Annotated in this window: 54 protein-coding genes (2 of these 54 only partly in view); 37 read left to right on the forward strand and 17 right to left on the reverse strand. The window is 73.3% G+C overall.

Annotated elements, in window-relative coordinates; all coding sequences use genetic code 11:
• Positions 1–449, forward strand: partial view of an aspartate carbamoyltransferase catalytic subunit gene (locus tag SHK17_RS09650; RefSeq protein WP_322424153.1) — the 3' end only. The gene continues 499 nt to the left of window position 1, outside the view; only the last 449 of its 948 coding nucleotides appear in the window; its start codon lies beyond the left edge, outside the window; its stop codon occupies positions 447–449.
• On the forward strand, positions 449–1,738 hold the full coding sequence (locus tag SHK17_RS09655; protein WP_322921891.1) for a dihydroorotase: 1,290 nt from the start codon (positions 449–451) through the stop codon (positions 1,736–1,738). Before SHK17_RS09650 ends, SHK17_RS09655 begins: the two co-directional genes overlap by 1 nt.
• An 8-nt stretch (positions 1,739–1,746) precedes the next feature.
• Here the strand turns inward: SHK17_RS09655 and SHK17_RS09660 are convergent, their stop codons facing one another.
• Positions 1,747–2,463 (reverse strand): VOC family protein, encoded by a 717-nt coding sequence (locus tag SHK17_RS09660; protein ID WP_322921892.1) that lies wholly within the window; start codon positions 2,461–2,463, stop codon positions 1,747–1,749.
• Between the two features lie 54 nt (positions 2,464–2,517).
• On the opposite strand from SHK17_RS09660, the gene SHK17_RS09665 reads away from it, so the two are divergent.
• Both SHK17_RS09665 and SHK17_RS09670 read left to right on the forward strand, forming a co-directional pair.
• On the forward strand, positions 2,518–3,165 hold the full coding sequence (locus SHK17_RS09665; protein ID WP_322921893.1) for an MSMEG_1061 family FMN-dependent PPOX-type flavoprotein: 648 nt from the start codon (positions 2,518–2,520) through the stop codon (positions 3,163–3,165).
• The gene (locus SHK17_RS09670) at positions 3,165–3,581 is read left to right on the forward strand and encodes a VOC family protein (RefSeq protein ID WP_322921894.1); all 417 of its coding nucleotides are present in this window, start codon (positions 3,165–3,167) and stop codon (positions 3,579–3,581) included. The genes SHK17_RS09665 and SHK17_RS09670 overlap by 1 nt, the downstream gene beginning before the upstream one ends.
• A 13-nt stretch (positions 3,582–3,594) precedes the next feature.
• On the opposite strand, the gene SHK17_RS09675 is transcribed toward SHK17_RS09670, so the two are convergent.
• On the reverse strand, positions 3,595–4,254 hold the full coding sequence (locus tag SHK17_RS09675) for a DUF3060 domain-containing protein (protein WP_172272551.1): 660 nt from the start codon (positions 4,252–4,254) through the stop codon (positions 3,595–3,597).
• 188 nt (positions 4,255–4,442) lie between these two features.
• Between SHK17_RS09675 and SHK17_RS09680 the strand changes: the two genes are divergently transcribed.
• The 18 genes from SHK17_RS09680 to SHK17_RS09765 all read left to right on the forward strand — a co-directional run bounded on the left by SHK17_RS09680 (position 4,443) and on the right by SHK17_RS09765 (position 24,180).
• Positions 4,443–6,110, forward strand: coding sequence for an ATP-binding cassette domain-containing protein (locus SHK17_RS09680; protein ID WP_322921895.1), 1,668 nt, complete (start codon positions 4,443–4,445; stop codon positions 6,108–6,110).
• 140 nt (positions 6,111–6,250) lie between these two features.
• The gene (carA, locus tag SHK17_RS09685) at positions 6,251–7,489 is read left to right on the forward strand and encodes a glutamine-hydrolyzing carbamoyl-phosphate synthase small subunit (RefSeq protein WP_322921896.1); all 1,239 of its coding nucleotides are present in this window, start codon (positions 6,251–6,253) and stop codon (positions 7,487–7,489) included.
• A complete protein-coding gene (gene carB / locus SHK17_RS09690; RefSeq protein ID WP_322921897.1) occupies positions 7,489–10,836 on the forward strand; it encodes a carbamoyl-phosphate synthase large subunit in 3,348 nt (1,115 codons plus the stop codon). The genes carA and carB overlap by 1 nt, the downstream gene beginning before the upstream one ends.
• A 3-nt stretch (positions 10,837–10,839) precedes the next feature.
• Positions 10,840–11,928 (forward strand): quinone-dependent dihydroorotate dehydrogenase, encoded by a 1,089-nt coding sequence (locus SHK17_RS09695; protein WP_322921898.1) that lies wholly within the window; start codon positions 10,840–10,842, stop codon positions 11,926–11,928.
• A gap of 29 nt (positions 11,929–11,957) precedes the next feature.
• Positions 11,958–12,779 (forward strand): iron-sulfur cluster-binding protein, encoded by an 822-nt coding sequence (locus SHK17_RS09700; RefSeq protein ID WP_322921899.1) that lies wholly within the window; start codon positions 11,958–11,960, stop codon positions 12,777–12,779.
• Positions 12,776–13,612: a nitronate monooxygenase gene (locus tag SHK17_RS09705; RefSeq protein WP_172272533.1), complete on the forward strand. Its 837-nt coding sequence runs from the start codon at positions 12,776–12,778 to the stop codon at positions 13,610–13,612. The genes SHK17_RS09700 and SHK17_RS09705 overlap by 4 nt, the downstream gene beginning before the upstream one ends.
• Positions 13,609–14,433, forward strand: a complete 825-nt coding sequence (pyrF, locus tag SHK17_RS09710; protein ID WP_172272530.1) for an orotidine-5'-phosphate decarboxylase — start codon at positions 13,609–13,611, stop codon at positions 14,431–14,433. The genes SHK17_RS09705 and pyrF overlap by 4 nt, the downstream gene beginning before the upstream one ends.
• Positions 14,430–14,729 (forward strand): hypothetical protein, encoded by a 300-nt coding sequence (locus SHK17_RS09715; RefSeq protein ID WP_322921900.1) that lies wholly within the window; start codon positions 14,430–14,432, stop codon positions 14,727–14,729. Before pyrF ends, SHK17_RS09715 begins: the two co-directional genes overlap by 4 nt.
• A gap of 128 nt (positions 14,730–14,857) precedes the next feature.
• On the forward strand, positions 14,858–15,181 hold the full coding sequence (gene mihF, locus SHK17_RS09720) for an integration host factor, actinobacterial type (RefSeq protein ID WP_172272524.1): 324 nt from the start codon (positions 14,858–14,860) through the stop codon (positions 15,179–15,181).
• Positions 15,178–15,792, forward strand: coding sequence for a guanylate kinase (gmk, locus tag SHK17_RS09725; protein WP_172272521.1), 615 nt, complete (start codon positions 15,178–15,180; stop codon positions 15,790–15,792). The genes mihF and gmk overlap by 4 nt, the downstream gene beginning before the upstream one ends.
• Positions 15,793–15,807: 15 nt before the next feature.
• Positions 15,808–16,119, forward strand: coding sequence for a DNA-directed RNA polymerase subunit omega (gene rpoZ / locus SHK17_RS09730; RefSeq protein WP_172272518.1), 312 nt, complete (start codon positions 15,808–15,810; stop codon positions 16,117–16,119).
• A 13-nt stretch (positions 16,120–16,132) separates the two neighbouring features.
• Positions 16,133–17,347, forward strand: coding sequence for a bifunctional phosphopantothenoylcysteine decarboxylase/phosphopantothenate--cysteine ligase CoaBC (coaBC, locus tag SHK17_RS09735; protein ID WP_322424164.1), 1,215 nt, complete (start codon positions 16,133–16,135; stop codon positions 17,345–17,347).
• A 71-nt stretch (positions 17,348–17,418) separates the two neighbouring features.
• Positions 17,419–18,621, forward strand: coding sequence for a methionine adenosyltransferase (gene metK, locus SHK17_RS09740; protein ID WP_172272515.1), 1,203 nt, complete (start codon positions 17,419–17,421; stop codon positions 18,619–18,621).
• Positions 18,622–18,778: 157 nt separating this feature from the next.
• Complete coding sequence (locus SHK17_RS09745; RefSeq protein ID WP_322921901.1) at positions 18,779–20,788, forward strand: primosomal protein N'; 2,010 nt, start codon at positions 18,779–18,781, stop codon at positions 20,786–20,788.
• Positions 20,789–20,911: 123 nt separating this feature from the next.
• A complete protein-coding gene (def, locus tag SHK17_RS09750; RefSeq protein ID WP_172272509.1) occupies positions 20,912–21,457 on the forward strand; it encodes a peptide deformylase in 546 nt (181 codons plus the stop codon).
• A gap of 10 nt (positions 21,458–21,467) precedes the next feature.
• Positions 21,468–22,394 carry a methionyl-tRNA formyltransferase gene (gene fmt, locus SHK17_RS09755; RefSeq protein WP_322921902.1) on the forward strand — a complete coding sequence of 309 codons (927 nt, stop codon included), beginning with the start codon at positions 21,468–21,470 and terminating at the stop codon, positions 22,392–22,394.
• 24 nt (positions 22,395–22,418) lie between these two features.
• Positions 22,419–22,844: an MmcQ/YjbR family DNA-binding protein gene (locus SHK17_RS09760; protein WP_322921903.1), complete on the forward strand. Its 426-nt coding sequence runs from the start codon at positions 22,419–22,421 to the stop codon at positions 22,842–22,844.
• Complete coding sequence (locus tag SHK17_RS09765) at positions 22,837–24,180, forward strand: RsmB/NOP family class I SAM-dependent RNA methyltransferase (RefSeq protein WP_322921905.1); 1,344 nt, start codon at positions 22,837–22,839, stop codon at positions 24,178–24,180. Before SHK17_RS09760 ends, SHK17_RS09765 begins: the two co-directional genes overlap by 8 nt.
• Before the next feature lie 19 nt (positions 24,181–24,199).
• Here SHK17_RS09765 and SHK17_RS09770 read toward each other — a convergent pair whose 3' ends face one another.
• Positions 24,200–24,946, reverse strand: a complete 747-nt coding sequence (locus SHK17_RS09770; RefSeq protein WP_322921907.1) for an AAA family ATPase — start codon at positions 24,944–24,946, stop codon at positions 24,200–24,202.
• Between the two features lie 216 nt (positions 24,947–25,162).
• Between SHK17_RS09770 and SHK17_RS09775 the strand changes: the two genes are divergently transcribed.
• The 6 genes from SHK17_RS09775 (at position 25,163) to SHK17_RS09800 (ending at position 29,809) form a co-directional block, all read left to right on the forward strand.
• A complete protein-coding gene (locus SHK17_RS09775) occupies positions 25,163–26,170 on the forward strand; it encodes a hypothetical protein (protein ID WP_322921908.1) in 1,008 nt (335 codons plus the stop codon).
• A gap of 37 nt (positions 26,171–26,207) precedes the next feature.
• Complete coding sequence (gene ligD, locus SHK17_RS09780) at positions 26,208–27,194, forward strand: non-homologous end-joining DNA ligase (protein ID WP_322921910.1); 987 nt, start codon at positions 26,208–26,210, stop codon at positions 27,192–27,194.
• Between the two features lie 94 nt (positions 27,195–27,288).
• On the forward strand, positions 27,289–28,239 hold the full coding sequence (locus SHK17_RS09785) for a lipid kinase (protein ID WP_322921911.1): 951 nt from the start codon (positions 27,289–27,291) through the stop codon (positions 28,237–28,239).
• Between the two features lie 9 nt (positions 28,240–28,248).
• Positions 28,249–28,911 (forward strand): ribulose-phosphate 3-epimerase, encoded by a 663-nt coding sequence (rpe, locus tag SHK17_RS09790; RefSeq protein ID WP_322921913.1) that lies wholly within the window; start codon positions 28,249–28,251, stop codon positions 28,909–28,911.
• Complete coding sequence (locus tag SHK17_RS09795) at positions 28,908–29,321, forward strand: MmcQ/YjbR family DNA-binding protein (RefSeq protein ID WP_322921914.1); 414 nt, start codon at positions 28,908–28,910, stop codon at positions 29,319–29,321. The genes rpe and SHK17_RS09795 overlap by 4 nt, the downstream gene beginning before the upstream one ends.
• Before the next feature lie 23 nt (positions 29,322–29,344).
• Positions 29,345–29,809 carry a DUF427 domain-containing protein gene (locus SHK17_RS09800; RefSeq protein WP_172272484.1) on the forward strand — a complete coding sequence of 155 codons (465 nt, stop codon included), beginning with the start codon at positions 29,345–29,347 and terminating at the stop codon, positions 29,807–29,809.
• Positions 29,810–29,966: 157 nt separating this feature from the next.
• Here SHK17_RS09800 and SHK17_RS09805 read toward each other — a convergent pair whose 3' ends face one another.
• On the reverse strand, positions 29,967–30,194 hold the full coding sequence (locus SHK17_RS09805; RefSeq protein WP_172272482.1) for a DUF5703 family protein: 228 nt from the start codon (positions 30,192–30,194) through the stop codon (positions 29,967–29,969).
• 29 nt (positions 30,195–30,223) lie between these two features.
• Positions 30,224–31,171 (reverse strand): aldo/keto reductase, encoded by a 948-nt coding sequence (locus tag SHK17_RS09810; RefSeq protein WP_172272480.1) that lies wholly within the window; start codon positions 31,169–31,171, stop codon positions 30,224–30,226.
• A gap of 67 nt (positions 31,172–31,238) precedes the next feature.
• On the opposite strand from SHK17_RS09810, the gene SHK17_RS09815 reads away from it, so the two are divergent.
• Positions 31,239–32,060: an undecaprenyl-diphosphate phosphatase gene (locus SHK17_RS09815; RefSeq protein ID WP_322921916.1), complete on the forward strand. Its 822-nt coding sequence runs from the start codon at positions 31,239–31,241 to the stop codon at positions 32,058–32,060.
• On the opposite strand, the gene SHK17_RS09820 is transcribed toward SHK17_RS09815, so the two are convergent.
• Positions 32,035–33,282, reverse strand: coding sequence for an MFS transporter (locus tag SHK17_RS09820; protein WP_322921918.1), 1,248 nt, complete (start codon positions 33,280–33,282; stop codon positions 32,035–32,037). The genes SHK17_RS09815 and SHK17_RS09820 overlap by 26 nt on opposite strands.
• A complete protein-coding gene (gene corA, locus SHK17_RS09825; protein ID WP_322921920.1) occupies positions 33,273–34,253 on the reverse strand; it encodes a magnesium/cobalt transporter CorA in 981 nt (326 codons plus the stop codon). Before corA ends, SHK17_RS09820 begins: the two co-directional genes overlap by 10 nt.
• Before the next feature lie 31 nt (positions 34,254–34,284).
• Between corA and SHK17_RS09830 the strand changes: the two genes are divergently transcribed.
• From SHK17_RS09830 to mshC, 4 genes are all read left to right on the forward strand, one after another.
• Complete coding sequence (locus SHK17_RS09830; protein WP_322921921.1) at positions 34,285–35,028, forward strand: histidine phosphatase family protein; 744 nt, start codon at positions 34,285–34,287, stop codon at positions 35,026–35,028.
• 10 nt (positions 35,029–35,038) lie between these two features.
• Positions 35,039–35,623, forward strand: a complete 585-nt coding sequence (locus tag SHK17_RS09835) for a DUF3090 domain-containing protein (protein ID WP_172272469.1) — start codon at positions 35,039–35,041, stop codon at positions 35,621–35,623.
• Positions 35,613–36,407, forward strand: a complete 795-nt coding sequence (locus tag SHK17_RS09840) for an SCO1664 family protein (RefSeq protein WP_322921923.1) — start codon at positions 35,613–35,615, stop codon at positions 36,405–36,407. Before SHK17_RS09835 ends, SHK17_RS09840 begins: the two co-directional genes overlap by 11 nt.
• Before the next feature lie 154 nt (positions 36,408–36,561).
• A complete protein-coding gene (mshC, locus tag SHK17_RS09845; RefSeq protein WP_322921925.1) occupies positions 36,562–37,800 on the forward strand; it encodes a cysteine--1-D-myo-inosityl 2-amino-2-deoxy-alpha-D-glucopyranoside ligase in 1,239 nt (412 codons plus the stop codon).
• 454 nt (positions 37,801–38,254) lie between these two features.
• Here the strand turns inward: mshC and SHK17_RS09850 are convergent, their stop codons facing one another.
• The gene (locus SHK17_RS09850) at positions 38,255–39,100 is read right to left on the reverse strand and encodes a PAC2 family protein (RefSeq protein WP_172272460.1); all 846 of its coding nucleotides are present in this window, start codon (positions 39,098–39,100) and stop codon (positions 38,255–38,257) included.
• 184 nt (positions 39,101–39,284) lie between these two features.
• Here SHK17_RS09850 and metH point away from each other — a divergent pair, with 184 nt between their 5' ends.
• Positions 39,285–43,058: a methionine synthase gene (gene metH / locus SHK17_RS09855; RefSeq protein WP_322921927.1), complete on the forward strand. Its 3,774-nt coding sequence runs from the start codon at positions 39,285–39,287 to the stop codon at positions 43,056–43,058.
• Positions 43,059–43,093: 35 nt separating this feature from the next.
• On the opposite strand, the gene SHK17_RS09860 is transcribed toward metH, so the two are convergent.
• From SHK17_RS09860 to SHK17_RS09875, 4 genes are all read right to left on the reverse strand, one after another.
• Positions 43,094–44,515 (reverse strand): GntP family permease, encoded by a 1,422-nt coding sequence (locus SHK17_RS09860; protein WP_322921928.1) that lies wholly within the window; start codon positions 44,513–44,515, stop codon positions 43,094–43,096.
• A gap of 147 nt (positions 44,516–44,662) precedes the next feature.
• Entirely contained in the window at positions 44,663–45,055 is a 393-nt protein-coding gene (locus tag SHK17_RS09865) for a phage holin family protein (protein ID WP_172272453.1), read from the reverse strand.
• 120 nt (positions 45,056–45,175) lie between these two features.
• Positions 45,176–46,882, reverse strand: coding sequence for an alpha/beta-hydrolase family protein (locus SHK17_RS09870; protein ID WP_322921929.1), 1,707 nt, complete (start codon positions 46,880–46,882; stop codon positions 45,176–45,178).
• Positions 46,883–47,722: an META domain-containing protein gene (locus tag SHK17_RS09875; RefSeq protein ID WP_322921930.1), complete on the reverse strand. Its 840-nt coding sequence runs from the start codon at positions 47,720–47,722 to the stop codon at positions 46,883–46,885. It lies immediately after the preceding gene.
• A gap of 267 nt (positions 47,723–47,989) precedes the next feature.
• Here SHK17_RS09875 and SHK17_RS09880 point away from each other — a divergent pair, with 267 nt between their 5' ends.
• The gene (locus tag SHK17_RS09880) at positions 47,990–48,493 is read left to right on the forward strand and encodes a hypothetical protein (RefSeq protein WP_322921932.1); all 504 of its coding nucleotides are present in this window, start codon (positions 47,990–47,992) and stop codon (positions 48,491–48,493) included.
• Between the two features lie 212 nt (positions 48,494–48,705).
• Positions 48,706–49,209, forward strand: coding sequence for a hypothetical protein (locus SHK17_RS09885; protein WP_322921934.1), 504 nt, complete (start codon positions 48,706–48,708; stop codon positions 49,207–49,209).
• A 15-nt stretch (positions 49,210–49,224) separates the two neighbouring features.
• Here SHK17_RS09885 and SHK17_RS09890 read toward each other — a convergent pair whose 3' ends face one another.
• From SHK17_RS09890 to SHK17_RS09910, 5 genes are read right to left on the reverse strand one after another with little or no spacing between them, the layout of a single operon-like run.
• Entirely contained in the window at positions 49,225–51,024 is a 1,800-nt protein-coding gene (locus tag SHK17_RS09890) for an SLC13 family permease (protein WP_322921935.1), read from the reverse strand.
• Between the two features lie 9 nt (positions 51,025–51,033).
• A complete protein-coding gene (locus SHK17_RS09895; protein WP_322424191.1) occupies positions 51,034–52,692 on the reverse strand; it encodes an AbgT family transporter in 1,659 nt (552 codons plus the stop codon).
• Entirely contained in the window at positions 52,689–55,280 is a 2,592-nt protein-coding gene (gene glsA, locus SHK17_RS09900; protein ID WP_322921937.1) for a glutaminase A, read from the reverse strand. The genes SHK17_RS09895 and glsA overlap by 4 nt, the downstream gene beginning before the upstream one ends.
• On the reverse strand, positions 55,277–56,383 hold the full coding sequence (locus SHK17_RS09905) for a lysylphosphatidylglycerol synthase domain-containing protein (protein WP_322424193.1): 1,107 nt from the start codon (positions 56,381–56,383) through the stop codon (positions 55,277–55,279). The genes glsA and SHK17_RS09905 overlap by 4 nt, the downstream gene beginning before the upstream one ends.
• Before the next feature lie 11 nt (positions 56,384–56,394).
• Positions 56,395–57,051 (reverse strand): DUF4203 domain-containing protein, encoded by a 657-nt coding sequence (locus tag SHK17_RS09910; protein ID WP_172272429.1) that lies wholly within the window; start codon positions 57,049–57,051, stop codon positions 56,395–56,397.
• 220 nt (positions 57,052–57,271) lie between these two features.
• On the opposite strand from SHK17_RS09910, the gene SHK17_RS09915 reads away from it, so the two are divergent.
• Positions 57,272–57,309, forward strand: the start of a protein-coding gene (locus tag SHK17_RS09915) for a DUF1269 domain-containing protein (RefSeq protein WP_172272426.1). The gene runs 448 nt beyond the window's last position; the window shows 38 of its 486 coding nt (coding positions 1–38); it begins with the start codon at positions 57,272–57,274; its stop codon lies beyond the right edge, outside the window.

Raw genomic sequence — 57,309 nt, forward strand, 5'->3', positions numbered from 1 at the left:
TCCGCTCCAACATCCAGTGCCTGACCAGGCTCGGTGCCCGCGTCACCGTGGTGGCGCCGCCCACGCTGATGCCCAGCGGCGTCGGCGCGTGGTCGGCCGCGGCCGGGTTCGATACGTCGTACGACCTCGACGACGTGCTGCGGCGCGACGGCGGTCCGGACGCGGTGATGATGCTGCGGGTGCAGCGCGAGCGGATGACCGGTGCCTACTTCCCGAGCCCGCGGGAGTACACGGTCGGCTACGGCCTGACGCGCGACCGGCTCGCCGTGCTCGGCCCGGACGTGCCGATCTGCCACCCCGGGCCGATGAACCGGGGCCTCGAGATCGCCGCGGACGCCGCGGACGCCGCCCAGTCGGTCGTGCTGGAGCAGGTGTCCAGCGGCCTGGCGGTCCGGATGGCCGTGCTCTACCACCTGCTCGCCGGAGAGTCCGAAGGAGGGATGGCCTGATGTCGCTGGTGATCGAGGGAGCCTCGCTGCTGGGCGAGGGGACCACCGACCTCTACGTCGACGACCACGGGATGCTCGTGGACTCGGCGCCCGCGGGGGCGGAGCGGATCGACGCCGCCGGCCTCGTCGCGCTGCCCGGCCTCGTCGACCTGCACACGCACCTGCGCGAGCCGGGCCGCGAGGACGCGGAGACGATCCTGACCGGGTCGCGCGCGGCGGCGCTGGGCGGCTACACCGCTGTTCTGGCGATGGCCAACACGACGCCGGTCACCGACACCGCCGAGGCGGCGACGCGTGTGTGGGAGCTCGGTCGCGAGGCCGGCCTCGTCCACGTCCAGCCCGTCGGCGCGGTCACCCGGGGACTCGGCGGCGAGGAGCTCGCCGAGCTCGGGCTCATGCACCGCTCCCGCGCGGGCGTCACCGTCTTCTCCGACGACGGCAGGTGCGTCCACGACGCCCGCGTGATGCGCCGGGCGCTGGAGTACGTCAAGGCGTTCGGCGGCGTGGTGTCGCAGCACTCCCAGGACCCGTCGCTCGCCGGTCCGGCCGCGTGCTGCCACGAGGGCGAGCTGTCGGGCCGGCTCGGCCTGCCCGGCTGGCCCGGCATCGCCGAGGAGGTCATCGTGGCCCGCGACGTGATGCTCGCGCGGCACACCGGCTCGCGGGTGCACGTCGCCCACGTCTCCACCGCCGGATCCGTCGACGTGCTGCGGTGGGCGAAGGCGCGGGCGGAGCGTGACGGGACGTGGTCGGTGACCGCCGAGGTGACCCCGCACCACCTCCTCCTGACCACCGACCTGCTCGCCGGCTACGACCCGACCTACAAGGTCAACCCGCCGCTGCGCCCGCAGGAGGACGTGGACGCGCTGCGCGAGGCCCTCGCCGACGGCACGATCGACGCGGTCGCCACCGACCACGCGCCGCACGCCCGCCACGACAAGGAGCACGCGTTCGTCGACGCCGCGTTCGGCATGGTCGGCCTCGAGACCGCGCTGGCCGTCGTACGCACGGCGCTGCCGCAGCTGTCGTGGCCCGACGTCGCGCGGGTCATGTCGGCGACGCCCGCCCGCATCGCCGGCCTCGCCGACCAGGGCCGGCCGCTGACGCCGGGCTCACCGGCGCACGTCGTGCTGGTGGAGCCCGACGCGGCGCTCACGGTCGACCGCGACGCCTCGGCGTCGCTCTCGCGCAACAACCCCTGGCACGGGCGCAGCCTCACCTCGCGGGTGGTGCACACGGTGTACGCCGGCCGCGTCACCGTGCGCGACGGCGCGCTGGTCGACGCCTGACCTCGCGCTCAGCCGACCACGCCGGTCGCCGGGTCGCGGTCGGTGAGGCAGTAGACCTGTCCGCCCGGGGCGGTCAGCACCGTCCAGAAGTCGTTCACGCGAACGAGCCGGGCACCGAGCGCCACGTGGCGCTCGGTGTCGCCGGCGCGGTCGGCTGAGGCGAGGTCGGGGTGGGCCCGCACGGGTCCGTCGGGCTCGCCGAGGTGCTGCAGCAGGATCCGCGGCTGGTCCGGTGCCACCAGCCGCGTGAACCCGGGTCCGGTCGCCTGCTGCAGCTCGCGTCCGGTGAGGTCGCGCCAGAAGGCGACCTCCGACTCCCAGTGGGCGTCCGGGACGTCGAGGCAGACCTGGTCGAGGATCGTCGAGCCGTCCCGCACCAGCGCCGGCTCGCCCTCGACGAGCGTGTGGCAGAACGTGAAGCCGCCGGGGGAGCGCATCACCTCCACGCCCTCGTAGGTCCACGCCGGCGTCGCCCCGAGCGCCCGCGCCCGGGCGACGGCCGCCGGGCGGTCGCGCGAGTCGAGGTCGAGGTGGATGCCGGCCGGTGCGGCCACGGCCTGCACCTTGACGTACGCCGACCCTGCCGCCGGCACGAGCGTGAGGAACCGGCCGTCCTCGCCGCGACGCTCGGACGGCTGCGAGCCGGTGACCGCCGACCAGAAGGCGACCGCGCGCTCGACCTCGTCTGCCGGCGTGTCGAGGAAGATCTGGAGCCAGGCCGTCATGCGGCCATCCTGTCACCGACCGGACCGCCGCTGCCGGGCGTAGCGTGGTGGTCCATGAGCAGCGAGGCATCCGCGCCGGCACCGTCCGTGATCACGACTCCCGAGCAGCTCGAGGCGCTCCTCGGCACGCCGGCGGAGCGGGCCCGCACCAAGGAGCGCTCGCGCCTCACCGACATCGACCGCGCGTGGCTGGCCGCCTCGCCGTTCTGCGTCCTGTCGACCGCGGACGCGTCCGGTCGCTGCGACGCGAGCCCGAAGGGCGACCCGGCGGGCTCGCTGGTCCACGTCGTCGACGACACCACGATCGCGATCGCGGAGCGCCCGGGCAACCGCCGCGTCGACGGCTACCTGAACCTCCTCGAGAACCCCCACGTCGGCCTGCTCTTCGTGGTGCCGGGTCGCGGCGACACCCTGCGGGTGAACGGCCGCGGTCGCCTGGTGACCGACGCCCCGTTCTTCGACGACCTGGCCGTGCGCGGCCGGCGACCGGTCCTGGCGCTCGTCGTGGACGTCGAGACCCTCTTCTTCCACTGCGCCAAGGCCTTCCGCCGCTCCCGGCTGTGGGAGCCCGCGTCGTGGACGCCCGACGCGGTGCCCGCCCGCGCGGTGATCGCCCACGAGCTGGAGCCGGTCGCCGGCCAGGGGCTGGCCGAGCTGGAGGACTACTACCGCCCGGAGAACTACGACCGGGGCCTCTACTGATGGCCGCGCACCCCCGGCTGCTGCACACCGTCCTCGACGCCGTGGACGTACGCCGGGAGGCGGAGTTCTGGCGTGAGCTGCTCGGGCTGGTCTACCGAGCGGGCGACGAGGTCCCTCCCGAGGGCCCCGCGGCGGACGACGCCGACTGGCTCGTCCTCACCCACCCCGACGGCCGGCGCTGCCTCGCCGTCCAGCAGGTCGCCGAGCAGCCCCGCAGCACCTGGCCCAGCCAGGACGTGCCGCAGCAGCTGCACCTCGACCTCACCGTCACCGACCTCGCCGAGCTGGCCGCCCAGCACGACCGGGCGGTCGCGCTCGGTGCCACCGTCCTGCTCGACCGCACCGACGACCCGGACGAGCCGCTCTGGGTCCTCGCCGACCCCGAGGGTCACCCGTTCTGCATCTTCGTGGGCTGAGCGCCGGCGGCCCTCAGGCCTCCCGGTTGACCCGGATGCGGTTGTTGGCGCCCCGGACGGACACCTTCGTCCGGCCCTCGCTCACCACCACCAGGTTGTTGGGACCGACCACCCTGAGCGAGGGCAGCCGGGTCAGCCGCACCTTGTTGTTGGCGCCGCGGACGACCACGGCGTTCGCGCGTCCGGCACGCAGGCTCGCGTTCGACGTCCTGACCAGGACGTCACCGGTGCGGTCCGCACGGAGGCTGACGTTGCCCTCCCGCAGCTCCACGCGCCCGACCGTGCCGGTGAAGGCGGCGGAGTCGTTGCCCCTCGCCAGCGTCACGTCGCCCGCGCTCGGGCCCCGGACGCTGCTGTTGCCGCCGGCGACGGACACGGTCCCGAGGTGGCCGCTGGCCACGACGTCGGTGTTGGCGCCGGTGACCGTGAGGCTCGCGGCCGCCGGCATCGTCACCGAGGTGTTGCTGCCCGACACGACCACGTCGACGCAGACGCCGGTGATCGTCACCGTCTCGGTGCTCTCGGCCACCGTCACCGAGCCGCCCATGCAGTCGAGGACCACGTCGGCGTGCGACGGTGCCGCGCCCACGAGCAGGGCGCAGGTGAGGGAGGCGGAGAGGAGAGCAGCGCCGGAGGTGGCGCGGCGGGACCGGAGGGGCGTCGTGTGCGTCATGACGCGATGCTGCCCCGTCGCAGCGCCGGGAAACCGGGCGCGACGAAATCGGTTGGCGGCCGGCCCGGAGGGCGCCTAGGCTCGTGGGCACCATGTGGATCCAGGACTGACCCGACTCGCGACCGCGGCGGCGCCCCTCCGGCGCCCGGTGCCCGGCGAGTCCTCCCCTGACCCTCGAGGACGTCCGCATGCCTGCCACCCATCCCACCCCCTCCACCACCTCGGCCACCTCGGCCCCGCCCTCCTCCGGCACCCTCGCGCCGCTCGTCGTCGGCGGGCTGTCGGTCGCCTATCCCGACCGCGCGGTGCTCAGCGACGTCGACCTGCTGGCCCAGCCCGGTCGGCGCATCGGGCTCGTCGGCGAGAACGGCGTCGGCAAGTCGACCCTGCTGCGGGCCGTCGCCGGCAGGCTCCCGGCCCGGGCCCGGGTCACCGGCACGGTCACGGCGCCGGACGACCTCGTGCTGCTCGGCCAGGAGCCGCCGTTCCGTGACACGGCCACGGTCGCGGAGGTGCTGGCGATGACGCTCGAGCCGCTGCGGACGGCCGTCGTCGAGGTCGAGCGGTCCGCCGGCCGCGTCGGCACGGCCGAGGGCGACGCGGCGTACGAGCGGGCGCTGGAGCACGCCGTGGCGCACGACGCCTGGGACGCCGACCGGCGCGCGGCGCTCGCCGCGGCCCGCCTCGGGCTCGACGGCCTCGACCCGGACCGCGTCGTCGCCACCCTGTCGGGCGGCCAGCGCACCCGGCTGGCGCTGGCGACGATCATGACGACGCGGCCGGCGTGCCTGCTGCTGGACGAGCCGACCAACCACCTCGACGACGACGCGGTCGAGGTGCTGACCGCGTTCCTGCGCGACCTGCCCGGGGTCGTCCTCCTGGCTAGCCACGACCGCGTGCTGCTGGACGACGTGTGCACCGACCTCGTCGACCTCGACGCCGGCGCCCTCGGCACCGACGGCAGGGGCGGGCGTCGGTTCGGCGGCGGCTGGTCGGCGTACGAAGCCGCGCGGGCCGACGCCCGGCGGCGGTGGGAGGAGACGTGGGCCGCGCAGCAGGAGGAGATCGCCCGGCTGCGCGAGGGGACGCGGATCGGCACCGGCGCCATCGCCCACGACCGCGGCCCTCGTGACGGCGACAAGTTCATCTACTCCTTCAAGGGCGGGCGGGTCGAGCAGGCGCTGGCCCGGCGCAAGAAGGACGCGCAGCGCCGGCTCGAGGTCGCCGAGCGCGAGCAGGTGCGCAAGCCGCCCGTGCCGCTGTCCTTCCGCGGCGACCTCACCGCGGCGGCGACCGGACGCCTCGTCCAGGTCCGCGACGCCGAGGTGCGCGGTCGGTTGCGCCTGGCCCGTCTCGACCTGGCGGCGGGGGAGCACCTGCTGGTGACCGGCCCCAACGGCTCGGGCAAGTCGACGCTCCTCGGGGTGCTGTCCGGCCGGCTCACACCCACCGGCGGCTCGGTCGACGTCTCCGCGCGCACGGTCCGCGAGCTCACCCAGGACCCGGAGGTGGACGACCCGGCGCGCTCGGCCGGGGTGACGTACGACGCCGCGGTGCGTGACCTCCTCGACCCGCCCGCCCTGCGCGACCTCGGCCTGCTGCACCCGCGGGACCACCGCACGCCGGTCGGCAGCCTGTCGGTGGGCCAGCGACGCCGCCTCGGCCTGGCGGTGGCGATCGCGGCCGCACCGGACCTGCTGCTCCTCGACGAGCCGACCAACCACGTGTCCCTCGCGCTGGCCGGCGAGCTCGAGGAGGCGCTCGCCACATCTCCGGGAGGCGTCGTGCTGGCCTCGCACGACCGCTGGCTGCGCCGGCGCTGGGAGGGGTCCGCACTGGCGTTGACGGCCTGGTGAGGACCGGCGCTGGTGAGGGGTCGCAGGGCCCGCCGGCTCGTGGACGGGATGCCGTCGCGGGGCGGGTCCGCTGGTAGGGTCTGCGACGGCTCGAACATCCTTTAACGATCCGTCCCGTGAGGCGGAGAAGGAGGTACGGCATGGCATCGCCTGCCCGGAATCTGCCCCACCGGACCCCGCCCGTCCCGGCCCTGATGGTCCTCGAGGACGGCCGCGTCTTCCGCGGTGAGTCCTTCGGCGCCGAGGGCGAGACCTTCGGCGAAGCGGTCTTCTCCACCGGCATGTCCGGCTACCAGGAGACGCTGACCGACCCCAGCTACCACCGCCAGGTCGTCGTCATGACGGCCCCGCACGTCGGCAACACCGGCATGAACGACGAGGACACCGAGTCGTCGCGCATCTGGGTCGCCGGCTACGTCGTGCGCGACCCGGCCCGGGTCCCGTCGAGCTGGCGCAGCGTGCGGACGCTCGCCGACGACCTGCGCGACCAGGGTGTCGTGGGGATCAGTGGCGTCGACACCCGCGCCCTCACCCGGCACCTGCGCGAGCGGGGCGCGATGCGGGTCGGCATCTCCACCACCGAGACCGACGTCGACCGGCTGCTCGCCCGCGTGCGGGAGTCCGGCGAGATGGTCGGTGCCAACCTCAGCGAGGCGGTCAGCACCCCCGAGGCCTACGTCGTGCCTGCGCAGGGCGAGAAGCGCTTCACCGTCGCAGCGGTCGACCTCGGCATCAAGGCCAACACCCCGCGCATGATGAGCGAGCGCGGCATCGAGGTGCACGTGCTGCCCGCCACGGCCAGCCTCGAGGACGTCCAGGCCGTCGGCCCCGACGGGCTGTTCTTCTCCAACGGGCCGGGCGACCCCGCCGCGACGACCGGGCAGGTCGAGCTGCTCCAGGACGCGCTGCGCGCCGGGATCCCCTACTTCGGGATCTGCTTCGGCAACCAGCTCTTCGGCCGGGCGCTCGGGTTCGGCACCTACAAGCTCACGTACGGGCACCGCGGCATCAACCAGCCGGTCATGGACCGCACGACCGGCAAGGTCGAGGTGACCTCGCACAACCACGGGTTCGCCGTCGACGCGCCGCTGACCGGGACGACCACGACCGAGCTCGGGGAGGCCGCGGTCAGCCACGTGTGCCTCAACGACGACGTCGTCGAGGGCCTCGAGCTGCGCGACGCCGAGGGCAACCTCACGGCGTTCTCCGTGCAGTACCACCCGGAGTCCGCGGCGGGCCCGCACGACGCGGCGTACCTCTTCGACCGGTTCACCGACCTGATGGCCGGCTCGTCCGGCCGGACCAGCACCAGCACCAGCACCAGCACCAGCACCGACCGCAGCACCGACCGCAGCACCGACCACGAGGGAGCTCGCTGATGCCGAAGCGCACCGACATCAGGAGCGTCCTGGTCATCGGCTCCGGGCCAATCATCATCGGCCAGGCGGCGGAGTTCGACTACTCCGGCACCCAGGCCTGCCGCGTGCTGCGGCAGGAGGGCCTGCGGGTCGTGCTGGTCAACTCCAACCCGGCCACGATCATGACCGACCCCGAGTTCGCGGACGCGACGTACGTCGAGCCGATCACGCCCGACTACGTCGAGAAGGTGATCGCCAAGGAGCGCCCCGACGCCCTGCTGGCCACCCTCGGCGGGCAGACGGCGCTCAACTGCGCGATGGCGCTCGACAAGGCGGGCACGCTCGAGAAGTACGGCGTGGAGCTCATCGGCGCGTCGATCGAGGCGATCGAGCGCGGCGAGAACCGCCAGCAGTTCAAGAAGATCGTCGAGCAGCTCGGTGGCGAGTCCGCCCGCAGCGTCATCTGCCACACGGTGGACGACCTCCTCGCGGCGGCCGACGAGCTGGGCTACCCGATGGTGGTGCGTCCGTCCTTCACCATGGGCGGCACCGGCTCGGGCATGGCCTACGACGAGGCCGACCTGCGCCGCATCGGCGGCTCCGGCCTCGCCGCCAGCCCGACCACCGAGGTGCTCCTCGAGGAGTCGATCCTCGGCTGGAAGGAGTACGAGCTCGAGGTCATGCGCGACCGCGCCGACAACACCGTCATCGTCTGCTCGATCGAGAACCTCGACCCGATGGGCGTGCACACCGGCGACTCGATCACCGTCGCGCCCGCCATGACGCTCACCGACCGCGAGTACCAGAAGATGCGCGACCTCGCGATCGGCATCATCCGCGCGGTCGGCGTCGACACCGGTGGCTGCAACATCCAGTACGCCGTCAACCCCGCCGACGGCCGGCTGATCGTCATCGAGATGAACCCGCGCGTCTCGCGGTCCTCCGCGCTGGCCTCCAAGGCCACCGGCTTCCCGATCGCCAAGATCGCCGCCAAGGTCGCCATCGGCTACACCCTCGACGAGATCCGCAACGACATCACCGAGGAGACCCCGGCGTCGTTCGAGCCGGCCCTCGACTACGTCGTGGTGAAGGTGCCGCGCTTCGCGTTCGAGAAGTTCCCCGAGGCCGACCCGACGCTGACCACCCACATGAAGTCGGTCGGCGAGGCGATGGCCATCGGCCGCAACTTCACCGAGGCGCTGCAGAAGGCGCTCCGCTCGCTGGAGAGCAAGCACGCCCCCTTCGACTGGCACAAGCACTTCGACGACGACCTCGCCACCCCCGCCTCGAAGGCGGCGCTGCTCGAGGAGATCAAGGTCCCGCACGACGGTCGCCTCAAGAAGGTCATGGACGCCATCCGGGCCGGCGCGACGCCGGAGGAGATCTTCGACGCCACCGCGATCGACCCGTGGTTCGTCGACCAGCTCGCGCTCATCAACGAGGTCGCGGTGCAGCTCATCGACGCCCGCGAGCTGACCCCCGAGCTGCTGCGCCTGGCCAAGCGGCACGGCTTCTCCGACGAGCAGGTCGGGCGGATCCGCGGCCTGAGCTCCGACGTCGTGCGCGGGGTGCGCCACGCGCTCGGGATCCGGCCGGTCTTCAAGACCGTCGACACCTGCGCGGCCGAGTTCGCCGCCCGCACGCCCTACCACTACTCGTCCTACGACGAGGAGACCGAGGTGCAGCCCCGGGCGGAGGGCAAGGAGGCCGTGATCATCCTCGGCTCCGGCCCGAACCGCATCGGCCAGGGCATCGAGTTCGACTACAGCTGCGTCCACGCCTCCCTGGCGCTGGCCGAGGCCGGCTACGAGACGATCATGGTCAACTGCAACCCGGAGACGGTGAGCACCGACTACGACACCTCCGACCGGCTCTACTTCGAGCCGCTCACGCTGGAGGACGTCCTCGAGATCGTGCACGCCGAGCAGCAGGCCGGCCCGGTCGCGGGCGTGGTGTGCCAGCTCGGCGGGCAGACGCCGCTCGGCCTGGCCCAGGGCCTCGCCGACGCCGGCGTGCCCATCGTCGGCACCACCCCGGAGTCGATCCACCTCGCCGAGGAGCGGGGCGCGTTCGGCCGGGTCCTCGCCGACGCGGGCCTCCCGGCGCCCAAGCACGGCACCGCGACGTCGTACCCCCAGGCGCAGCGGATCGCGCACGAGATCGGCTACCCCGTCCTGGTGCGTCCGTCCTACGTGCTCGGTGGGCGTGGCATGGAGATCGTCTACGACGACGGCGCGCTCGAGGCCTACCTCGAGAAGTACGTCGCCAACGGGCTCATCAGCGAGCGCCAGCCCGTGCTCGTGGACCGGTTCCTCGACGACGCGGTCGAGATCGACGTCGACGCCATCTTCGACGGCGAGGAGCTCTTCCTCGGCGGCGTGATGGAGCACATCGAGGAGGCCGGCATCCACTCGGGCGACTCCTCGTGCGCGCTGCCGCCGATCACGCTGGGCCGCGAGGAGATCGACCGCATCCGCCGCTCCACCGAGGCGATCGCGCGCGGGCTCGACGTCCGTGGCCTGCTCAACATCCAGTACGCCCTCGCCTCCGACGTGCTCTACGTCCTGGAGGCCAACCCGCGCGCCTCGCGGACCGTGCCGTTCGTCTCCAAGGCCACGGCGACGCCGCTGGCGAAGGCGGCGGCCCGGGTCATGCTCGGCGAGTCGATCGCCGACCTGCGCACGGCCGGGGTCCTGCCCGCCGAGGGCGACGGCGGCCACCTCGCCGACGGCTCGCCGATCGCGGTCAAGGAGGCGGTCATGCCGTTCGACCGCTTCAAGACCGCCGACGGCCGCACCGTCGACGCCCTGCTCGGGCCGGAGATGCGCTCGACCGGCGAGGTGATGGGGTTCGACGCCTTCTTCGGCACCGCCTTCGCCAAGGCGCAGGCCGCCGCCTACGGCTCCCTCCCGCTGTCGGGCAAGGTGTTCGTCTCGGTCGCCAACCGCGACAAGCGGCACATGATCTTCCCGGTCAAGCAGATCGCCGACATGGGCTTCGAGATCCTCGCGACCGCCGGCACCGCCGAGGTGCTGCGCCGCAACGGGGTGCAGGCGACCGTGGTCCGCAAGCACTCCGAGGGCCCCGGCCCCGACGGCGAGCCGACGATCGTGGGGCTCATCTGGGCCCGTGAGGTCGACCTCGTCATCAACACCCCGCACGGCGCGACGAGCGGCGGCTCGCCGCGGATGGACGGCTACGACATCCGCACGGCCGCCGTGTCCACCGACATCCCGTGCATCACCACCATCCAGGGCCTCGGTGCCGCGGTGCAGGGCCTGGAGGCGATGCGCCGCGGCGACATCGGGGTGTGCTCGCTGCAGGACTGGGCGGCCCGGCTGCGCGGCGCCGGCGAGCGGACCGCCTGAGTCGTGCGCCCCTACGACGTCGTCTTCGAGCAGGCCCTGACGCGGGCCGACCCCGAGCGCATCCACCACGCGGCGTTCCGGGCGATTCGGGCCGCGGGTCCGCTCACCCGGCGCGCGGTGCGGGTGCCGGGTGCCCCGGTCCACGCGATGGGCCTGCGGTTCCCGCACCCGCTCGGCCTGGCCGCGGGCTTCGACAAGAACGCCGTGGGGATCGACGGCCTCGCCGCGCTGGGCTTCGGCCACGTCGAGGTCGGCACGGTCACCGGCGAGGCGCAGCCGGGCAACCCGCGCCCGCGGCTCTTCCGGCTGACCGCCGACCGCGCGATCGTCAACCGGATGGGCTTCAACAACGACGGCGCCGAGGTGGTCGCCCGACGCCTGACCGCCTGGCGGGACGCGCACCACGAGCGGAGCCGCCGGGCCGCCCGGCGCAACGGGTTCGCCACGTCTCCCGGTGCGCCACCCCCGATCCTCGGGGTCAACATCGGCAAGACCAAGGTCGTCCCCGAGGAGGAGGCCGCGCGCGACTACGAGAAGTCCGCCGGCCTGCTCGCCCCCCACGCCGACTACCTCGTCGTCAACGTGTCCTCGCCCAACACGCCCGGCCTGCGCGACCTGCAGGCCGTCGAGAAGCTCGAGCCCCTGCTCGCCGCCGTACGCCGTCGCGCCGACGAGGTCCGGCCCCACGACCGGGTCCCGCTGCTGGTGAAGATCGCGCCCGACCTCAGCGACGACGACGTCCTCGCCGTCGCCGACCTCGCCGTCGCGAGCGGCCTCGACGGGATCATCGCCACCAACACGACCATCAGCCGTGACGGGCTGGCCAGCAGCGCGGACACCGTCGAGGCCACCGGCGCCGGTGGCCTCAGCGGCCGCCCCCTGACCCACCGCTCCGAGGCCGTGGTGCGGATGCTGCGCGACCGGGTCGGTCCCGACCTGACGCTGATCGGCGTCGGTGGGGTCACCACCCTCGACGACGCCCGCCGCCGCCTCGCCGCCGGCGCCGACCTGCTCCAGGCCTACACCGCCTTCGTCTACGAGGGCCCGCTCTGGCCGCGACGCATCGTGCGGGGGCTCGCCGCGGATGCCTGACCGCGATGACGGCGGCGATGACGGCGGCGATGGCTGAGCGCCCGGCGGAGCCGCGCGGCCCGGTCCACGTCGACGGCGAGGTGGTCGCCACCAAGCGGGTCGGCGGCTACCGCCACCTCACGCTCACCGCGCCGGGGGTCCCCGAGCGGTTCCGCGCCGGCAGCTTCGTGGCGGTGACCGTGGAGGGCCACGTGGCCCGGCGTGCCCTGTGGATCCACCGCGTCCGCGCCTCCTCCGCCTTCGGACCGACGCTCGACGTCGTCGTCGACGTACGGGGGAGCGGCACCGCGTGGCTGGCGGCCCAGCCGGTCGGCACGAAGGTCGCCGTCACGGGGCCGCTGGGCCGTCCGTTCGCGCTGCCCAAGGAGGCGGTGTCCTGCCTGCTGGTCGGCGAGGGCTACGCCGCAGCACCGCTGTTCCCGCTCGCCGAGCGGTTGCGCGAGCGCGGCTGCGCCGTGTCGCTCGTCGTGTCGGCCCCCGACGAGGCGCACCTGCTCTCCGCGCTCGAGGCCCGCCGCTCGGTGCGCTCGGTCACCGTGCTCACCGCCGACGGGTCGGTGGGCCAGCGCGGCACGGCCGCCGACCACCTCGACGACCTGGTCCGCCGCAGCCGGGCCGACGTCGTCTACGCCGCCGGCCCCACCGACGTCCTCCGCAGCGCCGCGTCCGCGGCCGAGCAGGTCGGGGCGTGGAGCCAGGTCGCCGTCGAGGTGCCCACGCCGTGCGGCACCGGGCTGTGCCACGGCTGCCCGCTGCCGGTGGTGGGGGAGGACGGCGTGGACCGCGTCGTCCGGGCCTGCGCGGAGGGCCCGGTCGTCCGGGGCGACCGCGTCCGGTGGGACGCTCTGTGAGCGCGCGGGTCCCCGGACCGGTCATGGTCGCCGCCGGCTGCGGCGGCACCGGTCGCGAGCTCGAGGCGTACGCCGGACCGGCCGGCCTCGACGGCCTCGACCTCGTCACCCGGTCCATCACCCTCGACGCCCGGCCCGGCGGCCCGGGGCCGCGCCTGGTCGAGGTGCCCGGCGGGCTGGTCAACGCCGTCGGCCTGCCCAATCCCGGCCTCGAGCACTTCCTCGCCACTGAGCTGCCATGGCTCGTGCGGGCCGGCGTGCGGGTCACCGTGTCAGTGGCCGGCGCCACCATCGGGGAGTACGCCGACCTCGCGCGGCGCCTGAGCCGGGCCCCGGGCGTCGCCGGCCTCGAGGTCAACGTCGGCGCCCCCGACGAGGCGGGCGCCGGGCTGTTCGAGGTCCGCGAGCCCTTCCACGCCGCCAGCGTCGTCGCCGCCGTCCGCCGCGAGTTCCCCGCCGACCGACCCGTGCTGGCCAAGCTGCGTCCGGACGTGTCACGGATCGTCGAGGGCGCCCGCGCCTGCCACGAGGCCGGCGCCACGGCCGTGGTGGTGGGCAACGCCGTCCCGGCCGCCTTCCCCGACGGCCGAGCCGGGGGTCTGAGCGGCCCGGCCGTGGCACCGATCGCGCTGCGCTGCGTCACCGCCGTCCGGGACGCGCTGCCCGGCGTCCCCACGATCGGGTGCGGCGGCGTCCGTGACGCCGCGTCCGCCCGCGCCTACCTCGCCGCCGGTGCGAGCGCCGTCCAGGTGGGCACCGCCCTGCTCCACGACCCCACGACCGTCGCCCGGCTCCGGGACCACCTCACGCCGACCTCCGAGGAGATGCGATGACCCCCTTCGGCACCCGACTGGCCCGGGCCGTCGACCAGCGCGGCCGCTTCTGCGTCGGCATCGACCCCCACGCCGCCCTGCTGCAGGAGTGGGGGCTCTCGGACGACGTCGCCTCCCTCGAGCGCTTCGCGCTGACGGTGGTGGAGGCGGTGGCACCGGTCGTCAGCGTCGTCAAGCCGCAGAGCGCGTTCTACGAGCGGTTCGGCAGCAGGGGCGTCGCCGTCCTCGAGCGGGTTGTCGCCGAGTCGCGCGACGCCGGCGCGCTCGTCCTGCTCGACGTCAAGCGCGGCGACATCGGCTCGACCAGCCAGGCCTACGCCGACGCCTACCTCGACCCCTCCTCGCCCCTGGCCGCGGACGCGATCACCGCGAGCCCGTTCCTCGGGTTCGGCTCGCTCGGCCCCATGGTCGAGGCCTGCCACGAGCACGGCGGCGGGCTGTTCGTCCTCGCGCTGACCTCCAACAAGGAGGGACCCGAGGTGCAGCGGGCCCGCGCCGAGCACGGCACGGTCGCCGGCACGGTGCTCGCCCACCTGCGCGCGCTCAACGCCGGTGCGGACCCCGTCGGGTCGTTCGGTGCCGTCGTCGGCGCCACCATCGCCGACCACGACGAGGACCTCGACATCAACGGCCCCTTCCTCGTGCCCGGCTACGGCGCCCAGGGTGGCACGACCGACGACCTCGCCCGGGTCTTCGGCGCCGCCGCCCGCTGGGCGCTGCCCAGCTCCTCGCGCGAGGTGCTGCGGGCCGGCCCCGACGTCACGGCCCTGCGCGACGCGGCCCTGCGCGGCAACGACGCCGTCCGGTCCCTGGGCGCGTGAGGCGGCTCGCCCTCCTCCTGCTGCTGGCCGCCCTGGCCGACGAGGCCCCGGGCGACATCGCCGACGACTGGGCCGCGGTGATCGACCCGCTGCGCGACCTCCGGCAGGTCCTGGCCGACCACGGCGTGGACGCGTCGTCGTACGACGCACGCAAGCCGCCGGTCGGTCTCGACCGCCACGCGCGTCGGACCATCGAGGCCGCCGCCCGCCGGGCCGGCTCCGCGCGCACGGTCGAGGCGATGGCGGCCCTCGAGCACCACGCGCGGGACGTGTGCGGGACGCCGCTGTCCCGCTAGGTGACGCCCGGTGATGGTGAACGTCACGTCGACGGACCGGCGCCGAGGGCTCGATTGCCTGCCCGCTCGCGACGTGACTAGATTGAGCAACCACCGCCGGACCCCCGACCTCCCGAAGGACAGCTTTCGTGGCCTTGCCCCCTCTGACGCCCGAGCAGCGCCAGGCAGCCCTCGACAAGGCTGCGGCCTCCCGACGCGAGCGGGCCGAGGTCAAGAACCGCCTGAAGAACTCCGGCGGGTCCATCCTCGACGTGCTCCACGAGGGGCAGACCAACGAGGTCATCGGCAAGATGCGGGTCGTCGAGCTGCTCCAGTCGGTGCCCGGCCTCGGCCGCGTCCGTGCCCGCCAGGTCATGCAGCGGCTCGGCATCGCCGAGAGCCGCCGGGTCCGCGGGCTCGGCGTCAAGCAGGTCGCGGCGCTCGAGCGTGAGTTCGGCCCCGACCCGTCGTGATCGAGGCAGAGCCCGCTCCCGCGGCAAGCACCCCCACCCGCCGCTCCCGGCTGATCGTCCTCGCCGGCCCCACCGCCGTCGGCAAGGGCACCGTGGCCGCCGCCGTGCGCGAGACCCACCCGGAGGTCTGGCTGTCGGTGTCCGCGACCACCCGGCCGCCGCGGCCCGGCGAGGAGAACGGCGTCCACTACTGGTTCGTCTCCGACGAGGAGTTCGACGCCATGATCGACAAGGGCGACCTGCTGGAGTGGGCGGTCGTCCACAAGGCGGCGCGCTACGGCACTCCACGGGCCCCGGTCGAGCTCGCCGTCGCCTCCGGGCACCCGGCGATGCTGGAGATCGACCTTCAAGGCGCGCGCCAGGTGCGCGAGACGATGCCCGAGGCGCTGTTCGTCTTCCTCAAGCCGCCGTCGTGGGACGAGCTCGTACGCCGCCTCGTCGGCCGCGGCACCGAGAGCGAGGCCGAGCGCGAGCGCCGGCTCGAGACCGCGCGGGCCGAGCTGGCCGCCGAGAGCGAGTTCGACGTGACCATCGTCAACCACGAAGTTCACGCTGCTGCCGACGAGTTGGTAGCCTTGATGGTTGGTCCTGCTTCACCCTCTTCTGACTAGCGAGGCACCTGCACCGTGGCTTCTCCCAACATCGCCGCCGAGGGCGTCACCAACCCCTCGATCGACGACCTGCTCACCAAGACCGACAGCAAGTACAAGCTGGTGCTCTACAGCGCCCAGCGCGCCCGTCAGATCAACGCCTACTACTCCCAGCTCGGCGAGGGCCTCCTCGAGTACGTCGGCCCGCTCGTGGACACCCACGTGCAGGAGAAGCCGCTCTCGATCGCGCTCCGCGAGATCAACGACGACCTGCTGACCTGCGAGGACATCGACCCCGCCGCCGAGGCCGCCGCCGCCGAGGCCGCTGCCGCCGCGCCCACGGAGTGACGCGAGCCTCCTGGTGACCGCGGTCGTCCTGGGCGTCTCCGGCGGGATCGCGGCCTACAAGGCCTGCGAGCTGCTGCGCCGGTTCACCGAGTCGGGGCACGACGTCACCGTCGTGCCCACGGCCTCGGCGCTGGAGTTCGTCGGCGCCCCGACGTGGGCCGCCCTGTCGGGCAAGCCTGTCTCCGCCACGGTGTGGGCCGACGTCCACGCCGTGCCGCACGTCCAGATCGGGCAGCACGCCGACGTCGTCGTCGTGGCGCCGGCCACGGCCGACCTGCTGGCCCGGGCCGCCCACGGGCTGGCCGACGACCTGCTCACCAACACCCTGCTCACCGCACGCTGCCCGGTCGTGTTCGCCCCGGCGATGCACACCGAGATGTGGGAGCACCCGGCCACCCAGGCCAACGTCGACACCCTGCGCCGACGGGGCGCCGTGGTCATCGAGCCGGCCGAGGGCCGGCTCACGGGCGCCGACACCGGCAAGGGCCGCCTGCCCGACCCGGCCGAGATCTTCGAGCTGGTGCTCGGGGTGCTCGACCGGGGTGCCGACGCGGCGCAGGACCTCGCCGGGCGCAAGGTCGTCGTGTCCGCCGGCGGCACCCGCGAGTACCTCGACCCCGTCCGGTTCCTCGGCAACCGCTCGTCCGGGCTGCAGGGCTACGCCCTCGCCCGGGCCGCCGCCTCGCGCGGTGCGCACGTCACGCTCGTGAGCGCCAACGTGTCGCTGCCCGACCCGGCCGGCGTGGGCGTCGTACGCGTGGAGACGACCGAGCAGCTGCGCGAGGCCGTGGTGGGCGCCACGGCCACCGCCGACGCGGTCGTCATGGCGGCCGCGCCCGCCGACTTCCGGCCCACCGCCGTCAGCGACGCCAAGATCAAGAAGGCCGACGACGGCTCCGCGCCCGCCATCGAGCTGGTGCAGAACCCCGACATCCTCGCCGAGATCTCCCACGACCGGGCCCGCGCCGGAGCGGTCGTCGTCGGCTTCGCCGCCGAGACCGGTGACACCACCGGCTCCGTGCTCGAGCTCGGGCGCGCCAAGCTGGCCCGCAAGGGCTGCGACCTGCTCGTCGTCAACGACGTCAGCGGGGGAGCGGTGTTCGGCAGCACCGACAACGAGGCGGTCATCCTGGGGGCCGACGGCACCGCCGTCGAGGTCGCCCGGGGCTCCAAGACCGCCCTGGCCCACGTGATCTGGGACGAGGTCGCCCGGCGATTCGTCGGGTGAGACACACGTCCCGGATGCTGGTCAGCCGCTAGGTTTCTCCCCGACCGTTCCACACAAGAATTGAGAGCATCGTGGCTGGACGCCTGTTCACCTCCGAGTCCGTGACCGAGGGGCACCCCGACAAGATCGCCGACCGGATCAGCGACTCGGTCCTCGACCACCTCATGGCGGAGGACCCCGACCGCGCCAACCTGCGCGTCGCCGTCGAGACGCTGCTGACCACCGGCCTGGTGGTGGTGGCGGGCGAGGTGCGCACCACCGCCTACGCCCCGGTGGCCGACATCGTCCGCCGGGCGATCCTCGACATCGGCTACGACTCCTCGGAGAAGGGCTTCGACGGCACCACGTGCGGCGTCCAGGTCGCGATCGGCGCCCAGTCCAGCGACATCGCCGCCGGCGTCGACGCCGGCCACGAGTCCCGCGTGGGCGACTCCGACGACGAGCTCGACAAGCGCGGCGCCGGCGACCAGGGCCTGATGTTCGGCTACGCCTGCGACGACACCCCCGAGCTGATGCCGCTCCCGATCACCATCGCCCAGCGGCTCGCCCAGCGGCTGACGCAGGTCCGCAAGGACGGCGTCCTGCACTACCTGCGCCCCGACGGCAAGACCCAGGTCACCATCGAGTACGACGAGGACGACCGCCCGGTGCGCATCGACACCGTGGTGCTCTCCACCCAGCACGACCCCGACATCGAGCACGCCCAGCTCGAGGCCGAGATCAAGCAGCACGTGATCGACCCCGTGCTCGCCGACTTCTCGCTGCCCTCCGAGGGCTATCGGATGCTGGTCAACCCGACCGGCACCTTCGTCATCGGTGGCCCGATGGGCGACGCCGGCCTCACCGGTCGCAAGATCATCGTCGACACCTACGGCGGCATGGCGCGCCACGGCGGCGGCGCCTTCTCCGGCAAGGACCCCTCGAAGGTCGACCGCTCGGCCGCGTACGCCATGCGCTGGGTGGCGAAGAACGTCGTGGCCGCCGGGCTCGCCCGGCGCTGCGAGGCGCAGGTCGCCTACGCCATCGGCAAGGCCGCGCCGGTGGGTGTCTTCATCGAGACCTTCGGCACCGGCGTCGTGCCGGACTCGCAGATCCAGGACGCCGTGCTCGAGGTCTTCGACCTCCGCCCGGCCGCGATCATCCGCGACCTCGACCTGCTCCGCCCGATCTACGCCCAGACCTCGGCCTACGGCCACTTCGGTCGCGAGCTGCCCGACTTCACGTGGGAGACGACCGACCGCGCGGAGAAGCTGAAGGCGGCCGCGGGGGTCTGACGGCTGGGCTGACGTTGGCGGCCTGCTGACGTTGGCGCCGTCGGTTTCCCCGCATATGCGGGGAAACCCGAACTTCTCGAGCCGTACACGCCCCGAGAAGTTCACAAACTCCTCGGGGAGTCCGGCCCCGTCGGTGGCCGCTGACAGAATCGCCCGCATGACCTCCCACGACGCCCCGGAAGCAGACATGCTCCCGGGGCTTCGTGCCGCGGTGGACGACGCCCGGGCGAAGGCGGCGGCGACCCGGCGCCGCAAGGCCGCGGCGTGGGAGCCGGCCGCCACCGACCCGGTCGCGCGCGTGCTGGTCGACATCGCGCTGGCCCACCTCGACCGGCCCTTCGACTACGCGGTCCCGGTCGCCATGGCCCACACGGCCGTGCCCGGGGCGAGGGTCAAGGTGCGCTTCGCCGGGCAGGACGTCGACGGGTTCGTCGTCGAGCGCGCCGGCGAGACCGACCACACCGGCGCGCTGCAGCCACTGCGGCGCGTGGTGAGCCCCGAGCCGGTGCTCGCCCCCGAGATCGCCGAGCTGAGCGAGACCCTCGCCCGGACGTACGCCGGCGCCCGGTCCGACGTCCTGCGCCTCGCCGTCCCGCCGAGGCACGCCGCCACCGAGAAGGTGCCGTCCGAGGCCGCCCCGGCGCTTCCCGCCGCCACGACACCCCGCGCGTGGTCGGACGTCGAGCACGGAGCACCGTTCCTCCGCCGGCTGGCGGCGGGGGAGTCGCCGAAGGCCGTGTGGTCCGCCGCGCCGGGCGACGACTGGCCCGCGATGGTCGCCGAGGCGGTGGCGGCGACCTACGCCGCCGGTCGCGGCGCGCTGGTGTGCGTGCCGGACCGGCGCGACGTCACCCGCGTCGACGCCGCGCTCCGCGCGCTGCTGGGCGAGGGCCACCACGTCAGCCTCACCACCGACGGGGGACCGGCCGCCCGCTACCGCGACTTCCTCGCCGTCTCGCGCGGGGCCCGCAGGATCGTCGTCGGCACGCGTTCGGCCGCGTTCGCGCCGATCCACGACCTCGGCCTGGTCGTGCTCTGGGACGACGGCGACGACCTCCACGCCGAGCCCCGTGCGCCCTACCCCCACACCCGCGAGGTCCTCGTCACCCGGGCCGAGCAGCAGTCGACGGCGGCGCTGCTCGGCGGGTTCGCCCGGACCCCGGAGGCGCAGCAGCTGCTCGCGACCGGGTGGGCCCGCGAGCTGACCACGCCCCGCGAGGTGCTGCGTCGCCGGGTCAAGGTGGAGGCGGTGCCCGCCGAGGACCGAGCCGTCGGCACCCGCATCCCCCGCACCGCCTACGACGCCATCCGCAGCGGCCTGACGTCGGGGCCGGTGCTCGTCCAGACGCCACGCGCCGGCTACGCCGCCTCGCTGGCCTGCGACACCTGCCGTACGCCCGCCCGCTGCTCGGTGTGCAGCGGACCGCTCGCGCTGGCGGGCCCCGCCGCCCCGCCCCACTGCCGCTGGTGCGGCCACGTCGAGCAGGCCTGGGCGTGCCCCACCTGCGGCGGCCGGGGACTGCGTGCCCCGGTCCGCGGCGAGGCACGCACGGCGGAGGAGCTCGGTCGGACGTTCCCCGGCACCACGGTCCGCAGCTCCAGCGGCGAGCGCGTCCTCGACACGGTGCCCGCCGCCGCCCACATCGTCGTCGCCACGGTGGGCGCCGAGCCCGTCGCCGACGGCGGCTACGCCGCCGTGGTCGTCCTCGACACGTGGCTGAGCCTGGCCCGTGACGACATGCGCGCCGCGGAGGAGGCGCTGCGCCGGTGGCTCAACGCCGCCGCGCTGGCGCGCCCCGGCGGCCACGTGGTCGCCGTCGGCGACCCCGCACACCCGGCGCTGCAGGCACTGGTCCGGTGGGACCCCGCCGGCTACGCCCGTCGCGAGGCCGACGAGCGCGCGCAGGCCCACCTGCCGCCCGCCGCCCGGCTGGCGACGGTCACCGGCGACCTCGGCGCGCTCGACGACGTGCTGCACCTGCTCGACGTCCCGGAGGGCGCCGAGGTGCTCGGCCCGGTGGCGGTCGGCGACGAGCACCGCGTCCTGCTGCGCGTGCCCTGGACGCAGGGCCCGGCCCTCTCCGCCGCCCTGGGCGACCTCCAGCGGGTCCGCTCGGCCCGCAAGCTCGACCCCGTGCGGATCCAGGTCGACCCCCTCACGATCTAGCGCGGGTGCTGGCCGGGTCGGCGGCCTCCCTAGACTTGTGACCTCACGGTCCGGGCGCCCGACCGGCCGCCGACCGCTCCTCCGCACCGCCCCACCACACCGACCCACACCCCAGGGAGATCCGTGGCCGTCCAGCCGATCCGCCTCTTCGGCGACCCGGTGCTCCGCCAGCGAGCGATCGAGGTCGACAGCTTCGACCGGGAGCTGCGCCAGCTGGTCACCGACCTCACCGACACGATGCTCGCCGCGCCCGGCGCGGGCCTGGCCGCACCGCAGATCGGTGTCGGGCTCCGGGTGTTCACCTGGCACGTGCACGGTGAGCTCGGCCACCTGGTCAACCCGTCGCTGGAGCTCTCCGAGGACACCCAGGACGGCGCGGAGGGTTGCCTGTCGCTGCCAGAGCTGACCTACGACTGCCTGCGCGCGCTGTCCGTCGTCGCCACCGGCTTCGACATGCACGGCGAGCCGCAGCGGATCGAGGCCTCGGAGCTCCTGGCGCGCGCCATGCAGCACGAGACCGACCACCTCGACGGCATCCTCTTCATCGACAAGCTCGACACCGACGCCCGCAAGGCGGCGATGAAGGAGATCCGCGAGTCCGAGTGGTTCGGCCTGGAGAAGCCCACGGTCCGGGTCAGCCCGCACGCCACCCACGGGTTCGCCCGATGAGCGCGGCCTGATGCGCGTCGTCTTCGCGGGCACGCCCGAGGTGGCGCTGCCCGCCCTCGACGCGGTCGCCGCCAGCCGGCACGAGCTCGTCGGCGTCGTCACCCGCCCCGACGCCCCGAGCGGACGTGGCCGCCGCCTGGTGGCCAGCCCGGTGGCCCAGCGCGCCGACGAGCTCGGCGTACCCGTCCTCAAGCCGACCCACCCGCGCGAGCCCGACTTCCAGGCGGCCCTGGCCGGGCTCCGGGCCGACGCGTGCCCGGTGGTGGCCTACGGAGCCCTGCTGCCGCAGTCGGCGCTGGACCTCGTGCCGCACGGCTGGATCAACCTGCACTTCTCGGTGCTGCCGTCCTGGCGCGGAGCCGCTCCCGTCCAGCACTCGCTGTGGGCCGGTGACGAGGTGACCGGGGCGACCACCTTCCGGATCGTCAAGGAGCTCGACGCAGGTCCGGTCTTCGGCGTGATGACCGAGCGGATCCGCCCCGGCGACACGGCGGGCGACCTCCTGGCCCGGCTGGCGGAGGGGGGAGCGGGCCTGCTCGTGCAGACGCTCGACGGCATCGAGGACGGCACGCTCGAAGCGCGTGAGCAGCAGGCCGAGGGCGTCTCGTTCGCGCCCAAGATCACCGTCGAGGACGCCCGGATCGACTGGGCGCACCCCGCCGTCGCGATCGACCGCCAGGTGCGCGCCTGCGACCCAGCGCCGGGCGCGTGGAGCACCTTCGGCGGCGAGCGCATCAAGATCGGGCCGGTCCGCTCGGTCGACCGCGAGCCGCTGCCCCCCGGGGTGCTCGACGTGACCAAGAACGCCGTCCTCGTGGGCACCTCCACCTCACCGGTGCAGCTCGGGGACGTGAAGGCGTTCGGCAAGAAGCAGATGGCGGCCGCCGACTGGGCGCGCGGCGTACGCCTCGAGTCGGGCGCCCGCCTCGGTGACTGACGCGCGTCGCCTAGGGTGCGGGGGATGAGCTCCCCAGCGAAGCGGCCCGCCCGGCCGGAGGACGTCGACGAGATCTGCGGCAGCCTGCCCGACACCGAGCTCGGCACGTCGTGGGGCGACCGCCCGACCTGGAAGGTCCCCCGCGGCGACAAGGGCAAGGGCTTCGTCCTGCACCGCGCGCCGCACCAGAACGCGGTGGACCCGGCCACGGGGGAGATGTACGACGACCTGCTGGTCATCGTCACGCCGACCGAGGCCGAGAAGCACGCGCTCGTCGAGGACGAGTCGACGCCGTTCTTCACCATCGACCACTTCAACGGCTATGCCGCCGTGCTGGTGCAGCAGTCCCGGCTCGGCGAGATCAGCCGCGATGAGCTGGCCGAGGTGATCACCGAGGCGTGGGCCGCGAAGGCCCCGCAGAAGCTGGTCCGGGAGCACTTCGGTGAGTGAACGGCGCCGCCCGGTCGACCGCCCGCGGCGTGCGGCGCTCGACGTGCTCACGGCGGTCCGCACCGACGAGGCCTACGCCAACCTCGTGCTGCCGCAGGTGCTGCGCAAGCACGGCCTCGAGGGCCGCGACGCCGCTCTCACCACCGAGCTGGCGTCGGGCGCCATCCGCATGCAGGGCCTCTACGACCCGATCATCGACGCCTGCCTGACGAAGCCGCGGCTGCAGGCGGGCGTGCGCGACGTGCTCCGGCTCGGCGTCCACCAGCTGCTCTCCATGCGCGTGCCCGACCACGCCGCGATCTCCACCAGCGTCGACCTCGTGCGCGCGAGCGTCGGCCAGGGCCCGGCAGGCCTCGTCAACGCGGTGCTGCGCAAGGTCAGCCGCCGTGACCTCGACGGCTGGGTCGCGGAGGTGGCTCCCGACCGGACCACCGACCTCCTCGGCCACCTCGCCACCGCCCACTCCCACCCCCGCTGGGTGGTCGAGCTCCTCGCCGAGGCCCTGCACGACGGCGGCGGCAGCGGCGACCGCGATGGCGACGGGACGGAGCTCGAGGCGCTGCTCGCTGCCGACAACGCCCCACCGCGCGTCACCCTCGTCGCCCGACCCGGCCTGGCGGACGTCGAGGAGCTGGCGGCCGCCGGTGGCACCCGCACCAGCCTGTCGCCGTACGGCGTCGTGCTGGGCGGCGGCGACCCGGGCGGCGTGCCGGCCGTGGCCGAGGGACGTGCGGGGGTGCAGGACGAGGGCTCGCAGGTCGTCGCGCTGGCGATGGCGCAGGCGGCGCTCGAGGGACGTGACGAGCGCTGGCTGGACCTGTGCGCCGGCCCCGGCGGCAAGGCCGCCCTGCTCGGCGCGCTCGCCGCCGAGCGAGGAGCCGTGCTGGTGGCCCACGAGCGCCAGCCGCACCGCGCCACGCTCGTCGCCTCAGCGGTCCGCGCGCTCCCCGCGGGCAGCGTGCACGTGCTCGCCGGTGACGGTGCCCGGCCGGCGTGGGTGCCGGGCACCTTCGACCGGGTCCTGGTGGACGCACCCTGCACGGGCCTGGGGGCGCTGCGGCGTCGGCCGGAGTCGCGGTGGCGACGCGCGCCGCGGGACCTCGACGTCCTGGTGGCGCTCCAGCAGGTCCTGCTCGACGTGGCGCTGGAGTCGGTGCGGCCCGGTGGCGTCGTGGTCTACGCGACGTGCTCGCCCGTGCGCGCCGAGACCGTCGAGGTCGTGGAGGCCGTGCTCGGGCGTCGTGGTGACACCGACGAGGTCGACCGGTTCCAGCTGTGGCCGCACCGCGACGGCACCGACGCGATGTTCGCCTCGACGCTGTGCCGCCGGGCCTGACCCGGTCGGACGGCGGCGCTCAGTCCAGCAGGTGGCGCAGGTAGGCCTGCGGCTCGGCGAGGTAGCGCCGCCAGTGGTCCACCAGCGCGAGGTCCTCCCACGCGCTGTCACGCAGGCCCCACTCACCCACCTCGAGGATGCGGGCCCCCGGCATCGCCGCCAGGACGGGGGAGTGGGTGGCGCACAGGACCTGGCCCCTGCGCTCGACCACCCGCTGCAGCGCGGCGACGAGGCCGAGGGTGGAGGAGAACGACAGCGCTGCCTCCGGCTCGTCGAGGCAGAAGAAGCCGGTGCCCGAGAACCGCGTCTCCAGCACGGCGAGGAAGGACTCGCCGTGGCTCAGCCCGTGGAAGTCGACGTCCCCCTCGGCCGACGTGCTCGGGTGGTCCTCGATGTAGGAGTACCAGCCGTGCATCGTCTCGGCCCGGAGGAAGAACCCCCACCTGGTCGACCCGGCCCCGCGCACCAGCTGCAGCGCCTCCCCGAGCGGGGACTCGGTGGGTCGGGTGGAGTGCCGGCTGTGGACGCTGCCGCCCTCGGGAGAGAGCCCGAACGCGGTCGCGACCGCCTCGACCAGCGTCGACTTGCCCGAGCCGTTCTCGCCGACGAGGAACGTCACGCCGGGACCGAGGTCCAGGCCCTCGTCGAGGACCTGCGCCACGGCGGGGATCGACGCCGGATAGCTGTCCCGGCGCAGGCCGTGCGCGGAGCCGGCCTCCACACGCCGCACGGGATGTCGCGGGACGTCCCCACCCCTCAGCGGCATGCCCGCACGCTAGCCGAGCGGAGGAGCATCCACCCGCACAGGTGGGTCCCACCCAACATTCGGCATTCATCTGCAGGCCGCCTGTTCACAACCCGCGTGTAGCCCACCATGATGGAGTGAGCACGGCGCACCGGAGGGGTGCGCGGTGCATCGGGGAGCAGGACACGGATGCGGTTTCTCAGGACTCTGACAGGCGTCGCGGTCACGACGCTGCTCGTGACGACGGGCGCGGGCCCGGCCCGGGCCGACGGGACCCGCACGCTGACCGGGCCCGCCACGGGCGACGCGAGCGCGTTCATCACCTACGTCGGGTGCACCAGCCTCTTCGCCGATGCCGCCGCACCGCAGTCGCGGCTCAACCTCGGCCCCTACTCCGCGCCGATGGGCCGCCGATCCCTCGGGCTCGTGCCGGCCGCCCGGGGCAGCGCCTCGGGGCCCTACTCCGAGTTCGGCTCCCTCACCCGGCTCGACGCCTCCGTGTCGGTCGCCGCCACCGCCGGCAGCACGGGCGTGTCCTACGTCCTGGCCGTGACGCGCACGAGCCCCCGCGGCACCGCGTGGAGCGGTCGCGCCGACGTCGCCGCGGCGCCCGGCTCGTGGTCGACCGTCTCCGCCTCCAGGCTCAGCTACGACTGGACCCTGGTCGACCTGCCCACCGGCGCCCCGCTGGGTCCGGCCGGGACGGCCACACCCGCCGCCTTCGCCGAGGAGCACGGCGACGGCAAGGGCTTCGTCGTCACCGGCTTCGGGTGCGACGGCAAGGCCTTCAACCTCGACGCCGTCCGCGGGTCCGGGTCGACGTTCGACTTCGAGGGCATCACCCTCGCCACCGCCATCGCCGCGGAGCGCACGCGGGTCCCCGCGGGCGACGAGGTCGCCATCACCGGCCGGGTGACCGACGCCGGCGGGCGCGTGACCGGCGACCCGCTCGTCCTCGAGTCCCGTGCGCCCGGCGGCGCCTGGAAGCCGGCCGGCGACCCGGTCCTCGCCGAGGCCAACGGCGTCGCGCGCGTCGTCGTACGCCTCACGGAGACCACGGAGCTCCGCTGGCACCGGCCCGAGAGCCAGTACGCCGACGAGGGCTGGTCGGACACGGTGACCGTGACGGTCCAGCAGGCGCCCGAGCAGACCGCCGAGCAGAGCCCGGGGCAGACCCCGGCGCAGGAGCAGGGCGGGCAGTCGCAGCAGGGACAGGACCAGGGGCAGGACCAGGGGCAGGACTAGCCCGGCACGGGCCTCGGGCCCCACTAGGCTCGCTCCCATGGCGTCGCCCTTCATCGAGATCGAGGTCGACGACCGCGTCGTCAAGGTGACCAACCCCGACCGCGTCTACTTCCCGCCCACCGGGTCCGGGCACGGCGGGGCGACCAAGCTCGACCTCGTCGAGTACTACCTCGCCGTCGGCGACGGCATCGTCAACGCCCTCCTGGAGCGGCCGTGCATGCTGCACCGCTTCCCCAAGGGGATCGAGGGCGACAAGGTGCACCAGAAGCGACTGCCGGCCGGCGCCCCGCCGTGGGTCGAGACGGTCCAGCTGTTCTTCCCGCGGTGGAAGCGCACCGCGGACGAGCTGTGCGTCACCGAGCTGGCCAGCGTGATCTGGGCGGTGCAGATGTCGACCGTGGAGTTCCACCCGTGGAACAGCCGGCGCGAGGACACCGAGAAGCCCGACGAGTGGCGCATCGACCTCGACCCCGGGCCGGAGTGCGACTGGGCGACGGTGCAGCGCGTCACCCACGTCACCCGCGAGGTGCTCGACGAGCTGGGCGCAGTCGGCTTCCCCAAGACCAGCGGCGGCTCGGGCCTGCACGTCTACGTGCGGATCCCGCCCGACCACGGCTTCCAGGACGTACGCCGCGCCGCGCTGGCGTTCGCCCGCGAGGTCGAGCGCCGGGCCGGGGGAGAGGTGACCACCGCGTGGTGGCGCAAGGACCGCGACCCGTCGCAGCTGTTCGTCGACTACAACCAGAACGCCCGCGACCACACCATCGCCGCGGCGTACTCGGTGCGCGGCGTGCCCAGCGCCCGCGTCTCCGCGCCGGTGCGGTGGGAGGAGGTCGACGACTGCGAGCCGGACGACTTCACGATCTTCACCATGCCGGAGCGGTTCGCGCGGATCGGGGACCTGCACGCCGCCATCGACGCCCACCCCTTCGACATCGCACCGCTGCTCGCGTGGGCGGACCGCGACGAGGCGGAGGGCGCGGCGGCGCCACCCGAGCCCGACGAGGACCAGCCGCCGACCTGAGGTCGACCCGACTCCCTCTCGGCAGGGTCGGTCCCACAGCCCCCGCACAGGTCGTCCTCACGGTTCTCTCACCCTCGTCGCCTACCGTCGAGGCATGCAGAGCGACGCGCACACCCGGCCACGCCGCACCGACCGGGTCGCGGTGGTGGTCAACACCGCGTCACGGACCGGCGCCCGCTCGCTGCCGTTGCTCGAGGCGGCCCTGCGGCCGACGTCCGACGAGGTCCTCATCCACCCGGCCCACGGCGGCGGAGAGCTGGCCGGTGCCCTCGAGCGAGCCATGGAGTCCGAGCCGGACCTGCTCGTCGTCGGGGGCGGCGACGGCACCATCGGCTGCGCGGCCGACCTCGTCGCCCACACCCCCACGGTCCTCGGTGTGCTGCCGCTCGGCACGGCCAACGACTTCGCCCGCACGCTCGAGATCCCCGACACCCTCACCGCGGCCGTGGACACGCTGCTGCACGGCAAGGTGGTCGATGTCGACCTCGGCCGCGTCGACGGCCGGGCCTACCTCAACGTCGCCTCGATCGGGCTGTCCGTGGCCGTGGCGCAGCGCCTCACGCCGGGCCTCAAGCGACGGCTGGGCCGCTTCGCCTACCCCGTCGCCACCGTGGCGGCCTACCGCTCCCACCGACCGTTCGACGCCCGCCTCGAGCTCGAGGACGGCACGGTGCTTGAGCTGCAGGACCTCATGCAGGTCGCGGTCGGCAACGGCCGTCACTACGGCGGCGGGCTCACGGTCGCGCCCCGGGCCTCCATCGACGACCACCTCCTCGACGTGTACGCCGTCGTGCAGGGCCGGCTGCGCGACCACGTGTCGGTCGCCCGGCTGCTCCGGACCGGGCACCTCGTCGACCACGACCGGGTGCACCACGTCACCGCCCGCCGCCTCCGGCTGGTGACCGACGAGCCGCTGGAGGTCAACCTCGACGGGGAGGTCGCGGCCCGGACGCCCGCGACCTTCGAGGTCGACCGCAACGCCCTGCACGTCGTCGTACCGGCCGGGAGCCGTGCCGCGCGGATGGACGGTCGCGCCACTGCCTAGGATCGACCCGTGGGCATCCAGATCACGCCGAGCATCCTCAACGCCGACCTCTCGCGCCTGGCCGAGGAGGTGGCGCGGATCCCCAGCGCCGACTGGGTCCACGTCGACGTGATGGACAACCACTTCGTGCCCAACCTGACGCTCGGGCTGCCCGTCGTCGAGTCGCTGGCCAGGCACGCCTCCCAGCCGATCGACGTCCACCTGATGATCGAGGACGCCGACCGCTGGGCACCGGCCTACGCCGAGGCCGGGTGCGGCTCGGTGACGTTCCACGCCGAGGCGGCGAGGGCCCCGGTGCGGCTGGCGCGGGAGATCCGCGGGCAGGGCGCCCGCGCGTCGATGGCGCTGAAGCCGGCGACGTCCGTCGAGCCCTACGAGGCGATCCTGCCCGAGCTCGACATGCTGCTGATCATGACCGTCGAGCCGGGCTTCGGCGGGCAGAAGTTCCTCGACCTGTGCCTGCCCAAGATCCGCACCGCCCGCGAGCTCGTGCGCAAGCACGGCGGCGAGACGTGGCTGCAGGTCGACGGCGGCGTGTCGTTGGAGACGATCGAGCGCTGCGCGGAGGCCGGCGCGGACGTGTTCGTCGCCGGGTCCGCGGTCTACTCCGCGGACGACCCGGACGCGATGGTGCGCGAGCTGAGGGCGAAGGCCGAGGCCGTCGGGTCATGAGCCCGCGGGCGACGGTCGACGACATCCACGCCACCGCGCGGGCGATGCCGCACGTCACCGTCTTCCGTCCCGACAGCAATCCCGTCTACCAGGTGGGCAGCAGGTCGTTCGTCTTCTTCCGGACCCCGCGACCCGACGCCTTCGACCCGGAGACGGGGGAGCGCTACGGCGACGTCGTGGTGATCTGGGTGGCCTCCGAGGGCGACAAGCAGGCGCTGCTCCAGGACGAGCGGCTGCCGTTCTTCACCACGCCGCACTTCGACGGCCACCCGTCGGTGCTCCTGCGGGCGTCGCGGGTCGGCGAGCTGGACCGCGACGAGCTCGTCGAGATCGTGCAGGACGCGTGGCTCGCGCAGGCGTCGGCCCGGCGCAGGCGGCTGTGGCTCGAGGAGCACCGGCTCGAGGAGTAGGACGGGGTCCGTAGGTTGGCGGCATGACCGAGTCGGTGTGGGACTACCCGCGGCCCCCGCGGGTGGAGAAGAGCGGCGAGCACGTCGTGGTGACGTACGCCGGTGTCGTCGTGGCCGACACGACGGCGAGCCTGCGGGTGCTGGAGACCAGCCACCCGCCGACCTACTACCTGCCGGTCGCCGACTTCGTCCCCGGCGTCCTGCGCCCGGGCGACGGCGCCTCCTGGTGCGAGTGGAAGGGTCAGGCCGACTACCTCGACCTGGTCGTCGGCGACAATGTCCTGCCGGCGGTGGCGTGGACGTACCCGACGCCGTCGAAGGGCTTCGAGGCGCTGCTCGACCACGTCGCGCTCTACCCCGGCCGCGTCGACCGGTGCACCGTCGACGGCGAGGTCGTCGAGCCGCAACCGGGCAGCTTCTACGGCGGCTGGATCACCTCGCGGGTCACCGGGCCCTTCAAGGGAGCACCGGGCACCTCAGGCTGGTGACGCCCGGCCGTGCGGGCTCGAGGCCGGGGTGGGCGGCGTGATCGGAAGATCGAGGTCACCCGGTGGCTCGGATCTTCCGCGTTGTGCCGGGAGTCACCGGATATCCGGTGACCGCCCCGGCGGCGATCCGGCGGCGGCGGCCAGACGCCCCCGACACTCACCCCGCGAAGAGCGTCAACCGCTGGCGGATGATCTTGCGGCGCAGCACCACGCGGCGCTTGCCGTCGTTGCCGATCCGGAGCCGGTCGAGCTCCCAGCCGCCGTGCTCGGCGCGCTCGACGAGCATCCGGGTGACCACGCTGCGGGAGAAGTCCTTGGGCAGCACGAGCGTCTCGAACTCCCACTCCACGCCTCGCGCCGGCGGGCGGCGCTGCGTCCTGGCCATGTGATCTCCTCTCGGGTGCCGACCCGCGGTCAGTCGGCTGACACGTCGTCGAGCGCGTCGACGATCTCGGGCGGAAGGGTGAGGTCCTCGGTGCTGAGCGCACCGTCGAGCTGGGCTGCGGTCCGGGCGCCGACGACGGGAGCGGCCACGCCGGCGCGGTCCCGTACCCACACCAGGGCCACCTGCAACGGCGTCCAGCCCAGACCGTCGGCGGCACGGGCGACGGCCTCGACGATGCCGCGGCCCCGCTCGTCGAGGTAGGCCGACACGAACCGGGCGAAGTGCTCGCTCGCGCCGCGGGAGCCGGACGGGGTGCCGGTGCGGTACTTGCCGGTCAGGACGCCGCGACCGAGCGGCGACCACGGCAGGACGCCGAGCCCGAGCGCCTCCGCGGCGGGCAGCACCTCGTGCTCGACCTGGCGGTTGAGCAGGGAGTACTCGACCTGGGTGGAGGCGAGCGGGGTCCGCCCGGGCACCGCCCTCTGCCAGGTGGCCGCCTGGGCGGTCTGCCAGCCGGTGTAGTTGGAGACGCCGACGTAGGAGGCGCGTCCGGAGGTCACGGCGAGGTCGAGGGCGGTGAGGGTCTCCTCGACGGGCGTCTCGTCGGTCCACACGTGCACCTGCCACAGGTCGACGTGGTCGACCCCGAGCCGGGCCAGGGACGCGTCGAGGGTGGTCAGCAGGTGTCCACGGGAGGTGTTGGTGACCCGCTCGCCCGTACGCCGGGAGATGCCGGCCTTCGTCGCCAGCACGACCTCGTCACGAGCGACGACGTCGCCCAGGAGCGAGCCGATGAGCTCCTCGCTCGCCCCGTCGCCGTAGCCGGCGGCCGTGTCGAGCAGCGTGCCGCCCGCCTCGACGAACGCGGCCAGCTGGTCACGCGCCTCGTGCTCGTCGGTGTCGCGACCCCACGTCATGGTGCCGAGGCCCAGCCGGGAGACCTTGAGGCCGGTGGCACCGAGGGAACGCTGCTGCATGGAGGTGAGAGTAGCCACGGGTGCTGCACGGACCCGAGGGGACGCGCCCGTAGGCTCCTGCCCTGTGATGGATCTCCTCAAAGCCGTCGTCCTCGGAGTGATCCAGGGGCTGACCGAGTTCCTGCCGATCTCGAGCAGCGCGCACCTCCGGATCTTCCCCGAGCTGTTCGGCTGGGGCGACCCGGGCGCCGCGTTCACGGCCGTGATCCAGATCGGCACCGAGCTCGCGGTGCTCATCTACTTCCGCAAGGACATCTGGCGCATCGGCAGCGCCTGGGTCCGCTCGCTGTTCCAGCCGGAGTACCGCGGCACGCTGGACTCGCGGATGGGCTGGTTCATCATCGTCGGCTCGCTGCCGATCGTGGTGCTGGGCGTGCTGCTCAAGGACGTCATCGAGCGCGACTTCCGCAACCTCTGGATCATCGGCACGACCCTCATCGTGATGGGCGTCGTGCTCGGCATCGCCGACCGCGTGGGACGCACCGACCGCCCGATCGCCAAGATCACCCTGAGGGACGCCGTGCTGATGGGCCTCGCGCAGGCGCTGGCGCTGATCCCCGGCGTGTCCCGCTCCGGCGCGACGATCTCGATGGGCCGCTTCCTCGGCTTCGACCGCGAGGCCGCGACGCGCTTCGCCTTCCTGCTGGCCATCCCGGCCGTGGTCGGGGCGGGCCTGTTCGAGCTCAAGGAGATCCCGAACGGCCACAACGACTTCGGGTGGGGCCCCACGATCACCGCGACGGTGGTGTCCTTCGTGGTCGGCTATGCCGCCATCGCGTGGCTGCTGCGCTACGTCAGCACGCGGTCCTACACGCCGTTCGTGATCTACCGGATCCTGCTCGGCGCCGGGACCCTGGCGCTGCTCAGCGCCGGGGTGCTGACCGCCTGAGCGTGCCGACGAGCAGGACCAGCGCGACGACCTGCGTGACGGCCACGACGACCACCAGCGCCGTCAGCGAGCGCTCGTAGAGCCAGCCCGCCGCCGTCCCGCCGACGACCGCCAGGAGGCCCTGGATGCCGGCGAACACGCCGTACGCCGTCGCGCGCCGGGGCGCCGCCACGAGGTCGGCGACGACCGCCTTGATCGTCGAGTCCTGGACCCCCTGCGCGAACCCCCACGCCGCGACGCCTGCGAGCACCGCCGCCAGCGCCGAGCCGAGGGCCAGCGCCGGCACGAGCGCCACCAGCACCGGCACGACCAGCAGGACGCGCGGACCCGTGCGGTCGTAGACCGACCCGACCACCAGCGCCGCCAGGGCCTCGACGGCCATCGCGGCGGCGTAGAGGAGGGGCACCGCCGCCACCGGCAGGACGCCGTCGACGGTGAGGTGGTAGCCGATGATGCCGAAGGTCACCAGCCCACCGGTGGTCAGTGAGGCGGCGAACGCGTAGCGGAAGAAGTCGCCCGACAACCCGGCTCCGGCGGCCTCGGCCCACCAGCCGCGCCGGGGCTCGTCCTCCGTCGCGACCGGCGGGACGGAGGCGTCGTACGACGCCGGGTCGGGCACCCGCCGGCGCAGGGCGAGCAGGAGGAGCATCGCGACGGCGCCCGGCACCGCCAGCACGGCGAGGCCGGCCCATACCGAGGCCACGGCGACCGCCGCCGAGACGACCAGGGGCCCGGCGAAGGCGCCGACCTGGTCCAGCGCCTTGTGGACGCCGAACCCACGGCCGCGGCCCACGGAGGCGGCGACGTGCGCGAGCAGTGCCGACTTGGACGGCGAGCGGATCGCCTTGCCCAGCCGCTCGAGCAGGATCATGGTGGCGGCGAAGGCGAGCCCGGCCGCCCCGAGCCGCGGCGCGAGGGCGAGCAGCGGGACGCACACCGCCGTGAGGCCGTAGCCGAGGATGGTCAGCGACCAGTAGCGGCCGGTGCGGTCGGCGACCGGCCCGAACGCCAGCCGCAGCACCAGTGCCACCGCCTCGCCGGCACCGGTGACCAGGCCGACGACGACGGCGGAGGCGCCGAGGGCGGCCAGGACGGGACCGTAGACGGAGCGGGCGCCCTCGTAGACCATGTCGGCGGCCAGGCTCACGAAGCCGAACCACCACACCACGCGCCAGGCCGAAGGAGCGGACGTCGCCGCCTCCCGGTCCGGCCTCACAGCCACCCGGACTTCTTGAACCAGGCGAAGAGCCCCAGCGACACCCCGACCATCAAGAGCAGCGCGAACGGGTAGCCGTAGGCCCAGTGGAGCTCGGGCATGTGGTCGAAGTTCATGCCGTAGATCCCCGCGATGAGGGTCGGCACGACGATGAGCGCGGCGCCGGCGGAGATCTTGCGCATGTCCTCGTTCTGCTGGACCGAGATCCGGGCCAGGTGCGCGTCGAAGGCCGAGGACAGCAGCCCGTCGAGGTTGTCGACGACCTCCGAGACCCGCTGGAGGTGGTCGGCGACGTCGCGGAAGTAGGTCGCGGTCTCGGCGGTGATCTCGTCGTCGGCGGCCGTGGCGAACTTGCGCATCGGCTCGCGCAGCGGCATCACGGCGCGGCGGACCTCCGCGATCTCGCGCTTGAGGACGTAGATGCGGGTGGAGTCGTCGGTGCGGGCGGGGGAGAACACCGACTCCTCGACCTCGTCGACGTCGATCTCGAGGGCGGCACCGACCCGCTCGTACTCGTCCACGACGCGGTCGCACACGGCGTACAGCACCGCCATGGGGCCGTGCTCGAGGACCTGGGCCCGGTCCTCGAGGTCGCGCCGGGACGCGGCGAGGTCGATGCCCTGGCCGTGGCGGACCGTCACGACGAAGTCACGGCCGACGAACATGTTGATCTCGCCGGTCTCGACCGCGTCCTCCTCGTCGACGTACCAGAGGGTCTTGATGACGAGGAACAACGTCCGGCCGTAGCGCTCGAGCTTGGGCCGCTGGTGGGAGTCGCCGGCGTCCTCGACGGCCAGCGGGTGCAGGTCGAAGGTGTCGGCGATGACCGCGAGCTCCTCGCGGCTCGGGTCGTGGACGCCGATCCACTGGAAGTCGCCGGGGGCGCACGGCACCCGCACAGCACCGAGGCTCTGGTCGTCTCCATCGCCGAGCGGGACCCGCTTGCCCTGGTGGTAGAGGGCGTTGTCGACGATCACGCGCTCAGGCTAGTGCCACTAGGGTCGCGCTGTGCCCACTGTGATCCTCGTCCGACACGGCCGCTCGACGGCCAACGCGACCGGCGTCCTGGCCGGTCGGCTGCCCGGCGTGCACCTCGACGAGTCCGGCGTGGCGCAGGCTGCCGCGGTCGGCGAGCGGCTGGCCGGCGTACGCCTCTCCGCCGCGGTCACGAGCCCGCTGGAGCGGTGCCGGGAGACCTGCCGGGAGATCACCTCCCGCCAGGCCGAGCCGCTGCGCGCGACCACCGACCGGCTGCTCTCGGAGTGCGACTACGGCGAGTGGCAGGGCCGCCCGCTCAAGGACCTCGCCAAGGAGAAGCTCTGGAAGACCGTCCAGGCCCAGCCGTCCGCGGCGACGTTCCCCGGCGGGGAGTCGATGCGGGCGATGCAGGACCGGGCGGTCGCCGCCGTGCGACGCCACGACGCCCGGGTCGCGGCCGAGCACGGCGAGGACGCGGTCTGGCTCGCCGTCAGCCACGGCGACGTCATCAAGTCGATCCTCGCCGACGCCCTCGGCACCCACCTCGACCTCTTCCAGCGCATCCACGTGGACCCCGCGTCGGTCTCCATCGTGCGCTACACGGAGGCGCGGCCCTTCGTCGTGGGCACCAACACCCACGCCGGGGACCTCTCGTGGCTGACGCCCCCCAAGAAGGCCCGGCGCCGCTCGTCGCGTGCCGCCCGCGCCGACGCCGAGGTCGGCGGAGGGGCCGGTCCCGACACCATGACCGGCGCGCAGCCGGCCACGCCCTAGGGTGAGTGGCATGCCCGTCGTGCACCGCTTCGACCCGCCCGAGCGCTTCGTCGCCGGCACCGTTGGCGAGCCCGGCCAGCGCACCTTCTTCCTCCAGGCACGCGAGGGCGCCCGGCTGGTCAGCGTCTCGCTGGAGAAGCAGCAGGTGCAGGCGCTCGCCGAGCGCATCGACGAGCTCCTCGACGAGCTGATGCGCGCGGCCGGTGACGAGGTGCTGATCCCGGCCATCGCACCGAGGGACATGGCGGACAGCCAGCCGCTCGAGCAGCCCATCGAGGAGGAGTTCCGCGCCGGCACGATGACCCTCTCGTGGGACGGCGCCGACGAGCGCGTCGTGGTCGAGGTCTTCCCGTTCACCGAGGCGGCCGTGGTCTCGCCCGAGCAGCTGCAGGAGGACCTCGAGGACCTGCTCGAGCCGGAGCCCGAGGAGATCTTCCTGGTCCGCATCACCGCGGCCGCGGCGCGGTCCTTCGTCGAGCGCGCCCGCACCGTCATCGGCGCCGGTCGCCCCGACTGCCCGTTCTGCGGCGAGCCCGTCGACCCCGCCGGGCACCTGTGCGTCCGCGCCAACGGCTTCCGGCGCCGTGACCCCTGACCCTCGCTCCTCGGTCGCCCGGCCCGACGGCTTCCCGACCGGTGAGCTGACGCTGCACGGACGGGTGCTGCCCGCCTCCAACGCCACCTTCGTCGGCGAGATCGCGGGCGTGCGCGTGGTCTACAAGCCCATCGCGGGGGAGCGGCCGCTGTGGGACTTCCCCGATGGCACCCTCGCCGCCCGCGAGGTCTCGGCGTACGCCGTCTCGGAGGCGCTCGGCTGGGACATCGTCCCGCCCACCGTCCTCGACGACGGGCCGCACGGCCCCGGCATGGTGCAGCTGTGGCGCGACGAGGCCGACGACCAGTCGCCCGTCGACATCGTGGCCGAGGACGAGCTGCCCGCCGGCTTCCGCCACGTCTTCGACGGCCTCGACGCCCACGACCGCGCGGTGTCGCTCATCCACGAGGACACCGCGCCGTTGCGCCGGATGGCGCTCTTCGACGTCGTGGTGAACAACGCCGACCGCAAGGGCGGGCACGTCCTGCCGATGACCGACGGGCACCGGCACGGCGTCGACCACGGGCTGACCTTCCACGTCGCGCACAAGCTGCGCACGGTGCTGTGGGGCTTCGTCGGTGAGCCGATCTCCGACGACGAGAAGGAGGGCCTGCGTCGGCTGGCCTCGGCCCTCGACGGCGACCTGGGGAGCACCCTCGCCGACCTGCTCGCCGAGGAGGAGGTCGCCGTGACGACCCGGCGGCTGTCCCGGCTGCTGGCCCGCGGGGAGTTCCCCGCGCCCGCCTCGTCGTCGTACCCCGTCATCCCGTGGCCGCCCTTCTGAGACGCGCAGCGACGACCGGGGAACGAGGTCGGCGCGTCGGCGCGGCCAGATCGAGTCGGCCCGCGGGCGAGGCACGAGCCCGCGAGAGGCCGGAGCGAGATCGAGACGGGCAGCGACGGTCGGAGGCTCACCACCGGCGGATAGGCTGCGCCCCATGCGTGCCTGGTCGTCACCCGACGTTCCCCGACTGCCCGTCGCCGGCCCGGTCGTGCGGTTGCACGACACCGCCAGCGGCACCGTGGTGGCGACCAACCCGGAGGGTCCCGCGCGGATGTACGTCTGCGGCATCACGCCCTACGACGCGACCCACATGGGCCACGCGGCGACCTACGTCGCCTTCGACCTGCTCAACCGGGCCTGGCGCAACGCCGGCCACGAGGTCACCTACGTGCAGAACGTCACCGACGTCGACGACCCGCTCCTCGAGCGTGCCGACAAGGTCAAGATCGACTGGCGCGAGCTCGCCGAGCGGGAGACGCAGCTGTTCCGCGACGACATGGAGGCGCTGCGCGTCCTGCCGCCGGCGCACTACACCGGCGCGGTCGAGTCGATCCCCCAGGTGATCGCGCTCGTCCAGCGGCTCGAGGAGGCGGGGGCGGTCTACACGGTCGAGGACGACCTCTACTTCTCCGTGACCGCCGACGACAGCTTCGGCTCGGTGTCCGGCCTCGACCGCGACGCCATGCTGGAGATCTTCGCCGAGCGCGGGGGCGACCCCGACCGCGAGGGCAAGAAGGACCCGCTGGACTGCCTGCTCTGGCGCGCCGAGCGACCGGGCGAGCCCGCGTGGGACAGCCCGTGGGGTCCGGGCCGGCCTGGGTGGCACATCGAGTGCTCCGCGATCGCCCTGGACCACCTCGGCACCACCTTCGACGTGCAGGGCGGTGGCAGCGACCTGGTGTTCCCGCACCACGAGATGTCCGCGGGCGAGGCGCAGGTCGCGCACCCGGGCGAGCGCTTCGCGCGGGTCTACGCCCACGCCGGGATGGTGGCCTACGACGGCGAGAAGATGTCGAAGTCCAAGGGCAACCTCGTCTTCGTCTCCGCGCTGCGGATGAGCGAGGTCGACCCGATGGCGATCCGGCTCGTGCTGCTGCGCCACCACTACCGCAGCGACTGGGAGTGGACCGACGACCAGCTGTGGGACGCCGTGGACACCCTCGCGCCGTGGCGTCGCGCGCTGGCCCTGGGCGCGGGCGCCGACTCGGCGCCGGTCGTCGAGCGGGTGCTCGCCGCGCTGGCCGACGACCTCGACGCCCCGACCGCCGTCGCCGCCGTGCAGGACTGGGTGGAGGCGACCCTCGGCACGACCGGCCTGGCCGACACCTCGGACCGCGAGGCGGCGGCCACGATCCACCGCCTGCTCGACGCGGCGCTCGGCCTGTCGCTCTGACGTACGCCGCCCCGCGCCTGGGCGGTGAGTGAGGCAGGTTCTGGACGCTGGAAACCTGCGTCACCCACCGCTCGTACGCCGTCCCGCGCGTGGGCGGTGAGTGAGGCAGGTTCTGCACGCCAGAAACCTGCGTCACCCACCGCTCGTACGCCGTCCCGCGCCTGGGCGGTGAGTGAGGCAGGTTCTGTGCGCTGGAAACCTGCGTCACTCACCGCTCGTACGCCGCCCGAGTCGGAGCGGTGAGTGAGGCAGGTTCTGGATGCTTGAAACCTGCGTCACTCACCGCTCGGACGGGCGAACGGTGCGGCGGTGCGTCAGCCACATCCCTACGCGGCAAACAATGGGTGGATCACCGCCCACCGGCGTGCCTGCCCACGACGCGCGCCGCAGGGGTGCGTGAGCCACGCGTGAGCTCACGACAACGTGGCTCACTCACCGCCCGGGCGAGCAGCCCTCAGTCGGTGTCGCGGCGCTTGAGGTAGCGCTCGAACTCCCGAGCGATCGCCTCGCCGCTGGCCTCGGGGAGGTCGGCGGTGTCGCGGGTCTCCTCGAGCGCGCGGACGTAGTCGGCGACGTCCTCGTCCTCGGCGGCGAGCTCGTCGACGCCCCGCTCCCAGGCCTTGGCGTCGTCGGGCAGGTCGCCCAGCGGCATCGGCGCCTGCAGCAGCTCCTCGAGCTGGCCGAGCAGGGCGAGCGTCGCCTTCGGGCAGGGCGGCTGGGCGACGTAGTGGGGGACCGCCGCCCAGTAGGACACCGCCGGGATGTCGAGCTGCAGGCAGGCGTCGTTGAAGACCCCGACGATGCCGGTCGGCCCCTCGTAGGTGGACTGCTCGAGGTCGAGCCGGTCGACCAGCTCGGGCTCGCTGGCGGTGCCGGTCACCGGGATGGGACGGGTGTGCGGCGTGTCGGCGAGCAGCGCGCCGAGGGTGACGACGAGCTCGGCCCCGAGGTCGTCGCACGCGGCGAGGAGCTCGGCGCAGAACTGGCGCCACTTCATGTTGGGCTCGATGCCGCGCACGAGGATCACGTCCCGGTCCAGCTCGGCGGGCCGCGCCACGGCGATACGGGTCGTGGGCCAGGTCAGGCGGCGGTGCCCGTTGTGGTCGGTGGCGATGACGGGCCGGTTGACCTGGAAGTCGTAGAACTCCTCCGGGTCGATCGCGCCGATCACCTCGGCCTTCCACTGCTCGATCAGGTGGTCGACCAGACCGGACGCCGCGTCGGCAGCGTCGTTCCACCCCTCGAACGCGGCGATCACCACGGGGGAGACCAGGTCCTGCACGTCGTCGAACTCGATCACCTCCCCAGCCTAGGCCTCAGCGCCAGCCCGCAGGCGCGACCGGCCCTCCGGAGCGCGTCGTCGTGATTTCGTGCGCCGTCCGCGCGAGTGCCACCATGTGGGAACCCAGTCCGCGTGTCGGACGACCTTCCTAGGCTGGCCGTACGCCAGCGAGAGGCTGTCGTCCACGAGAGAGGGCACATCCGTGAAGCCGCAGCACCGCCCCGACGCCACCGACGCGCTGACGTCGATCCTGAGCGAGCGGATCATGGTGCTGGACGGCGCGATGGGCACGGCGATCCAGCGTGACCGCCCGGACGAGGCGGGCTACCGCGGCGAGCGCTTCGCGGACCACCCCAGCGACCTGGTCGGCAACAACGACCTGCTGACGCTCACCCAGCCGCAGCTCATCCGCGCCATCCACGAGGACTACCTGACCGCTGGCGCGGACGTCATCGAGACCAACACGTTCAACGCCAACGCGATCTCGCTGAGCGACTACGGCCTCGAGTCGCTGGCCTACGAGCTCAACTACGAGGCGGCCCGGCTGGCCCGGCTCGCCGCGGACGCCGTCGCGACCGACGACCGGCCGCGCTGGGTGGCCGGCGCGCTCGGGCCGACGACCCGCACCGCGTCCATCTCGCCCGACGTCAACGACCCCGGTGCGCGCAACGTCAGCTTCGACCAGCTCGCCGAGGCCTACCTCGTCGCCGCCCGCGGCCTCGTCGACGGCGGCTCGGACCTGCTGATCATCGAGACGATCTTCGACACCCTCAACGCGAAGGCGGCGATCTTCGCGGTCGAGACGCTCTTCGAGGAGCAGGACCGGCGCTGGCCGGTGATCATCTCCGGCACGATCACCGACGCCTCGGGACGCACCCTCTCGGGCCAGGTCACCGAGGCGTTCTGGGACTCCGTGCGCCATGCGCGGCCCCTGGCCGTGGGCCTCAACTGCGCGCTCGGCGCGCGGGACATGCGCCCCTACGTCGCCGAGCTGTCCCGCCTGGCCGACTCCTTCGTGTCGGTCTACCCCAACGCCGGGCTGCCCAACGCGTTCGGCGAGTACGACGAGACGCCCGACCAGACGGCCGCCGTGCTGGAGGAGTTCGCCGAGGCCGGCTTCCTCAACCTGGTCGGTGGCTGCTGCGGCACCACGCCCGACCACATCGCCGCCATCGCCACGGCCGTCGACGGCAAGGCGCGGCGCGAGCCGGTCACCCACCAGCCCGTGATGCGGCTCTCCGGGCTCGAGCCGCTGACGATCACCGAGGAGAGCCTGTTCGTCAACGTCGGTGAGCGCACCAACATCACCGGCTCCGCCCGCTTCCGCAAGCTCATCAAGGACGGCGACTACGACACCGCCCTGACCGTCGCCGCCCAGCAGGTGGAGGCTGGTGCGCAGGTCATCGACGTCAACATGGACGAGGGCATGATCGACGGCGTCGCCGCGATGGACCGCTTCCTCAAGCTCATCGCCGCCGAGCCCGACATCAGCCGCGTGCCGGTGATGGTCGACTCCTCGAAGTGGGAGGTCATCGAGGCCGGCCTCAAGTGCGTCCAGGGCAAGGCGATCGTCAACTCCATTTCCATGAAGGAGGGCGAGGAGGCGTTCCGCGACCACGCCCGGCTGTGCCGCAAGTACGGCGCCGCCGTGGTGGTGATGGCCTTCGACGAGGACGGCCAGGCCGACAACCTCGAGCGCCGCAAGGCGATCTGCGAGCGGGCCTACCGGATCCTCGTCGACGAGGTCGGCTTCCCGCCCGAGGACATCATCTTCGACCCCAACGTGTTCGCGGTCGCGACCGGCATCGAGGAGCACGCCACCTACGGCGAGGACTTCATCGACGCCACCCGCTGGATCAAGGAGAACCTGCCGGGCGCCAAGGTCAGCGGCGGCATCTCCAACGTGTCCTTCTCCTTCCGCGGCAACAACCCGGTCCGGGAGGCGATCCACGCGGTCTTCCTCTTCCACGCCATCCGGGCCGGGCTCGACATGGGCATCGTCAACGCGGGCGCCCTGGTCGTCTACGACGAGGTCGACGCCGAGCTCCGCGAGCGGATCGAGGACGTGGTCCTCAACCGGCGTCCCGACGCCGCCGAGCGGCTGCTGGAGGTCGCCGAGCGCTACAACGTCGCCGCCGGCGACGTCGAGGTCGCCGAGGACGAGTGGCGCGCCCTGCCGCTGCGCGAGCGGATCACGCACGCGCTGGTCAAGGGCATCGACGCCCACGTCGAGGCCGACACCGAGGCGCTGCGGGCCGAGATCGCCGAGGCCGGCGGCCGGCCCATCGAGGTCATCGAGGGTCCGCTGATGGACGGGATGAACGTCGTCGGCGACCTGTTCGGGGCCGGGAAGATGTTCCTGCCGCAGGTGGTCAAGAGCGCCCGCGTGATGAAGAAGGCGGTCGCCTACCTCATCCCGTTCATCGAGCAGGAGAAGCTCGACAACCCCGCCCTCGCCACCGCCAAGGACACCAACGGGACCATCGTCATGGCCACCGTGAAGGGCGACGTCCACGACATCGGCAAGAACATCGTCGGCGTGGTCCTCCAGTGCAACAACTACGAGGTCATCGACCTCGGCGTGATGGTGCCGGCACAGAAGATCCTCGACACCGCCGCCGAGGTGGGCGCCGACATCATCGGCCTGTCCGGGCTGATCACGCCCTCGCTCGACGAGATGGTCAACTTCGCCTCGGAGATGCAGCGCCAGGGCCTCGAGATCCCCCTGCTGATCGGCGGCGCGACCACGTCGCGGGCCCACACCGCGGTCAAGGTCGACCCCAAGTACGACGGCCCGGTGGTCTGGGTCAAGGACGCCTCCCGGTCGGTCCCCACCGCCGCGGCGCTGCTGCACGAGACCGGCCGGGCCCGGCTGATGGCCGACGTGCAGGCCGACTTCGACTCGCTGCGCACCCGGCACGCCGCCAAGCACGACCGGCCGATGGTGCCGCTCGAGCAGGCGCGCGCCAACGCCACCCCGGTCGACTGGACCGGTTACGAGCCGCCCGCCCCCGCCGTCCTCGCGCGGCCCGGCTCCGGGGCGGCGGCGGAGGGCACCCAGGTGACCCGCCACGTGCGGACGCTGCGCGACTACGACCTCGCCACGCTGCGGCCCTACATCGACTGGCAGCCGTTCTTCAACGCCTGGGAGATGAAGGGCGCCTTCCCCGACATCCTCAACAACCCGAGCTCGGGCCAGGCGGCGCGCAAGCTCTACGACGACGCCCAGGCGATGCTCGACCAGATGATCGAGGAGAAGTGGATCCGCGCCCACGGCGTGGTCGGCTTCTTCCCGGCCAGCGCGGTCGGCGACGACGTCGAGGTCTACCTCGACGACGAGCGCAGCGAGGTCCACGCGACGCTGCACCACCTGCGCCAGCAGGGCCAGCACCGCGACGGCGTGCCCAACCGCTCGCTGGCCGACTACGTCGCGCCGAAGGAGACCGGGCTGCGCGACCACGTCGGCGCCTTCGCGGTGACCGCCGGCGACGGCCTGTCCGAGCGGGTGGCGGCGTTCCGCGACGAGCTCGACGACTACAACGCGATCCTCATCGAATCGCTGGGCGACCGCCTCGCCGAGGCGTTCGCCGAGCGGCTGCACGAGGTCGTCCGCAAGGAGCTGTGGGGCTACGCGCCCGACGAGGACCTCGACAACGTGGGGCTGATCAAGGAGCAGTACGACGGGATCCGCCCCGCGCCGGGCTACCCCGCCTGCCCCGAGCACACCGAGAAGACCACCCTGTGGGAGCTGCTCGACGTCGAGGAGCAGACCGGCATCCGGCTCACCGAGTCGATGGCGATGTGGCCCGGCGCGTCGGTCAGCGGCTTCTACTACTCCCACCCGCAGTCGCAGTACTTCGTCGTGGGCCGCCTCGGCCGTGACCAGGTCGCCGACTACGCCGGGCGCAAGGGCTGGACCCTCGCCGAGGCCGAGCGGTGGCTCTCGCCCAATCTCGGCTACGACCCCGAGGACTGACGACCCCGACGGCTGACGACCCGAGGACCTCCGGCTCAGGCGACGACGGCCGCCAGCATCACCATCGGCAGCGACACGACGGAGGCGACCGAGGTGACGAGGGTCAGCGTCTTGAGCGTCCCCTTGGTCGAGAGGCCGAGCAGAGACTTGAACATCCAGAAGAAGTTGCTGTTCACTTGGAGGGCGAACATGGCGCCCGACGCGATGGCCAGGCCGATGACGATGGGGGAGATCGTCAGCGAGTCGAGGATCGGGGCGATGATGCCCGCGGCGGTGATGGCGGCGACCGAGACCGACCCGATCGCGAGGTGCAGCACCGCGGCGATGAACCACGCCAGCAGGATGCTCAGGACCACCGGGGCGCCCTCGTCGGCCTGGAAGAGGTCGCCGAGGACCTTGTCGAGCCCGGTCGCCTCGATGACGGCGCCGAGCGACCCGCCCACGCCGGTGATGAGCAGGATCTCGCCCGTGGTGTGGAACCCGTCCTCCATGGCCTCGTTGGTCCGCTCCGAGCCGGCAGACACGCGCGAGAGCGTGTAGGCCCCGAGCAACCCGATGAAGAGCGCCATGTTGGCGTCGCCGAAGAAGGCGATCGCGTCGTTGGACCAGCCGCCGAGCTCGGCGAAGGCGCCGAAGGCGATCAGCAGCAGCGGGACCAAGATCGGGAGCATCAGGACGACGAGCGGTAGGCGGCGTACGCCCTCCTCGCTCTCCGTCGCGGTGGCGGAGGCCTCGGTCTGCGCGAGCGCCTCCTCGGACGTCGACGCCTCGCCGGTGAGGTAGGCCCGGTCGGCGGCCTCCTGCTCCATCATCGCCTCGTCGACCTCCTCGTCGGTCTCGGGCTTCCAGAAGCCACCGGCGTGGAACAGCAGCCGCATGAGGAGAGTCGAGACGAGGGCCGTGGCGAGGCCGATGACCACGCCGTAGAGGAGCCAGTCGCCGAGCCGGATGTCGAGGAGTCCCGCGATCGAGATGGCGGCGAGGCCCGGGATGACGAACACGTAACCGGCGAAGATGCCGCAGCCCAGGGCGGAGGCGAGCACCGGGAGCCCGATCTTGCCGATGAACGGCGAGGCCGAGCGGGCGACCGGGGCGGCCAGGACGACCTGCACGTCGACGTAGATGGACGGCATGACGACCGCGAGCATCGACGTCAGGGCGTACGGCAGGCGGCCCGCGCCGACGCGCTGGACGAGCTGGCCCACCAGTCGCCGGAACGCGCCGGTGGAGTGCAGCAGGGCCCCGATGAGCACGCCGAAGCCGATGAGGAGGCCGACCTCGGCCATGATCCCGCCGAAGCCGGTCGTGATCGCCTCGATCGTCCCGGCGAACCCGACGCCCGCGGCGAGGCCGAGGTAGAGCGAGCCGAGGATCAGCGAGATCACCGGGTCGATGCGGACCTTGATGATCAAGGCGATGACCAGCAGGATCGCGATGCTGGTGTGGACGGCGACCATTGGCGTGCTCCTTCGGGCCCGAGTGGCCCCTCTGTCTACCGGGACGCAGCCACGATTGGCCAGTGGCGCGCCCGGAGGACGCTCCTCGACCGGCCCCGACCGGCCCCGACCGGCCAGGGCACCCGGGCGCCGAGCCGGGGTGCGGGCTCAGGCGGTCTCGCCGACGGTCGAGCGGTCGAACCGGTCGAGCACCCTCTGGATCGCCCAGCCGAGGGCGACGGAGAACACCGTCACCATGAGGGCGAAGGTCACCGCGGCGACGAAGCCGTCGATGCGAAGGCGCGTCGTGAGCACCGAGGCGAGCCACACGACGCAGCCGTTGACGACCAGCGTCAGGGCCGCGAGGGCCAGCACGTTGTCCGGGCTCGGGAGCCATCGGAGGGCCAGCTGGGCGACGACGTTGGCGGCGGCGATCAGTGCGGCGACCACCAATGCGGAGAGCGGTCCGCCGCGGAAGTCGACGTCGGGCGTGACCCAGGCCGCCAGGACGACGGCGAGGGCGAGGAGCACCCACCGCAGGATGAACGCCACGACGGTCACGAGCCCTCCTCAGCCGGGTGCTGCCGGCGCCCACCGGCACCGGTGGGCAACTCTTCCGACCGGCTCGGGTCGACGACCTCCCCCGATCCGGGGGAGATCGGCCGGGAGGGTCATAGGGCGTCAGCGGTCGATGGGCGCCAGCCGTTCGCGCAGCTGGTCGACCCGGGCACGGTCCCAGCCGGGCGGCCGCACCACGGCGTACCAGGCGTCGAGCGGCTGGGTGCCGTACTTGTGGCCGTGGTCCTCGTCGAAGTCGTTGCTGACGGCCATGTCGACGGCGAGCTGCAGGAAGGTCGTGACCGGGGTCCACTCGATGGCAGGGTTGACCGCCGGGTCGAGCGGCTCCTCGAGCCAGTCCGGCTCGTCGGCGAGGGTGTCCCAGTCCCACCACACGATCGGGTCGTCGCCGTGCTGGAGGAACACCGTGTGGGCGGTGCGCCCCTCGAGGTCGGCGGCGCGGTTGGCGAAGACGTACGACTCGCCGTCACCGACCACGGGAGCGACCTGCCGGGAGCCCGGCTCGCGCACCCGCTCGGCCTCGCGACGAAGCCGCATCGTCTCGGGAGGGCCCACCCACACCGCACCGTCGACCCGCTCACGGCTGTCGGCGAGGGAGTCGAAGACCTGCGAGCCACCGAAGGAGCCCAGGCTCTCGCCGGCGACGTAGAGCCGGGGGCGGTCGTCGCCGAGCCCCGCGAGGCGGGCCTCGACGGCCTCGACGAGGGCGACGGCCGTGTCGCCGGCGGCCGCCGACTCGGAGAGGAACGCGAGCGGGCTGGGCAGGTGGGAGTACTGGACGGTGACGGTGGCGACGTCGCCGTCGTGGAAGTACTCCAGCGGCTGCACCAGCTGCTCGTTGATCCAGCCGGTGCCGGTCGGGATGACCACCAGCAGCGCCTCGCGCTCGAACCCGCCGAAGCGCTCCATCTCCTCCATGGCCAGGTCCACGCGCTCCTCGACGGTGTCCGTGGAGGCGCGGCCGACGAAGACGCGCACCGGCTCGACGACCTCACCGGTCGCGAGCTCCTCGAGGTCGGCGGTCGTCGGCCCGCGGGTGAGGAACCGCCGGCCCTCGCGGCCCGCCTCGTCCCACTGCACCTCGGAGTCCGGGCCACCGGATCGCAGCCGCGACGTCGGGGGCTCGGGAGCACCGCCGAGATCGCGGTCGCCGAGCGCGAAGGCCGCGTTGAAGCCGTCGAGCGTGCGTTGCAGGACGAGGTTGTTGAGCGAGGCGAGCACCACCCAGCCGACGAGCACCAGCGCCAGCCCTGCGGCGATCCAGGCCGGCAGCAGCCACGTGCCGACCCGCGTGGTGAGGCGCCAGAGGAGCGTGAGCAGTCGTCCGACGGCGAACAGGACGAGGGCCACCACCGCCGCGAGCAGCAGCGTCCCGCCGAAGACGAGCCAGTACGACGACCGCTCGTAGCCGAGCCGCTCCCAGGTCCACCGGTGGGCCGCCAGCGCGTCGAACGCCGCCCAGGTCGCGTAGGCGACGCTGAGCGCGACCACCGCCACGCGCACCTGGCGGTCCCGGGCCGGGTCGAACGGGTGCCAGGGCCAGTCGAACCGGACCCGGAGCCAGGCGAGCAGCCGGGTCAGCCCGAGCCCGACGGCGTAGCCGAGGGCCAGGGAGATGCCCGTGAGCACCCCCTGGAAGAACCAGGTCCGCGCCAGCAGGGACGGCGCCATCGACTGCCCGACGAACCACGCGGCCAGCACGACGCCGAGCAGGCTCGGACGACGCAGCGCCCGCGACCAGCGAGGCTCTGCCCGAGCAGCGTCGGCCGGGCCGCGGTCGGGCGAGGTCGGCCTCGTCGCGGTCGCCACCTACGCCACCTGGAACAGCAGCCCGAAGCCGTCCTTGATGACGAGCAGGACCGCACCGTCGTAGTAGACGGAGTCCGAGCGCCCGTCAACGACGGACAGGACGATGCCCTCGATCGTCCGGTCGGGCTCGCGGCACGCCGTACGCGTCACGGTCGGCGGCGCGAACGAGACCGAGACGCGGTCGACCGTGACCCGGGTGCGCCCGACGTTGCAGCCGGTGTCCAGCCGGGACAGGCCGTCCTGCCCGACGACGAGCCGCGGGGTGCGCACCCGGGAGGGGAGCCGGGACGTCGATCCGTCGGACACCGTGCCGACGACGGACCAGGTGCGGCCCAGCAGCGTGTCGAGCGGGACCGGCGGCTCCCGCTCGAGGACGAGCGTGGTGCCCTCGGAGTCCAGGTGCAGGTCGGCGCCGTCCGTGGTCGCGGTGACGCCTGCGGTGAGCAGCTCCGCGAGCCAGGCGTCCTGCGCGGTGACGTCGTCGTCGCACGCCATCATCGTGGCGGCGGGTCCGGCCTCCCAGCTGAGCACCCCGTCCTCGATCGTGTAGGCCCCGAACGACGTGTTGCACCCGCCCGACACCGCCATCGTGTCCCCGTCGAAGGACAGCTGCACCTCCGTGTCCTCGACCAGCTCGCGACCCTCCACCGAGGAGGAGACGAAGGAGGCGGCCTCCAGCAGCGCCATGTCGCTCCGCAGCGGCTCGAGCGCCGGGGAGCGGGCCGCGCCGGTCTCGCCGTCGGAGCCACAGGCAGCGAGGAGCCCGGCCGTCGCCAGGACCGCTGCCGCGCGCGCACGGAGCGCGCCGGCCGACGCTCGGCTGTGAGACGGCCTCGACATGGGGTCCTCCTGGGCATGGGCGGGCGCGTCGGCTGCTGCGACGGCGCCAGCCCACCATTCGCGCGATCGTCCTGCCCTCACGCATTTCGGGTGAACGACGTCGCCCACGGCCCCGTCGACGGCCCGGTTGGCCGACTGCAGGACGGGTCGCCCGAAATTGGTGAGGCTGACGACGGCCGGCATGCCTAGCGTCGAGGCGTTGCCATCCCTCCGACCGAGGGGGCGCCTCGTGTCCGACTCGTTGACCGACGGCAAGCGGAGGAACCCGTGAACAAGGCGTTGCTGAGCTCCCTGACCGAGAAGGAAGCGGCTCTGGTCCGCGAGGCCGACCCTGCCGGCCTGCTCGACCTCGACGAGGACCAGCTGCTCGAGCTGCACGACCGGGTGAGGCGCGAGCGGACGAAGCACCTGAAGGTCTACCGCCGGGGCGCCAGCGCGGCCGTCGCCGACGTCGGCGGCCGCGGGAAGGCGTACGACCGGAACCAGCGTGCCCGCGCCAAGGCGGAGGTCTTCGAGTCCGTGCTGGCCCAGGTCAGCCGGCAGGTCAGCGCAGCGGCGAGGAACGCCGCGCAGGAGCTGAGGGCCGAGCGGATCGCCGAGGCTCGGTCCACCACCGGCGGCGGACCACCTCGCCCGGCGTCCGCGAGGGACGGGGGTACGCCGGTGCCCAGCACCCGGCGCCGCACGACGCGCACGACCGGTGGCCTCAAGAAGGACGCGTCCTCCCGTGCGCAGGGCGCCCGCCGCCAGGTCGCGCGCGACGCGCGCTGAGCACCCGACGGAGGCGACACCGCCGGAGGCGTCGAGCGGCGCGCGCCGCGACATCGGTCCTGCAGATCCGCGCGTCGGCTCGCGTCGCGCGAGGGAGGCCGCGCACGACCTTCTTCCCGGACGGTCCCACGGCGAGAGCCGCTGCGGTCACTCGTATCGGGCGAGGTGTCAGGTGCGGCCGGTGGGTACTGATGGGGTCAGAGGTGAACGACATGCCGACGCTGACGGCCTGGTGCTACCGGACGCCCTTCGGGGCGAGACGGGGCGAGCTGCGCCTGCGCCGGCTGCAGGACGCGGAGGCGCTGGAGGTGCACTGCGCGATCGTCGTCACCTGGGTGCACGGCGCGCACCGACCCCGGACGGCCCACGTGCGCCACCGCGTCCGGACCGAGCTCGACGACCCCGTGACCCTCACGGCGCTGGCGCGGGTGGTCCTGGAGGTGGCGACCTCGGACGCGCCACCCGCGGCCGCGGATGCGGCCGCCGGCCGCCTGCGAGGGACCGGCGTCGACAGCGAGTTCCTCGTCGCCACCTCGCGGCACTTCGTCCCCGGGTGCTCGGTGCTGCTCGTGATGTCGGGCCGGGCGGACCTCGACGTCGTGCGGTCGCTGGTGCAGCGGGGACTCGCGGCCGGCGAGGTGGAGCTGGTGCGGACCGAGCTGGCCGCGGACGGCGTACGGCAGATGGCGGCCCTTCTCGACGCTCCCGATGCGTGAGAGCCGCTCCGCTCCTCAGAGGGGCCAGACCAGCGGGACGACGACGAGTGCGACGACGAACCACCACACCAGGACGGGGAGCCCGAGCTTCCAGTAGTCGCCGAACCGGTAGCCGCCGGGGCTCATGATCATCATGTTGCCGGGCGTCGAGATGGGGGTGAGCAGCGCCGCGCACCCGGCGATCGCGACCGCCATCAGCAGGGGCTTCGCCGACGTCCCCGTCGCCTCGGCCGCGGCCAGGGCGATCGGTACGACGACGAGGACGGTCGCGGTGTTGCTCACCACCTGCCCCAGGACGGCAGTGAGGACGAAGAGCGCGGCCAGCAGGAGGATCGGGCGACCCGAGCCCACCGCGTCGATGAGCAGCGACGCCACCCGGTCGGCAGCGCCGCTGGTGCGGATCGCGGTCGAGAGCGGGATCAGCGCACCCACCAGCACGACCGTCTGCCAGGAGATGCAGCGGTAGGCCTGGGTCACCGAGACGACCCGGAGCAGCACGAGGCTCACGGCGGCGGCCATCCCGGCGATGGCCGGAGGGACCCGGCCCGAGCCGAGCATGGCGACGAGCGCGACCAGCACCAGCACGGCGAGGGTCGCCCTCGGTCCCCAGGCGACGGTCTGGCGACGCACGAGGTCGGGGGAGTCGACCAGCAGCACGTCCCGGTCGCGGTTGAGCCGGTCGAGCGCCGACCAGCGACCGTGCAGGAGGATCGCGTCGCCCTCCGCGAGCTCGATCGGGCCGTCGCCGCGGTCGGTGCCGAGCCGCTGCACGGCCAGGATGATGAGTGCGTTCTCGCGCTTCATGCCCCGGTGCACCCGCTCGCCCACGAGGCGCGAGCGCGGCGGCACGACCACCTCCGCCGCGCCGGCCTCCCGGTTCATCAGCCCTTGCCCGTCGCCGACGCCGACCATGCTGACGGCGAGGCCGTGCTCGAGCGCGAACTGGGTGACGTCATGGGGTGCGCCCGTCACGACGAGGGTGTCGTCGTCGCTGACGGGGCCGAGCACGACGGCGCCCGCGGGGGACTCGGCCGCTACGACGCGTACGCCGTGGTCCGCGCCGAGGCTGCGCGCCGGCCCCCGCCCGACCAGGTCCGAGCGGGAGCGCACGCGCAGGCGGTAGAACCCGTCGGTCACCTGGTACTGGCCCTCGAGGGTCTCCGCCAGGGCGCCGAGGTCGGGGGCGGCGTGCTCCGGTGTCCGTCGCGGGAGCAGGCGCGGCCCGAGGAGCGCGCAGAGCGCCACCGTCCCCACCAGCAGCGGGAGGCCGACGAGGGCGAAGGAGAAGAAGGGGAACGGTCCCTCCCCGGCGTCGCTCGCGGCCTCGGAGATGATCACGTTGACCGGGCTGCTCATCAGCAGCAGCATCCCGCCGGCGCTGCCCGCGAACGCCACGGGCATCAGGAGCCGGGAGGCCGGCATCCCGATGCGGTGCCCGACCAGCACGACCAGCGGCAGGAGCGCGGCCACCGCCCCGTTGAGCGTGATGAGCGACGTGAGCACGGCCGACAGCAGGCACACCGCCACCAGCACCCGGGTGGCGCCGGTGCCGGCGCGCTCGAGCAGGAGGCGGCCCGCCCACGTCGTCACCCCCGTCGAGTCGATGGCCTCGCTCACCACGAAGAGCGTGGCGATGAAGATCACGACGGGATCCCCGAACCCGGCCACGGCCTCCTCAGTGGTGACCAGGCCGGTGGCCCACAGTGCCAGTGCCGCGAGGACGGCCACCACGCCGACCGGGAGCCGGTTCCACACGAAGAGGGCGACGACCAGCCCCAGGACCACCAGCGCCGTGGTCGCGTCGTCCAGCGTCATCCCGCCGCCCTACTCGAGCTGCACAGGCGAGCCGGGACCCCAGGGGATCTCGAGGAGGTACCAGCCGGTGAACAGCAGCGTCCACGACACCAGCACGACCACCGTGTAGGGGAGCATCATCGAGATGACCGTGCCCATCCCGGCGGAGGCGCGGTAGCGCTGGCAGACCAGGATGATGAAGGGCAGGTAGACCATCAGCGGCGTGATGACGTTGACCGGCCCGTCGCCCACGCGGTAGGCGGCCAGCACGGTCTGCGGGGCGATCCCGAGGTTGTAGAACAGCGGGATGAAGATGGGGGCGATGATCGCCCACTTGGGGATCACCCCCGGCATGATCATGTCGATGACGACGACCAGCAGGATGAAGCCGATCAGGAGCGGCAGCGCCCCGATGTCGGCGCTTCCGAGCAGGTCGGCGAGCTGGGTCGCCACGACGTTGGAGATGTTGGAGTAGTTGAAGAAGGCGATGAACTGGGCGATCAGCAGCATCAGGAAGATGAGGCCGCCCAGGCCGTTGAAGGTCTTCACGATCGCGTTGATGACGTTGGTGCTGCCGGTGAGGCTGCCGGAGCCCCTGCCGTAGCCCAGCCCGGCGGCGAGGAACAGCATCGAGATGATCAGCAGCAGGCTGCTCATGAACGGGGAGTTGCCGAAGATCTCACCGGTCTCGGGGTTGCGCAGCGGCGCGCCGGGGATGAAGGTCAGCGCGCAGATGATCGCGACCGCGACGAGCGTGTAGATCCCGGACAGTCGCAGCCCGCGGGACTCGTGGGCGAGCTCGTCGCCGGCGGGGACGTGGTCGACCGGGGCGTCGGCGGGGCGCTCCGCCGGGTCCCACCTGCCGGCCCGCGGCTCGATGTAGCGCTCGGTCAGGATCGTCATCACCGCCGCGGTGAAGAGGGTGGACACGATGGCGAAGTAGAAGTTGTTGGTGACGTTGAGCGGCTCCGCGCCCGGTGCCACGCCGGCCACGATCTCGTTGGTGACCTCGGTGATGATCCCGTCGGCCGGGGTGATGAGGATGTTGACGAAGAACGACGCGCTGACCCCGGCGTACGCCGCGGCGATCCCGACCAGGGGGTTGCGTCCCAGGCTGGCGAACGCGGCGGCGCCCAGGGGGATGAGCACCAGGTAGCCGGCGTCGGAGGCCACGCTGGAGATCCCGCCCAGCAGCACGATGATGAACGTGATCGCGCCGGCGGGGGCGACCTGCACCATCTTGCGGATCAGGGCCGCGATCAGCCCCGCCTCCTCGGCGACCCCGACCCCGATCATGGCGACGAGGATGACCGCGACCACGCCGAAGTCGTTGAAGTTCTGCACCGCTGTGGTGAACATGTAGCGGATGCCGTCGCCGTTGAGCAGGCTCTCGACCTCGATGGTCTCGGTGCGGACGTCGTACTCGGGGATCGCCTGCTCCGGCTCGTGGTCCAGCGAGGGGTACGAGCTGCCGCCGGCGTCGTAGTCCTGGCTGACGCCCGTCTCCTCCGCCTCGGCGACCTCCGTGGTGACGCTGACGTCGGCCCACGCCAGGACCGCCGAGAGCACGATGACGCCGACGATCAGTGCCAGGAAGATGATGGCCGGGTGCGGGACCTTGTTGCCGACCCGCTCGATCCACCCGAGGAAGCCGCCGGAGCTGGTCTCCTCGGCGGCCGTGGTGCTCATCGCGGGGATCCCGGCGACTCGAACCGCGTCGCGAGCTCGATCAGCAGCTTCGCGCCGAAGCCGCTGGCGCCCTTGTTGCGCCAGGTCCGGACCGCGGGCTGCTGCGCCGTGCCGGCGATGTCGACGTGGGCCCACGAGACCCCGTCGACGAACTCCTCGAGGAAGAGCGCGGCCGTGATCGACCCGGCGTTGGCCCCGCCCATGTTGGTCATGTCGGCGATCGTGGACACGAGCTGCTCGCGGTAGGGGCGGTGGAGCGGGAGCTCCCACACCGGCTCGTCGGCGACGGCACCTGCCTCTCGGAGCCGGGCCACGAGGCTCGCGTCGTTGCCCATCACGCCCGCGACGTCCACGCCGAAGGTGCGCAGGCAGGCGCCGGTGAGCGTCGCGACGTCGACCACCGCGTCGACGCCGTCCTCGACCGCGAGGCAGAGCCCGTCGGCCATCACCAGGCGACCCTCGGCGTCGGTGTTGAGCACCTCGACGGTGGTGCCGTTGCGCATCCGCAGGACGTCACCGAGCTTCATGGCCGAGCCCGACGGCATGTTGTCGGTGCAGCACAGGTAGGCGGTCACTGAAGCCCGGCACCCCAGGTCCCGCAGCGCGGTCATCGCGCCCAGGATGGCCGCGGCGCCGGTCATGTCGTTCTTCATCTGGGCGTGCGACTCGTCGCTCGGCTTGAGGCTGATCCCGCCGGAGTCGTACATGATCCCCTTGCCGACGAGGCCGAGGTGGCCGACGGGGGAGTCGGGCCGGTAGGACATCTTGATGAGCCGCGGCTCCTCGACGCTGCCGCGGTTGACGCCCAGGATGCCGCCGCAGCCCATCTCCTCGAGCTGCGCCCGGTCGAACAGCTCGACCTCCAGACCGGCGATCGGGGCGAGCTCCGTCGCCACCTCGCCCATCCGTTCGGCGGACAGCGTGGTGGCCGGGCAGTTGGACAGGTCCCGGCTGATCATCGCCGCCCGGGCCACGACCTCGCCGCGGGCGGCACCGGTGCGTACGTCGTCCACGAGCTCGGGCGGCGCCACGAGGGTGAGGGCGGTGAGCGTGGGTTCGTCGCCGCCGGCCCCGACGAAGAAGCGCCACCGGGCGAGCAGCACACCCTCGACGACGGCCTGGGCGAAGTCGGCCGGCGGGACGGCCAGGTCGGCGCCGGGCAGCTCGACGGCGAGCGTCGTCTGGCGCGGCACGGCCCGCGCGAACGTCGCAGCCAGGTCCCGCACGACGGTGGTGTCCACGGATGCCGCGGCGCCGACGCCGAGGGCCACCAGCGCCCTGCCGGCGGGGTCGGGCAGGACGACGACCTGGTGCGCGGCTCCGGTGAAGCCGAGCACGGCGAGCTGGGCCGCGTCGGTGCCCAGGTCCCCGGGAGGGTCCGCACCCTCGCTCACCGGGACGGCGAGTGCAGCAGCCTCGGCCACGGACGGGAGCGAGTCGGTGACGCGGACCTCGGCGGGGTGGCGGAGTGAGGGGACGGGATCGATCTCGCGGGCCGCGCTGCTGCTCACCGTGGACCTCCTGACGGGGCTGTGGGCACGCGACGAGGATGGTCGGCGCAGCGGTGGCGGAGGCTCCCCCGATTCGGGCGATTCGGCGCGCGCCGCCTGCGGCGCTACCTCGGAGGCGAGGATGTCGAGTCCCAGGCGGCGCGCGAGGTGCCTCGTCGCGAGCTGCCCGCGGACGCTGTTGCCGGCGTCGTCGAGGAGCGGCGAGAAGGTGGCGAGCGCCCCCTTGCCCGGCGACACCGTGACGATGCCACCCGCGATGCCGCTCTTGCCCGGCATGCCGACGTCGAAGAGCCAGTCGCCCGACGTCTCGTACATGCCGGCCACGGTCATCACGGCGAGGGTGGCGTGCGCGGTCTCGGCGTCGACGACGCGTCGGCCGGTCACGGGGTTCGTCCCGCCGTCGGCGAGGGTCGCGCCCATCACCGCCAGGTCGGTGGTCGTGACCGAGAGGCAGCTCTGCCGCGTGTAGACCTCGACCGCGTCGGCGGCCTCGCCATCGAGGGCCCCGACGGCAGCCAGCATGTTGGCCAGGCCCCGGTTGCGGTGGTTGGTCGTCCGCGCCGAGTGCAGGATCTCCTCGTCCAGGACGAGGTCGCGGCCGGCGAAGCCGGACAGCGCCGCGTGGACGAGCTCCCACCTCTCCTTCGTGCTCGCTCCACCGACGAGGCTCGTGGTCGCGATGGCGCCGGGGTTGACCATGGGGTTGGTGCGGCCGCGCGCGTCGCGCTCGACGGGGACCGTCGAGCTGAACGGCATCCCGGTGGCGTTGACGCCGACGCGCCGGCGTACGGACTCGATCCCGCGGAGCTCGCACGCGAGGGCGAAGACGAACGGCTTGGCCACGCTCATGATGGCGAACGGCACGCCGGCGTCGCCGGCCGCGACGACGGCGCCGGCCGTCGAGACGAGGCTCAGGCCGAAGAGGTCGGGGTCGGCGGTCGCGAGCGCCGGGTAGACGGTGGAGAGGGAGCCGTCCGTCACGGTCCGGAACAGCTCGTGGGCCTCGGTGACGCGGGCCCGGGTCGTCGCGGGTGCGGGCAGGAGCCCGGCGGAGACGTGCCGGTGGTCGCGGGTCATGACGGGGCCACGTCGTCGCGGTGGCGACCAGGCGCGGAGGTCGGCGTCCGGCGTGGCGGGACGAGTCCGAGGCGCCAGGCCGCGAGGGTGAGCGCGCCGAGGACGATCGGTCCGCCGAGCGTGACGGTCCGCCAGACGACCAGCCCGGCGATCGCCGCTGCCTCCACCCCGTCCCCGCCGACGGCCACCATCTCGGCGACGAGCAGCCCGTCGACGATGCCCAGGCCCATGAGCGGGAACAGGGTGAACGGATAGACCAGGCAGAAGGCGACGTAGACGTCGAGGGCCGGCACGGCGCCCGCCCCGACCCCCACGAAGCGCAGCGTGAGGACGACGATGGTGGCGTCCACCAGCACCATCGCGACGAGGCCGAGCACCGAGACCGCCAGGTGCGACCGGAACCCCGCCGCCACGTGCGTGCGGAACGTCACGGCCGACTCGCTCCACTGCTCGGGGTCGGTCGCGCTCCGCACGCGGCGGACGGCCCGCCCCGCGGTGAGGCCGACCCTCGCCGCGGTCGACTCGCGCCGTACGGCGGCCAGGGCGACCGCGAGGATGGTCCCGGCCACGAGGGTGCTGAGCAGCACCCGCGCGACCGGTCCGGTCTGCCACCGGGTCGCGACCAGCAGGGCCGCGCCGACCAGCGGCATCGCGAACCGCACGGTGTAGAAGACGATCGTGTTGGCGACCGCGCCCGCCAGGGCCACGGGCGCCGGGACGTCCCAGGACGCGAACATCCTGAGCCGCACCAGGATGTCGCTGGGAGGTGGCGCGACGACGGCGAGGAGGTGGGCGGTGAGGTCGTTCACCAACGCACGCAGCATGCCGAGGCCGGGGATGAACAGGGCGAGCGGGAGGGCGTTGAGCCCGTTGCGGACCAGCAGGAGGCCGACGAGGGCGGCCAGCTCCGGCCACGACAGCTTGCCCAGCGAGGACCGCACCGCCGACCAGTCGACGTCCCCGACGAAGCGGAGCGCCAGCCACACGACGACCACGCACAGCGCCAGCACCCCGAGCCGGCGCGCCGGGTGGGCCCGGGGAGCGGCCGGCCGGTCCGCCTCGGGGTTGACGTCGTCCACGTCGTCGTCCACACCGTCGGCCATGGGCCGGATGCCTACGCGGCCACGCCAGCGGGCGGCTGCTGTCCCGCCCACTGCTCGTGGACGGACGCGCGCCAACGGTCCAGCTGACGCACCTGCACGACCACGCCAGCCACTCCGAGCCCGACGTACGCGAGCCACCACCACCACGTGTCACGGAGGACCGCAGTGGTCGAGGCCTCCACGAGGTCCGAGGAGTCCAGCGTCCCGGTGAGGAAGAGCACGCCGGTCAGGGCGAGGCTGCTGCCCGAGAACGCGCTGAGCGCCACGAGCACGACGACGGGCAGGTCCGCCGCAACGGCGGCGGCGCCGAGGGCCAACCCGGTGACGACGCCGACGAGCACGATCAGCCAGGACCACGACACCCCGAGCGCCACCATCAGGTCCGTCCCGAGGGTGAAGCCGAACGCGGCCATGGCGATGAGGATCGCGACGACGAAGAAGGCGTAGGCGACCGCTCCGAACAGCAGCCCCGCAGCGGCGGCCACCGCCAGTGCCAGCGCTCCGGCCAGGAACGAGTCGCCGGTGGTGGCAGCCACCAGCCCGGCGCCGGTCGCGAAGCCCACCACCGAGGCCCACAGCGTGATGAGGACGCGGAGCACCACGGCCCCGCGCAGGCAGAGCAGCAGCCCGACACCGACGGCGACCAGGCCCAGGACGATGTCCGCCACGTCGCATCCTCTCGCTCGCGCGGTCGCCCGGGACTGCGACCGACAGGCGCCACGGTCGCGGCTCCCGACGCGGCGGGCACCCCCTGAATCGGGTGAGAGGAGCGCCGGACACCGGGGTGCGGCACTCACCCGGATCGGGGGAGCACGCACCGCCCGAGCGGTGGAGACGATGCGGGGACCCGCCGCGCCACCAAGGCACGCCGACGAAAGGGAAGCCTCCATGGGAACGCTCACCGTCTGGAAGTTCGACACCGCATC

It is taken from the genome of Nocardioides renjunii (assembly GCF_034661175.1).
Taxonomy (GTDB): Bacteria; Actinomycetota; Actinomycetes; order Propionibacteriales; family Nocardioidaceae; genus Nocardioides; species Nocardioides renjunii.

What these genes read in the sequence shown, in the direction of transcription:
- SHK17_RS09890 (WP_322921935.1), bottom strand. Translation starts at nt 51,024, where the DNA reads ATGACGCTGGACGACGCGACCACGGCGCTGGTGGTCCTGGGGCTGGTC.
- SHK17_RS09805 (WP_172272482.1), bottom strand. Translation starts at nt 30,194, where the DNA reads ATGGCCAGGACGCAGCGCCGCCCGCCGGCGCGAGGCGTGGAGTGGGAG.
- SHK17_RS09760 (WP_322921903.1), top strand. Translation starts at nt 22,419, where the DNA reads ATGAGCTCCCCAGCGAAGCGGCCCGCCCGGCCGGAGGACGTCGACGAG.
- SHK17_RS09660 (WP_322921892.1), bottom strand. Translation starts at nt 2,463, where the DNA reads ATGACGGCCTGGCTCCAGATCTTCCTCGACACGCCGGCAGACGAGGTC.
- SHK17_RS09680 (WP_322921895.1), top strand. Translation starts at nt 4,443, where the DNA reads ATGCCTGCCACCCATCCCACCCCCTCCACCACCTCGGCCACCTCGGCC.
- pyrF (WP_172272530.1), top strand. Translation starts at nt 13,609, where the DNA reads ATGACCCCCTTCGGCACCCGACTGGCCCGGGCCGTCGACCAGCGCGGC.
- SHK17_RS09895 (WP_322424191.1), bottom strand. Translation starts at nt 52,692, where the DNA reads ATGAGCACCACGGCCGCCGAGGAGACCAGCTCCGGCGGCTTCCTCGGG.
- SHK17_RS09670 (WP_322921894.1), top strand. Translation starts at nt 3,165, where the DNA reads ATGGCCGCGCACCCCCGGCTGCTGCACACCGTCCTCGACGCCGTGGAC.
- SHK17_RS09835 (WP_172272469.1), top strand. Translation starts at nt 35,039, where the DNA reads ATGCCCGTCGTGCACCGCTTCGACCCGCCCGAGCGCTTCGTCGCCGGC.
- SHK17_RS09875 (WP_322921930.1), bottom strand. Translation starts at nt 47,722, where the DNA reads ATGTCGAGGCCGTCTCACAGCCGAGCGTCGGCCGGCGCGCTCCGTGCG.
- SHK17_RS09800 (WP_172272484.1), top strand. Translation starts at nt 29,345, where the DNA reads ATGACCGAGTCGGTGTGGGACTACCCGCGGCCCCCGCGGGTGGAGAAG.
- carB (WP_322921897.1), top strand. Translation starts at nt 7,489, where the DNA reads ATGCCGAAGCGCACCGACATCAGGAGCGTCCTGGTCATCGGCTCCGGG.
- SHK17_RS09655 (WP_322921891.1), top strand. Translation starts at nt 449, where the DNA reads ATGTCGCTGGTGATCGAGGGAGCCTCGCTGCTGGGCGAGGGGACCACC.
- SHK17_RS09810 (WP_172272480.1), bottom strand. Translation starts at nt 31,171, where the DNA reads ATGCAGCAGCGTTCCCTCGGTGCCACCGGCCTCAAGGTCTCCCGGCTG.
- mshC (WP_322921925.1), top strand. Translation starts at nt 36,562, where the DNA reads ATGCGTGCCTGGTCGTCACCCGACGTTCCCCGACTGCCCGTCGCCGGC.
- SHK17_RS09675 (WP_172272551.1), bottom strand. Translation starts at nt 4,254, where the DNA reads ATGACGCACACGACGCCCCTCCGGTCCCGCCGCGCCACCTCCGGCGCT.
- SHK17_RS09905 (WP_322424193.1), bottom strand. Translation starts at nt 56,383, where the DNA reads ATGGCCGACGGTGTGGACGACGACGTGGACGACGTCAACCCCGAGGCG.
- SHK17_RS09885 (WP_322921934.1), top strand. Translation starts at nt 48,706, where the DNA reads ATGCCGACGCTGACGGCCTGGTGCTACCGGACGCCCTTCGGGGCGAGA.
- SHK17_RS09860 (WP_322921928.1), bottom strand. Translation starts at nt 44,515, where the DNA reads ATGGTCGCCGTCCACACCAGCATCGCGATCCTGCTGGTCATCGCCTTG.
- glsA (WP_322921937.1), bottom strand. Translation starts at nt 55,280, where the DNA reads ATGACCCGCGACCACCGGCACGTCTCCGCCGGGCTCCTGCCCGCACCC.
- ligD (WP_322921910.1), top strand. Translation starts at nt 26,208, where the DNA reads ATGGCGTCGCCCTTCATCGAGATCGAGGTCGACGACCGCGTCGTCAAG.
- SHK17_RS09815 (WP_322921916.1), top strand. Translation starts at nt 31,239, where the DNA reads ATGGATCTCCTCAAAGCCGTCGTCCTCGGAGTGATCCAGGGGCTGACC.
- carA (WP_322921896.1), top strand. Translation starts at nt 6,251, where the DNA reads ATGGCATCGCCTGCCCGGAATCTGCCCCACCGGACCCCGCCCGTCCCG.
- SHK17_RS09665 (WP_322921893.1), top strand. Translation starts at nt 2,518, where the DNA reads ATGAGCAGCGAGGCATCCGCGCCGGCACCGTCCGTGATCACGACTCCC.
- SHK17_RS09795 (WP_322921914.1), top strand. Translation starts at nt 28,908, where the DNA reads ATGAGCCCGCGGGCGACGGTCGACGACATCCACGCCACCGCGCGGGCG.
- fmt (WP_322921902.1), top strand. Translation starts at nt 21,468, where the DNA reads ATGCGCGTCGTCTTCGCGGGCACGCCCGAGGTGGCGCTGCCCGCCCTC.
- SHK17_RS09700 (WP_322921899.1), top strand. Translation starts at nt 11,958, where the DNA reads ATGGCTGAGCGCCCGGCGGAGCCGCGCGGCCCGGTCCACGTCGACGGC.
- SHK17_RS09785 (WP_322921911.1), top strand. Translation starts at nt 27,289, where the DNA reads ATGCAGAGCGACGCGCACACCCGGCCACGCCGCACCGACCGGGTCGCG.
- SHK17_RS09745 (WP_322921901.1), top strand. Translation starts at nt 18,779, where the DNA reads ATGACCTCCCACGACGCCCCGGAAGCAGACATGCTCCCGGGGCTTCGT.
- SHK17_RS09770 (WP_322921907.1), bottom strand. Translation starts at nt 24,946, where the DNA reads ATGCCGCTGAGGGGTGGGGACGTCCCGCGACATCCCGTGCGGCGTGTG.